Source organism: Oceanospirillum multiglobuliferum (assembly GCF_900167095.1).
Classification (GTDB): Bacteria; Pseudomonadota; Gammaproteobacteria; order Pseudomonadales; family Halomonadaceae; genus Oceanospirillum; species Oceanospirillum multiglobuliferum.
The window spans coordinates 115,343-173,013 of the sequence record NZ_FUXG01000005.1 but is presented as its reverse complement, the minus strand read 5'-3'; the positions used below and the strand labels follow the sequence as shown (position 1 = coordinate 173,013).

Annotated in this window: 54 protein-coding genes (1 of these 54 cut by a window edge); 19 read left to right on the top strand and 35 right to left on the bottom strand. The window is 45.6% G+C overall.

The window, feature by feature from the left end:
• The 5 genes from rnd to B5D26_RS05545 all read right to left on the bottom strand — a co-directional run.
• Positions 1 to 1,142: the 5' portion of a ribonuclease D gene (gene rnd / locus B5D26_RS05565; RefSeq protein WP_078744734.1), read on the bottom strand. 61 nt of this gene lie to the left of the window's left edge; the window shows 1,142 of its 1,203 coding nt (coding positions 1–1,142); its start codon is at positions 1,140 to 1,142; its stop codon lies beyond the left edge, outside the window.
• Positions 1,143 to 1,187: 45 nt separating this feature from the next.
• Positions 1,188 to 1,787 carry a recombination mediator RecR gene (recR, locus tag B5D26_RS05560; protein WP_078744733.1) on the bottom strand — a complete coding sequence of 200 codons (600 nt, stop codon included), beginning with the start codon at positions 1,785 to 1,787 and terminating at the stop codon, positions 1,188 to 1,190.
• 62 nt (positions 1,788 to 1,849) lie between these two features.
• On the bottom strand, positions 1,850 to 2,176 hold the full coding sequence (locus B5D26_RS05555; protein ID WP_078744732.1) for a YbaB/EbfC family nucleoid-associated protein: 327 nt from the start codon (positions 2,174 to 2,176) through the stop codon (positions 1,850 to 1,852).
• A 135-nt stretch (positions 2,177 to 2,311) separates the two neighbouring features.
• Positions 2,312 to 4,459: a DNA polymerase III subunit gamma/tau gene (gene dnaX, locus B5D26_RS05550; RefSeq protein ID WP_078744731.1), complete on the bottom strand. Its 2,148-nt coding sequence runs from the start codon at positions 4,457 to 4,459 to the stop codon at positions 2,312 to 2,314.
• 115 nt (positions 4,460 to 4,574) lie between these two features.
• Positions 4,575 to 5,465, bottom strand: a complete 891-nt coding sequence (locus B5D26_RS05545) for a mechanosensitive ion channel domain-containing protein (RefSeq protein ID WP_078744730.1) — start codon at positions 5,463 to 5,465, stop codon at positions 4,575 to 4,577.
• A gap of 124 nt (positions 5,466 to 5,589) precedes the next feature.
• Between B5D26_RS05545 and B5D26_RS05540 the strand changes: the two genes are divergently transcribed.
• The 8 genes from B5D26_RS05540 (at position 5,590) to B5D26_RS05505 (ending at position 14,859) form a co-directional block, all read left to right on the top strand.
• On the top strand, positions 5,590 to 6,318 hold the full coding sequence (locus B5D26_RS05540; RefSeq protein WP_078744729.1) for a UTRA domain-containing protein: 729 nt from the start codon (positions 5,590 to 5,592) through the stop codon (positions 6,316 to 6,318).
• 117 nt (positions 6,319 to 6,435) lie between these two features.
• The gene (locus B5D26_RS05535) at positions 6,436 to 7,674 is read left to right on the top strand and encodes an NAD(P)/FAD-dependent oxidoreductase (RefSeq protein WP_159445601.1); all 1,239 of its coding nucleotides are present in this window, start codon (positions 6,436 to 6,438) and stop codon (positions 7,672 to 7,674) included.
• 92 nt (positions 7,675 to 7,766) lie between these two features.
• Positions 7,767 to 8,798 carry a putative 2-aminoethylphosphonate ABC transporter substrate-binding protein gene (locus tag B5D26_RS05530; RefSeq protein WP_078744727.1) on the top strand — a complete coding sequence of 344 codons (1,032 nt, stop codon included), beginning with the start codon at positions 7,767 to 7,769 and terminating at the stop codon, positions 8,796 to 8,798.
• Positions 8,799 to 8,892: 94 nt separating this feature from the next.
• Positions 8,893 to 10,164, top strand: coding sequence for a putative 2-aminoethylphosphonate ABC transporter ATP-binding protein (locus tag B5D26_RS05525; protein WP_078744726.1), 1,272 nt, complete (start codon positions 8,893 to 8,895; stop codon positions 10,162 to 10,164).
• Positions 10,161 to 11,852, top strand: a complete 1,692-nt coding sequence (locus tag B5D26_RS05520) for a putative 2-aminoethylphosphonate ABC transporter permease subunit (protein WP_078744725.1) — start codon at positions 10,161 to 10,163, stop codon at positions 11,850 to 11,852. Before B5D26_RS05525 ends, B5D26_RS05520 begins: the two co-directional genes overlap by 4 nt.
• A 99-nt stretch (positions 11,853 to 11,951) precedes the next feature.
• On the top strand, positions 11,952 to 13,100 hold the full coding sequence (locus B5D26_RS05515; RefSeq protein ID WP_078744724.1) for a 2-aminoethylphosphonate--pyruvate transaminase: 1,149 nt from the start codon (positions 11,952 to 11,954) through the stop codon (positions 13,098 to 13,100).
• A gap of 38 nt (positions 13,101 to 13,138) precedes the next feature.
• Positions 13,139 to 13,966: a phosphonoacetaldehyde hydrolase gene (gene phnX / locus B5D26_RS05510; protein WP_078744723.1), complete on the top strand. Its 828-nt coding sequence runs from the start codon at positions 13,139 to 13,141 to the stop codon at positions 13,964 to 13,966.
• A complete protein-coding gene (locus B5D26_RS05505; protein WP_078744722.1) occupies positions 13,963 to 14,859 on the top strand; it encodes an EamA family transporter in 897 nt (298 codons plus the stop codon). The genes phnX and B5D26_RS05505 overlap by 4 nt, the downstream gene beginning before the upstream one ends.
• Positions 14,860 to 14,946: 87 nt before the next feature.
• Here the strand turns inward: B5D26_RS05505 and B5D26_RS05500 are convergent, their stop codons facing one another.
• Positions 14,947 to 15,681: an EAL domain-containing protein gene (locus B5D26_RS05500; protein WP_078744721.1), complete on the bottom strand. Its 735-nt coding sequence runs from the start codon at positions 15,679 to 15,681 to the stop codon at positions 14,947 to 14,949.
• A 232-nt stretch (positions 15,682 to 15,913) separates the two neighbouring features.
• Positions 15,914 to 16,531: a bifunctional phosphoserine phosphatase/homoserine phosphotransferase ThrH gene (gene thrH, locus B5D26_RS05495; protein WP_078744720.1), complete on the bottom strand. Its 618-nt coding sequence runs from the start codon at positions 16,529 to 16,531 to the stop codon at positions 15,914 to 15,916.
• Between the two features lie 331 nt (positions 16,532 to 16,862).
• On the opposite strand from thrH, the gene B5D26_RS05490 reads away from it, so the two are divergent.
• Entirely contained in the window at positions 16,863 to 17,594 is a 732-nt protein-coding gene (locus B5D26_RS05490; RefSeq protein WP_078744719.1) for a phosphoadenylyl-sulfate reductase, read from the top strand.
• A gap of 76 nt (positions 17,595 to 17,670) precedes the next feature.
• On the opposite strand, the gene cysB is transcribed toward B5D26_RS05490, so the two are convergent.
• Positions 17,671 to 18,648 carry an HTH-type transcriptional regulator CysB gene (cysB, locus tag B5D26_RS05485; protein WP_078744718.1) on the bottom strand — a complete coding sequence of 326 codons (978 nt, stop codon included), beginning with the start codon at positions 18,646 to 18,648 and terminating at the stop codon, positions 17,671 to 17,673.
• A 147-nt stretch (positions 18,649 to 18,795) separates the two neighbouring features.
• Here cysB and B5D26_RS05480 point away from each other — a divergent pair, with 147 nt between their 5' ends.
• Positions 18,796 to 19,578 carry a sulfite exporter TauE/SafE family protein gene (locus B5D26_RS05480; protein WP_078744717.1) on the top strand — a complete coding sequence of 261 codons (783 nt, stop codon included), beginning with the start codon at positions 18,796 to 18,798 and terminating at the stop codon, positions 19,576 to 19,578.
• A gap of 124 nt (positions 19,579 to 19,702) precedes the next feature.
• On the opposite strand, the gene B5D26_RS05475 is transcribed toward B5D26_RS05480, so the two are convergent.
• The gene (locus tag B5D26_RS05475) at positions 19,703 to 20,857 is read right to left on the bottom strand and encodes an iron-containing alcohol dehydrogenase (protein ID WP_078744716.1); all 1,155 of its coding nucleotides are present in this window, start codon (positions 20,855 to 20,857) and stop codon (positions 19,703 to 19,705) included.
• Positions 20,858 to 21,358: 501 nt separating this feature from the next.
• On the opposite strand from B5D26_RS05475, the gene B5D26_RS05470 reads away from it, so the two are divergent.
• On the top strand, positions 21,359 to 21,766 hold the full coding sequence (locus B5D26_RS05470; RefSeq protein WP_078744715.1) for a Rap1a/Tai family immunity protein: 408 nt from the start codon (positions 21,359 to 21,361) through the stop codon (positions 21,764 to 21,766).
• 76 nt (positions 21,767 to 21,842) lie between these two features.
• Here the strand turns inward: B5D26_RS05470 and B5D26_RS05465 are convergent, their stop codons facing one another.
• Together B5D26_RS05465 and B5D26_RS05460 are read right to left on the bottom strand one after the other, a co-directional pair.
• Positions 21,843 to 22,646, bottom strand: coding sequence for a hypothetical protein (locus tag B5D26_RS05465; RefSeq protein WP_078744714.1), 804 nt, complete (start codon positions 22,644 to 22,646; stop codon positions 21,843 to 21,845).
• A gap of 96 nt (positions 22,647 to 22,742) precedes the next feature.
• Complete coding sequence (locus tag B5D26_RS05460) at positions 22,743 to 23,672, bottom strand: LysR family transcriptional regulator (protein WP_078744713.1); 930 nt, start codon at positions 23,670 to 23,672, stop codon at positions 22,743 to 22,745.
• A 123-nt stretch (positions 23,673 to 23,795) separates the two neighbouring features.
• Between B5D26_RS05460 and B5D26_RS05455 the strand changes: the two genes are divergently transcribed.
• The 3 genes from B5D26_RS05455 (at position 23,796) to B5D26_RS05445 (ending at position 25,881) form a co-directional block, all read left to right on the top strand.
• A complete protein-coding gene (locus B5D26_RS05455) occupies positions 23,796 to 24,401 on the top strand; it encodes an FMN-dependent NADH-azoreductase (protein ID WP_078744712.1) in 606 nt (201 codons plus the stop codon).
• 138 nt (positions 24,402 to 24,539) lie between these two features.
• The gene (locus B5D26_RS05450) at positions 24,540 to 25,514 is read left to right on the top strand and encodes a zinc transporter ZntB (RefSeq protein WP_078744711.1); all 975 of its coding nucleotides are present in this window, start codon (positions 24,540 to 24,542) and stop codon (positions 25,512 to 25,514) included.
• Between the two features lie 79 nt (positions 25,515 to 25,593).
• Complete coding sequence (locus B5D26_RS05445) at positions 25,594 to 25,881, top strand: peptidylprolyl isomerase (protein ID WP_078744710.1); 288 nt, start codon at positions 25,594 to 25,596, stop codon at positions 25,879 to 25,881.
• Between the two features lie 18 nt (positions 25,882 to 25,899).
• Here the strand turns inward: B5D26_RS05445 and B5D26_RS05440 are convergent, their stop codons facing one another.
• Together B5D26_RS05440 and nhaD are read right to left on the bottom strand one after the other, a co-directional pair.
• A complete protein-coding gene (locus tag B5D26_RS05440; RefSeq protein WP_234985195.1) occupies positions 25,900 to 27,507 on the bottom strand; it encodes an ATP-binding protein in 1,608 nt (535 codons plus the stop codon).
• Between the two features lie 93 nt (positions 27,508 to 27,600).
• A complete protein-coding gene (gene nhaD / locus B5D26_RS05435) occupies positions 27,601 to 28,851 on the bottom strand; it encodes a sodium:proton antiporter NhaD (protein WP_078744709.1) in 1,251 nt (416 codons plus the stop codon).
• A 268-nt stretch (positions 28,852 to 29,119) separates the two neighbouring features.
• On the opposite strand from nhaD, the gene B5D26_RS05430 reads away from it, so the two are divergent.
• From B5D26_RS05430 to B5D26_RS05420, 3 genes are all read left to right on the top strand, one after another.
• On the top strand, positions 29,120 to 30,589 hold the full coding sequence (locus B5D26_RS05430) for a protein adenylyltransferase SelO (protein ID WP_078744708.1): 1,470 nt from the start codon (positions 29,120 to 29,122) through the stop codon (positions 30,587 to 30,589).
• Between the two features lie 156 nt (positions 30,590 to 30,745).
• A complete protein-coding gene (locus B5D26_RS05425) occupies positions 30,746 to 32,020 on the top strand; it encodes an ATP-binding protein (RefSeq protein ID WP_078744707.1) in 1,275 nt (424 codons plus the stop codon).
• 32 nt (positions 32,021 to 32,052) lie between these two features.
• Positions 32,053 to 32,595 (top strand): response regulator transcription factor, encoded by a 543-nt coding sequence (locus B5D26_RS05420; protein ID WP_078744706.1) that lies wholly within the window; start codon positions 32,053 to 32,055, stop codon positions 32,593 to 32,595.
• Positions 32,596 to 32,646: 51 nt separating this feature from the next.
• Here B5D26_RS05420 and B5D26_RS05415 read toward each other — a convergent pair whose 3' ends face one another.
• The 5 genes from B5D26_RS05415 to purM form a co-directional block, all read right to left on the bottom strand.
• The gene (locus tag B5D26_RS05415) at positions 32,647 to 33,306 is read right to left on the bottom strand and encodes a carbonic anhydrase (protein WP_078744705.1); all 660 of its coding nucleotides are present in this window, start codon (positions 33,304 to 33,306) and stop codon (positions 32,647 to 32,649) included.
• Positions 33,307 to 33,488: 182 nt separating this feature from the next.
• Entirely contained in the window at positions 33,489 to 34,067 is a 579-nt protein-coding gene (locus B5D26_RS05410) for a TMEM165/GDT1 family protein (RefSeq protein WP_078744704.1), read from the bottom strand.
• A 287-nt stretch (positions 34,068 to 34,354) separates the two neighbouring features.
• The gene (locus B5D26_RS05405; protein ID WP_078744703.1) at positions 34,355 to 35,089 is read right to left on the bottom strand and encodes a DUF3108 domain-containing protein; all 735 of its coding nucleotides are present in this window, start codon (positions 35,087 to 35,089) and stop codon (positions 34,355 to 34,357) included.
• A 22-nt stretch (positions 35,090 to 35,111) separates the two neighbouring features.
• On the bottom strand, positions 35,112 to 35,756 hold the full coding sequence (purN, locus tag B5D26_RS05400) for a phosphoribosylglycinamide formyltransferase (RefSeq protein WP_078744702.1): 645 nt from the start codon (positions 35,754 to 35,756) through the stop codon (positions 35,112 to 35,114).
• Between the two features lie 2 nt (positions 35,757 to 35,758).
• On the bottom strand, positions 35,759 to 36,811 hold the full coding sequence (gene purM, locus B5D26_RS05395) for a phosphoribosylformylglycinamidine cyclo-ligase (RefSeq protein ID WP_078744701.1): 1,053 nt from the start codon (positions 36,809 to 36,811) through the stop codon (positions 35,759 to 35,761).
• A gap of 276 nt (positions 36,812 to 37,087) precedes the next feature.
• Here purM and B5D26_RS05390 point away from each other — a divergent pair, with 276 nt between their 5' ends.
• Positions 37,088 to 38,173, top strand: a complete 1,086-nt coding sequence (locus tag B5D26_RS05390; protein ID WP_078744700.1) for a DUF2066 domain-containing protein — start codon at positions 37,088 to 37,090, stop codon at positions 38,171 to 38,173.
• Positions 38,174 to 38,208: 35 nt separating this feature from the next.
• Positions 38,209 to 39,255: an AI-2E family transporter gene (locus B5D26_RS05385; protein WP_078744699.1), complete on the top strand. Its 1,047-nt coding sequence runs from the start codon at positions 38,209 to 38,211 to the stop codon at positions 39,253 to 39,255.
• A 65-nt stretch (positions 39,256 to 39,320) separates the two neighbouring features.
• On the opposite strand, the gene B5D26_RS05380 is transcribed toward B5D26_RS05385, so the two are convergent.
• The 17 genes from B5D26_RS05380 to B5D26_RS05300 all read right to left on the bottom strand — a co-directional run bounded on the left by B5D26_RS05380 (position 39,321) and on the right by B5D26_RS05300 (position 57,303).
• Positions 39,321 to 40,442: an alpha-hydroxy acid oxidase gene (locus B5D26_RS05380; protein WP_078744698.1), complete on the bottom strand. Its 1,122-nt coding sequence runs from the start codon at positions 40,440 to 40,442 to the stop codon at positions 39,321 to 39,323.
• 9 nt (positions 40,443 to 40,451) lie between these two features.
• The gene (locus B5D26_RS05375) at positions 40,452 to 41,153 is read right to left on the bottom strand and encodes a Fe2+-dependent dioxygenase (protein ID WP_078744754.1); all 702 of its coding nucleotides are present in this window, start codon (positions 41,151 to 41,153) and stop codon (positions 40,452 to 40,454) included.
• Positions 41,154 to 41,254: 101 nt separating this feature from the next.
• On the bottom strand, positions 41,255 to 43,579 hold the full coding sequence (locus B5D26_RS05370; protein WP_078744697.1) for a TonB-dependent receptor: 2,325 nt from the start codon (positions 43,577 to 43,579) through the stop codon (positions 41,255 to 41,257).
• A gap of 221 nt (positions 43,580 to 43,800) precedes the next feature.
• A complete protein-coding gene (locus tag B5D26_RS05365; RefSeq protein ID WP_078744696.1) occupies positions 43,801 to 44,658 on the bottom strand; it encodes an energy transducer TonB family protein in 858 nt (285 codons plus the stop codon).
• 2 nt (positions 44,659 to 44,660) lie between these two features.
• Positions 44,661 to 45,101, bottom strand: a complete 441-nt coding sequence (locus B5D26_RS05360; protein WP_268808392.1) for an ExbD/TolR family protein — start codon at positions 45,099 to 45,101, stop codon at positions 44,661 to 44,663.
• A gap of 45 nt (positions 45,102 to 45,146) precedes the next feature.
• On the bottom strand, positions 45,147 to 45,587 hold the full coding sequence (locus tag B5D26_RS05355) for an ExbD/TolR family protein (protein ID WP_159445600.1): 441 nt from the start codon (positions 45,585 to 45,587) through the stop codon (positions 45,147 to 45,149).
• Positions 45,577 to 46,404 (bottom strand): MotA/TolQ/ExbB proton channel family protein, encoded by an 828-nt coding sequence (locus tag B5D26_RS05350; protein ID WP_078744693.1) that lies wholly within the window; start codon positions 46,402 to 46,404, stop codon positions 45,577 to 45,579. The genes B5D26_RS05355 and B5D26_RS05350 overlap by 11 nt, the downstream gene beginning before the upstream one ends.
• A 249-nt stretch (positions 46,405 to 46,653) precedes the next feature.
• On the bottom strand, positions 46,654 to 48,048 hold the full coding sequence (gene sthA, locus B5D26_RS05345) for a Si-specific NAD(P)(+) transhydrogenase (protein WP_078744692.1): 1,395 nt from the start codon (positions 48,046 to 48,048) through the stop codon (positions 46,654 to 46,656).
• 184 nt (positions 48,049 to 48,232) lie between these two features.
• On the bottom strand, positions 48,233 to 48,493 hold the full coding sequence (gene nqrM, locus B5D26_RS05340; RefSeq protein WP_078744691.1) for a (Na+)-NQR maturation NqrM: 261 nt from the start codon (positions 48,491 to 48,493) through the stop codon (positions 48,233 to 48,235).
• A 17-nt stretch (positions 48,494 to 48,510) separates the two neighbouring features.
• Positions 48,511 to 49,575: an FAD:protein FMN transferase gene (locus B5D26_RS05335; RefSeq protein ID WP_078744690.1), complete on the bottom strand. Its 1,065-nt coding sequence runs from the start codon at positions 49,573 to 49,575 to the stop codon at positions 48,511 to 48,513.
• A 3-nt stretch (positions 49,576 to 49,578) separates the two neighbouring features.
• Positions 49,579 to 50,808 carry an NADH:ubiquinone reductase (Na(+)-transporting) subunit F gene (nqrF, locus tag B5D26_RS05330; protein WP_078744689.1) on the bottom strand — a complete coding sequence of 410 codons (1,230 nt, stop codon included), beginning with the start codon at positions 50,806 to 50,808 and terminating at the stop codon, positions 49,579 to 49,581.
• Between the two features lie 36 nt (positions 50,809 to 50,844).
• Positions 50,845 to 51,465 carry an NADH:ubiquinone reductase (Na(+)-transporting) subunit E gene (gene nqrE / locus B5D26_RS05325; RefSeq protein WP_078744688.1) on the bottom strand — a complete coding sequence of 207 codons (621 nt, stop codon included), beginning with the start codon at positions 51,463 to 51,465 and terminating at the stop codon, positions 50,845 to 50,847.
• Positions 51,465 to 52,130, bottom strand: a complete 666-nt coding sequence (locus B5D26_RS05320) for an NADH:ubiquinone reductase (Na(+)-transporting) subunit D (protein ID WP_078744687.1) — start codon at positions 52,128 to 52,130, stop codon at positions 51,465 to 51,467. Before B5D26_RS05320 ends, nqrE begins: the two co-directional genes overlap by 1 nt.
• A 2-nt stretch (positions 52,131 to 52,132) precedes the next feature.
• Positions 52,133 to 52,912 carry a Na(+)-translocating NADH-quinone reductase subunit C gene (locus tag B5D26_RS05315; RefSeq protein ID WP_078744686.1) on the bottom strand — a complete coding sequence of 260 codons (780 nt, stop codon included), beginning with the start codon at positions 52,910 to 52,912 and terminating at the stop codon, positions 52,133 to 52,135.
• Positions 52,905 to 54,107 (bottom strand): NADH:ubiquinone reductase (Na(+)-transporting) subunit B, encoded by a 1,203-nt coding sequence (locus tag B5D26_RS05310; RefSeq protein WP_078744685.1) that lies wholly within the window; start codon positions 54,105 to 54,107, stop codon positions 52,905 to 52,907. The genes B5D26_RS05315 and B5D26_RS05310 overlap by 8 nt, the downstream gene beginning before the upstream one ends.
• A gap of 3 nt (positions 54,108 to 54,110) precedes the next feature.
• A complete protein-coding gene (locus B5D26_RS05305; protein ID WP_078744684.1) occupies positions 54,111 to 55,460 on the bottom strand; it encodes a Na(+)-translocating NADH-quinone reductase subunit A in 1,350 nt (449 codons plus the stop codon).
• A 394-nt stretch (positions 55,461 to 55,854) separates the two neighbouring features.
• Positions 55,855 to 57,303, bottom strand: coding sequence for a glyceraldehyde-3-phosphate dehydrogenase (locus tag B5D26_RS05300; protein ID WP_078744683.1), 1,449 nt, complete (start codon positions 57,301 to 57,303; stop codon positions 55,855 to 55,857).
• Positions 57,304 to 57,671: the final 368 nt, after the last annotated feature.

Genomic DNA, 57,671 nt, shown 5'->3' with positions numbered 1-57,671 from the left:
CAGCCTGTCCACTCGGCGGGGATCTGGTTTAATTCACCACGAATCGCTTTGTTAAGCACTTGTTCGACTTGACGCTTACGCACTAAAAGCTCGGGGGGGAGGTCTTGGTTGTCGGCTATTTCGCGCACTTTTTTCTTTAAAGCTTTTGACCAGTCGCGATAAGGCTGCCCGATGGGTGAAGGTATAGAGTCAGGCCAAGTCGCCTGTGAGCGAGTGCGGCTGTGCTCGATAATATCTAAAATTTCATTACCTTCACGTTTGATTAGACTAGGGCGTAAGCCTTCAATTTTGCTCAACTCAAATAGGTTGGTGGGCAGTTTGTAGGCCAATAACCAGAGTTGATTATCTGAGAGTAAACGGCTGCGAGGAATATCGCGCAGGCGCACTTGCTGCTCTCGCCAGCAGGTGATGTCTTGCAAGACTGCTAGCTTTTCTTGTGACAGTTTCCACGCTTGTTTAATGCGTAAAAAATAAAACTCATCATCTGGTGGCAATAACGCCTGTTGGCTGATTTGCTCACAATCAAGTTTGCACCAAGTATAACGGTTGCAGTCTTCAAGCTGTTTTTTAATTAAAGGCCAGATCTGATACAGGTAGTGCACGTCGGCAGCGGCATAGGCACATTGCGAATCAGTGAGTGGGCGTTGCAACCAGTCAGAGCGGGTTTCTTCTTTATGTAGGTCAATATTCAACCAAGTAGCAACCATGCGTTGATAACCGACCGATAAGGTTTCCCCCATAAAGGCAAGTGCCACTTGTGAGTCCATTAAGGGCGCTGGTACAACCCCTGTAAGACTGCGAAACACTTCTAGGTCTTCTGAGCAGGCGTGCAGCACTTTCAACACTTGTTCGCTGGTGAGTAAAGCTGCAAAAGGCTGCCAGTCGGTAATTTTAAGGGGGTCAATTAACCAGCAGTGTTCAGCATCTTGAATTTGAATCAACGCAGCTTTTGGGTAGTAGGTGTCCACGCGGATAAATTCGGTATCTAAGGCGATAAAGTCGCAGTTAAGCCACTGTTGGCAGCAAGTTGCGAGTAGTTGGTCATCCGCAATAAAACGATAGGCGATCGCTTGCTCATCAGCAGGGGTTAAAGATTGTGCAGGCAGATCGGGCTGCGTTTTTGGTGCGGTTGTGTTTTCCATGACCGACTCAGCATAAAAATGTAAAAAAGGGCAAAATGCTTGGCGTTATACCATAGGTAAGCGGCCAGCTAAAGCGCGGCTCAGGGTGCCACCGTCGATATATTCCAGCTCACCACCGATTGGGATACCGTGCGCCAGTCGAGTTACTTTAATGGGCAGGTGTTCAATCATGTCGGCGATGTAGTGTGCGGTAGCTTCCCCTTCTACGGTGGGGTTAGTGGCTAATATCAGCTCTTGTACAACACCTTGACTCAAGCGCTCAGCCAATAAAGGTAGGCCAAGACTATCAGGGCCGATGCCATCAATGGGGGACAAATGTCCTGTTAGCACAAAGTAACGGCCATTAAAGCCACCCGCTTGTTCCATAGCGATTTGATCGGCGGGAGTTTCTACAACACAAAGCAAGCTGTTGTCTCTACGCTCGCTGCGGCAAAGGCCGCAGATGGGTTCTTCTGTTAAGGTGCGGCAGCTTTGGCACTGACCCACCTGTTCTAAGGCTTGGTCTAATATCTGTGAAAGCCGAAAGCCGCCTTCTCGATTACGCTCTAGCAGATGTAGCGCCATACGCTGTGCCGATTTAGGCCCCACACCGGGCAAGCAGCGCAGTGCGGTAATCAGTTGATCTACTAATGGGCTAAAGGCCATAAGGTCTCCCAGTGTTGGCGTAATCGAAAAGGTTGTAGTTTTTAGCTGTATAGCAAAGCGTTTTAAAATGGCATTTTAAAACCTGGTGGCATCTGCATGCCGCCTGTCAGCTCTGCCATTTTGGCTTGTGTGTTAGCTTCAACGCGACGTACTGCGTCGTTTACGGCTGCGGCCAACAGGTCTTCTAGCATCTCTTTGTCTTCTGACATTAGAGCAGGGTCAATGGTGACAGCGCTTACGTCGTGGCGACCATTCATTTCAACTTTCACCATGCCTGCGCCCGATTCGCCCACTACTTTTTGCATGGCCGCCTCTTCTTGCAGCCTCTGCATTTTGGCTTGCATCTCTTGGGCCTGTTTCATCAGATTACCCATATCACCTTTAAACATAGTGTTGTCCTCTATTCAGCAATTTTATGGAGATTAGTGGTGTTCATTGTATCAGTGTTTTTGCGCGGCTCGCGTAATTATCCGTACAAGATTAAGACCGTAGATTGAACCCTTGGTTACAGTTTCTTTCACTCATTAGACTAAGGGCTGTATGGAGGGGAAGTTCACCTCAGCATCAAACTCATTCAGCAGCCGTTGAATATTGTCATCTTGCATAAACAGTTGATCGGCTTGCTGCTTACGCAGGGCAATCAAGCGCTCTTTACGCTGCGAAGGTGTGTCCATATTGGGCTGTAAGGTGACAATCTCAATGGTGAATGCTTCATGCAACACTTGCTGTAGTGCGCGCTGCCACTCTTCTATACGTGCAGGATTAATAAAGTTACGCACATTTTCTGAAATACCAAACACCAATACGCTGTCTTTGCGCTCTTGCAGAGCGGCATTGTCGGCAATTGTGCGTTCAAAACCCCGTAAAGGCAGGTGATCTAACAACATCACCCAGTGCTGATTATTGTGCAGCTCGGTTGGGCAAGGTGCGACCATAGGCGTGATATTGGCGGGGGTTGCTTCGTTGTCTATAACCGCTGCTTCAGGCGTTGGGATGTTCTGTGGCGCTGAAACCAATGCAGGCTCAGGTGCTGTCGGCACAGGCATTGGTTCTGGCATCATCTTTTGATAAATATTGGTTTCTGCTTGTGCGGCTGATGGCACTGCTGAAGGTGCTGTTGATGGCGCAACAGCAGGCTCAATCATCGGCGGGCTAGTAGGCGCTAGAACAGATTCGTAGGCACTATCTGGCAACTCTTCCCAAGGGGGAATATCACCAAGTGGTCGCGCGCTTTCAGCTTGAACTACCGCTGCTTGCACAGGCTTTTGTACCGCTGCTTGCACAGGCGCTGAAACAGCCGCCTGTTGAGCACTAAGTGCTTGAGCTGCATTTTGATTACCTCGCGCCAAGGCAGCGCGGGCATTTTTAATCAGATCAACAGCGGCTGGCGCTTCTTGTGTGCTGGCAGGGGCTGTTGTAACGGGCGGTGTTGCTGGTTGCGCTGTTGGTTGCGTTGTTGGTTGCGCTGTTGGTTGAATTGTCGGCTGTTCAACTTGCGCTTGTGCTGGCTCAGCCGCTAATTGCTGTTTTTTTTTATCCGGTTCCCGCGAGAAACTAACGGGGGCACTGCCTTGCGACACAGGCACCCCTTGCGGGGCAAAGGCCAGCATACGAATCAAGGCCATCTCAAAACCGGTACGCGGATCGGGTGCTAGGCGTAGGTCTTCTTGGCTTTTGATGGCGATTTGGTAGTACAACTGCACATCTTCAGCGGTCATCTGTGCCGCATGCGCCAACACCTGAGCTTTGTCACCCAAACCGTTATCGACCGCATCCGGCAATAGTTGCGCAATTGCCATACGGTGCAGGTAAAGCGCCATATCAGCCAATGTGGTTTCAAAGTCAGCCGCCTGTTCTGATAAGCGTGCGGCCCCTTGCAGCAGTGCCTGCGTGTCTCGGTTGATCAGGTGCTCTATCAATGCGGTGACATGGCGCTGATCCACTAAGCCTAACATTTCGCTGACTTGGCTGGCGTTGATCTGCCCTTGCCCGAATGCAATCGCTTGATCGGTCAGGCTCAAAGCATCACGCATACTGCCATCAGCGGCACGGCCTAACAGCCAAAGCGAGGCTTCGTCAAATGGGATCTGTTCAGCACCTAGCACATGCGTCAAATGCTCAACCACCCGTTCTGGCGGCATATTTTTCAAGTTAAATTGTAGGCAGCGTGACAGCACTGTAACCGGAAGCTTTTGTGGGTCAGTGGTCGCTAACAGAAATTTAACATGGGGCGGCGGCTCTTCCAGTGTTTTTAACAGGGCGTTAAAACTGTGGGTAGAGAGCATGTGCACTTCGTCGATCAGGTAAACCTTAAAACGGCCACGGGACGGCGCATATTGCACGTTGTCGAGCAGTTCACGGGTGTCTTCAACCTTGGTGCGCGAGGCTGCATCCACTTCTATCAGATCAACAAAGCGGCCTTCGTCAATTTCGCGGCAACTGCTGCACTCACCACAAGGACGAGAGGTAATGCCCGTTTCGCAATTTAGGCACTTGGCGATAATGCGCGCAATCGTGGTTTTACCCACCCCTCGCGTCCCCGTAAACAGGTAAGCATGGTGTAAGCGGTTGTTATCAAGCGCACTGACCAAGGCACGTTGTACATGGTCTTGCCCGACTAGCTCGTGGAAATTTTTAGGACGCCACTTTCGCGCCAGTACTTGATAACTCATAACAACCAATCAATGAAGGATAAAAAAGATGATCCGCTTAACCGCTACAGACTTAAAAGTAGTTAAGACGCGCGATTGTACAACAAATGTCAAAAGGGGTGAATTTTACGCGACGTTATTCTTTTTCGACACGGGCTGTACTGTCCTGATTTTTACGATTTTTTTGCAATTGCTGATAGTAATAATCCATAAAGTCTTCTGTAATCTGCTGCTCTAGCTCAACCGCTTTTTGAGTCGGGCAGAAGATAGTGACCACTAACAGACTTTTTGCCCCACTGTTGGTTAAGATACGCACACTGGGGTCAGGGCCTGTTAGCGTAATGCCCAAGCGCTTCTCAATCAGAGTGCTGTAGCGCTCTGCAACGCTTTTAAATGGACTGCAATAATGCTGGGCAGAACTGAGCGCTTGGTGCTTGGCTTCTTTGAGATTCAGTTCTTTCGGTTCCAAAATAATCTGAAAAGAGTGCGCCACGTAACGTCGCATAAAGTTCAAATTTTGCACAGTGCCTGCAATAAACTGGTTATTGGGTAGTATCAAGGTACGCCCCGTGTAACCGTAGCTCATGGTTTCCATATCCACTTCCAATAAAGTGGTGGATAACCAATCACTGCTGACCACTTCACCATAGTGCCCACCTATTTTGATCCAGTCCCCGACACTAAACGCACGGCTACTGGCAATATAAAGCGCCCCTAAAAAACACTGAATCTGTTCACGGGTTGCCACTACCAATGCCACCACAAACGCAGCAACCGACAGGGCGATAAAGCGCAGCTCAGACAACCACACCAATACCAGCCCCGCCAGAATCAGTAGACTGGTGATATTCGTTACCGTGTTGATCCAACGTTTGGGTAGTGTTTCTTCCTCTGTCAAATAACGACGAATTAAACGTACCAATAACCAACGCAGCAACAAGCCCACCACGATCAACAAGACTGATATGATGATCTTGTTGCCGCCAAATGGTGCTAATGCTGCTAGAATTTCTTTTATTTCTGACATGTTATAAGTCAATCTCAATTAAACGGTTTTGCGGCAAGGTCATCTGGGTGTCATGATATTGCAATAGATTAAGTCACAAATATTAACTCTTTAGCCCCATTAATACCTCGGAATTTAAGCCTTGATGAAAGCGGTTGAAAAACGTGCAGTTTATTTGAAAGTTAGAGATCAATTAGCCGATAAAATTCACTCTGGAATTTGGCTTGCCAACGATAAACTTCCAGCAGAGCGTCAGCTTTCAGAGCAGTTTGACATTACGCGAGTTACAGTTCGGCAAGCATTGGTTCAGCTTGAGGCTGAAGGCTTAATTTTTCGCGCCAACCGTAGAGGTTGGTTTGTTGCACCTAAACGCATTGATTACGACCCTAGCCGAGACATCGGCTTTGTGCGTTATGTCGAAGACCAAGGCTTTCATGCACGCACTGAAACCCTAAGCAAGCAATTAGTAGAAGCGCCACAATGGCTATCTCAACTAACGGGACTAGCAGAGGGCACCCCTGTTTATGAGATTCTCAGACGACGCTATATCAACGACCGCCCCTGCTTAGTCGAGAAAATATTTGTTAACCCTAAACACTGCGCCGGATTACTCAGCCACTCTTTAAATCAGTCGCTCTGGGAGCTGCTACGCCAACACTATCAATTAGAGCCTGCCGAACGCTACATCGAGATGTACCCACAAACATTAGACGCGGCCATTGCCCAACAGTTGAATGTCAACACAGGCTGTGCCAGCTTGTATATGCGCCGTATCTGTCATGATCAACAAGGTGAGTTTCTAGAGCTGGATGAAGAGTTTTGGTTGCACAACGCACTTAAAGTAGTGGTCAGTGTAAAACCTCCTAAGCCTTAGGTTCGACCTTAGTTATACCTATCATCAAAGGGTGCTCACTGTCTTTTTATCGTCATCAAAATGAAATAGATGCACTTTATTATATGGTGTATACCAGATAATAAAGAGATCAATATTATGGCTCAGCGCGTCATTATCATTGGTGGTGGAGTTTTGGGCTGCTCAGCCGCTTATGCACTCAGCCAACACCCTCATTTAGACGTCACTTTATTGGAGGCCAATACATTGGCCTCTGCGACAACAAGTTATGCCGCAGCACTTTTAACCCGCGCTCGTCAGCAACCTGTTTTGGCCGATCTAGTACGCGAAACTTTTAATACCATTCAAGCCCTTGGTGAAAAACTAGGCCAGCCCTTACCTTATCGTCAGGTGGGAAGTTTGCATATCGGCAGTGATGCTGCGTCGCTTGCTCAGCTGGAACAAACCGCAGCAACAGCCAAGCAGCAAAAACTTAAAACAGAATGGCTATCAGTATTTGACGCTCAACAAAAAGCACCTTGGCTAGCTTTGCCTACTGACGCTAAGGCGCTGTATCTACCAGAAGATGGGTTTATTGACCCTTATCAGTTAGCGACGGCTTACGGGCAGGTCGCACGTTTGCAAGGCTGCCGCATTCGCCAAAATCAGCGCGTTAAGCAGTTGCTACAGCAGGGTGATAGGGTGACAGGTGTAGAACTGGTCAGTGGTGAGCGCTTATACGCCGACTATGTTGTCGATGCCGCAGGGCCTTGGGCAACAGCTTTAGCTAAGCAAGTCGGGGTAAATCTGGCAATGGCCTCCGTACGCAGCCATTACTGGATCACCGACCAACGTCAAACTGTGCCAATGGGTTCACCAATGGTGATTTTGCCTCAAGCCAAAGCTTACGCTCGACCAGAGGTAGGCGGCTTACTTTTTGGCTTACGGGATGAAACGCCTGTGTATTGCTCGCCTAATCAGCTACCCAATCAACTTGACGGCTTCAGCTTTGGGCAAGATGAACAGGGCTGGCAAGCCCTTGAAGCAGGCTATGAAAGTTTGCTGCCATTTTTTCCAGAGTTGAACGATGCCAAGATTGAACACTATATCTCAGGCATTTCAAGCTATACCCCTGACGGTTTGCCTTTATTAGGTTATTTCCAAGCCGACAGCGGAACACCTTTGATTAAGGGATTTTTAGTGATGACAGGCTGCTCTGGTGCAGGTATCGGTCTATCCGGTGGCTTGGGACGATTAATCGCAGAATTGATTCAAGGTAAGCAGACATTCACCGATCTATCCGCCTTGCAGCCCCATCGTTTTGGTCAGATTGACCCTTATGATGACCAGTTTCAGCGCCGATGCGCGTTAGCCCGTTGCCAAAAGAGAAGCGGTTAACCTCTTGTGATAAAAATTCATTTTTTCATCACATATTTGAAACAATTGGCTGTTAATTTCTGGTATATACCAAATAAGTAGGAATGTTCATTATGCGCTTAACAACTTCGATCAAAACAGCTCTTGTCAGCCTAGCCAGCAGCTTGGCACTGTCTAGCATTGCGGCACATGCCCAGACCGAGCTCAAAGTGTACACCGCACTAGAGACCGAACAGCTCGCAGAGTACGCCCGTGAGTTTAATAAAGCTTATCCAGAAATCCACATCAAATGGGTGCGTGATTCTACAGGAATTGTGACCGCAAAATTGTTAGCTGAAAAAGCTAACCCACAAGCGGATGCAGTCTGGGGCTTAGCAGCTACTAGCCTGCTGATCCTTAAAGACGAGCAGATGTTAGAAACTTATGCACCTGAGGGTGTCACAAATTTGTCACCTAAATTCCGCGACAATAGTGCCCAACCTTCATGGGTGGGTATGAACGCTTGGATGGGTGCGCTGTGCTTTAACACTATTGAAGCGAAAAAGCTGGGGTTACCTAAGCCAACCAGCTGGGAGGATCTGACCAAGCCTATCTATAAAGGCCATATTGTGATGCCAAACCCAGCGTCGTCAGGTACGGGCTTTTTAGATGTCTCCTCTTGGTTGCAACTGTTTGGCGATCAAAAAGGTTGGGACTATATGACCCGCCTGCATGACAACATTGCGCGCTATACCCATTCAGGCTCCAAGCCCTGCAAATTAGCTGCGGCAGGTGAAACACCTATTGGGATCTCTTTTGCCTATAAAGGTGCAAGTTTGAAGAAGAAAGGCGCGCCTTTGGACGTTGTGTTTCCTAAAGAAGGCTTAGGATGGGATATGGAGGCCGCTGCGATAGTGAAGGGCACGCAGAACCTTGAAGCGGCGAAAAAGCTGATGGACTTTGCAGTGTCTAAAGCCGCGAATGAAATGTACAACAAAAACTTTGCTGTTGTTGCGATGCCGGGGGTTGCTAAGCCAATTCAATATTATCCGGCGAACCCAGAAACATTAATGATCGACAACCGCTTCGATTGGGCTGCCCAGAATCGCACCGCCATTTTGGCTGAATGGCAAACTCGTTTTGATGGCAAGAGCGATCCGAAGTAAGCCAGCTTAATCCGCATCCATCTGTTTTATTGTGCTAATGCAGGCGGATGCGGAGCTAGGTTAAACGCTTTTAATTGATGACACGGAGAATGATATGACGGCTCAGATTCAGCGACCGCTATCCGCACCCCCTTATCTACAGATCAAAAAACTCTGGAAACACTACAGCGGCTTTGCTGCACTGAAAGAGGTGTCACTGGAGATCAAAGAGGGCGAGTTTGTCTGTTTTCTAGGGCCTTCAGGCTGCGGTAAAACAACCTTATTACGCGCTATTGCAGGCTTAGACCTTCAAAGCAAAGGTCAAATTTGGCAAGGAGGCCGAGATGTCTCTCTGCTCCCGCCTGAGCAGCGCGATTTTGGCATAGTATTTCAATCTTATGCGCTATTTCCAAACCTGACCGTAGCTAACAATATCGCCTATGGTTTACGTAGTTTAAAGCTGGATAAAAACCAAATTCAGAAAAAAGTGCGTGAGTTACTACATACCATTGGCTTGCCTGATGTGGGGGAAAAATACCCTTCGCAACTCTCAGGTGGCCAGCAACAACGTATTGCATTAGCAAGGGCTTTAGCCACTGAGCCGAGTTTATTATTGCTGGATGAGCCGCTATCAGCGTTGGACGCCCGAGTGCGTTTACACCTGCGTCAAGAGATACGCAGCTTGCAGCAAAAACTGGGTATTACCACCATTATGGTGACCCACGATCAGGAAGAAGCGCTGACAATGGCTGATCGAATTGTGGTGATGAATCACGGCATTATCGAGCAAGTGGGCACCCCTGAAGAGATCTATCAGCGTCCCAATAGCGCCTTTGTGGCAAATTTTGTCGGTACGATGAACCTGCTGCCTTGCCATTACTTAAACAGCAAACAAGTGCGCATGGGATCTGAACTGGTGCACTACAAGCTGCATCACAACACTGCCCATCAAACCTTGGGCTTTGAATTGAATCATGGGCCGGTACAGAAACCACAAAAATCTAAGGCTTGGCTGGCCTTTCGCCCAGAAGTGGCGGAGTTAGTACCATTTAATCATGCTCAGACTGACCTTGATCATGAATCAGCAGCCCCTAAGAGTGCTCTCAAGCCTCACAGTAACGCCCAAGCACATTACTTCCAAGGTCAAGTGTTACAAAGTGAGTTTATGGGCAGCTTTTTCCGACTGAAGATCGCACTGCACACCAACCATGCCGAGTTAGTGCAACAACCTATCCATGTAGACATTGCCGTTCAACAGGCCAATTTGGACTGTTTGACTGTAGGCCATCGCCTAACCATCAAAGTGCCTGTTGATCAAATACAAGTGTATGAGCGCAATGACAGCACGCCTTTTAAACAGCCGCAAAGTGTTGAGGTTGCAGCATGATATTGGCAGCACAACCTAAAGCCACTTCAGCAAGGCTAAGTCCTCAGGATCTGATACAACGATTAGTCATTGTACTAGCACTGGTATTTCTAGCGGTGAGCTTGATTTTGCCTCTAGGCAGTATGTTCATAAAAAGCCTGCAAGATCGTCATGGTGCATTTGTTGGACTGGATAACTTTGCTCAGTATTTTGGCAACCCTGTTTTGTTTGACTCTATCAGTAACTCGTTACAGGTCGCGCTAATATCAACGCTTATTGTGATAGTGCTGGCCTTTCTATTTGCTTATGGTCTCACTCGCACCTGTATGCCGGGTAAGAAGAGTTTGCGGGCACTCACCTTACTGCCTCTTTTTGCGCCCTCGTTGTTGCCTGCTATCAGCTTGATCTATCTTTTCGGCAACCAAGGCGTTTTGAAACCCGTGTTAATGGGGGGCTCTATTTACGGTGAAATCGGCATTGTCATGGGCATGTGTTTTTGGGTTTTCCCTCATGTTTTGATGATGTTGATTACTGCGCTGTCTAATGCTGATGCTCGTCTTTATGAGGCGGCAAAGGTGATGAAAGCCTCCCCCCTGCGTACTTTCTTCACCGTAACACTACCTAATGCCAAGTATGGATTGATCAGTGCCAGCTTTGTTGCCTTTACACTGGTGATTACCGATTTTGGCGTACCCAAAGTGATTGGCGGTGACTTTAATGTACTGGCAACCGATATTTATAAGCAGGTTGTAGGGCAACAAAATTTCCAAATGGGAGCGGTGGTTTCGGTCATATTGTTACTACCTGCACTGCTATCTTTTGCGGCAGATCGTTTAGTGCAGAAAAAACAAGTGTCGATGCAGTCTGCCCGTGCGGTGAGCTTTGTACCTGAAGCCAATCCATTGAAAGATCGTCTATTTTTTGTGTTCTGCTGTACGGTGGTATTGGCTATTTTACTGATCACCGCGATGGCAATTTACGCAGCCTTTGTCAGTTTTTGGCCGTACAACATGACGCTAACCTTTAATCACTTCGACTTTGAAGCGGTAGGTGCCAGTTGGGAGGCTTATTTTAACTCTTTAAAACTAGCCGCTTGGACGGCCTTAATTGGCACAGGTGTCATCTTCTTTAACGCCTACCTGGTCGAGAAGGGGCGTGCCTTTGAATCTGTACGTAACCTGCTGCATTTGATGGCGATGATTCCGATGGCAGTACCGGGAATGGTGCTAGGTCTGTCATATATCTTTTTCTTTAATGCCGCTGATAACCCATTTCATTTTATTTACGCCACTATGGCTATTTTGGTGTTGAACTCTGTGGTGCATTTTTACACGGTTTGTCACTTAACATCTATTACCGCACTTAAGCAGCTTGATGCTGAGTTTGAATCGGTTTCAGCCTCGTTAAAGATTCCGTTCTATATCACTTTCTGGCGCGTAACCCTACCAGTGTCTTTACCAACGGTGCTGGAAATATCGGTCTATCTATTTGTGAATGCGATGACCACAGTATCGGCAGTGGTGTTTCTTTACTCTAGCGACAGTATGTTGGCCTCTATTACTGTGATGAACCTAGATGAGGCGGGCAATACCGCACCTGCGGCAGCAATGGCAGTGCTGATCTTAGCCACCTGCCTATTGATAAAAGGGCTGCACTGGCTGCTATCTCAAAAACTGCTGGTTGTGACTCAAGGTTGGCGTAGTCGTTAACGCTCGGCATAAATCTTTAATCTAAAAACCATAACTTTAATTTAGTTGGACTGATTTGAAAGTTTAAATCTGGTCTATACCAATACAAGGACTAATCTAATGACACACGCACAACCTCCTTATTTATTGACACCGGGACCAATTACCACAACTCAAACCGTAAAATCGGCCATGTTACGTGATTGGGGCTCATGGGATGCCGACTTTCGTGCAATGACAGATCAACTCTGCCAGCAGCTACTGACTGTAGCCAATGCCAGAGAGACCCATGTGTGTATTCCAATTCAAGGTAGTGGCACCTTTGCCGTAGAAGCCACATTGGGTACGTTGATTCCTCAGACAGGCAAAGTGCTTGTGCTGATGAATGGGGCGTATGGGCAGCGTATTGCGAAAACCTTGGCTTATCTCAAACGTGAGCATGTTGTACTCGATAAGGGTGATTACCTGCCACCGATGCCAGATGAGGTTGAAGCGCTTTTACAAGCTGATCCAGATATTACGCATGTCACCCTCATTCACTGTGAAACCAGCTCAGGTATTCTAAATCCCGTATCAGAGATTGCTGAGGTTGTGGCGCGCCAAGGCCGTCTTTTAATTATTGATTCTATGAGCGCTTTTGGTGCGATCCCAGTTGACGCACAAACTCTGCCTTTTGCTGCGCTAATCTCATCTGCCAACAAATGTTTTGAAGGTGTTCCCGGCTTCGGTTTCAGCTTAGTGCGCCGTGACATACTGATTCAGTGTGCAGGTCAAGCACACTCTTTGAGTTTGGACCTGTATGACCAATGGCAATATTTAGAGAAAACTGGCCAGTGGCGTTTTACGCCGCCAACACATGTGGTTGCGGCCTTTTTGCAAGCATTGGCAGAGCATCAAGCAGAAGGGGGTGTTGCTGGGCGCTTAGCACGCTATCAACGCAATCAACAGCGCTTGGTGGCGGGTATGAAACAAATGGGCTTCAGCACACTGCTTAATGAGCAATGGCTGTCGCCTATTATCGTGACTTTCTTATCTCCTCAGCATCCTAATTTTAACTTTGATGATTTCTACAACCGTATTAAAGCTCATGGTTTTGTCATTTATCCAGGAAAGCTGACAGTGGTTGATAGCTTCCGATTGGGTTGTATTGGCCAGCTTTATGACCAACAGATTGATCAAGTTTTAGTTGCCATTTCGGCGGTATTAGATGAGATGCAGATCGAAAGCGGCTATGCCGAACTGCCAGAACACAACGCTGTAACTGCGTAATTGTTTTATTTGCTCAGTGTAATTTTTTAGGAGTCAGTATGTATCATTTTACCCGTCGTTATATCGGCCCCGTACAAGCCATCATTATGGATTGGGCAGGCACCACTGTTGATTTTGGCTCTATGGCCCCTATTCATGCCTTTCAAAATCTATTTGCCCAAAATAAGGTGCCAATTAGCATTGAAGAAGCACGCGCACCTATGGGGGCTGAAAAACGTGAACATATTCGACAGCTTTGCGCCATGCCCCGTGTACGAGACGCGTGGAAGCAGGCTCATGGGCTGTATCCAAGCGAGCAAGACATTGATCGTTTATATGAAGATTTCGTTCCGCTACAAATTGCAGCCATAGCAGAATGCAGCGCCCTCATTCCGGGTTTACTTGAAACATTGGATTGGTGTAGGCAACAAGCGATCGCCATTGGTGCGAATACAGGCTATGCCAGCCGTATGATTGAGGGGCTTGTAGCCAATGCTGCGGCTCAAGGTTATCAACCGCAAAGCAATGTTTGCGCAACAGATGTGCCTAAAGGTCGCCCTTACCCTCATATGGCACTGAAAAATGCGATTGAACTTGGCGTAAGCGATGTCTCTGCCTGCATCAAAATTGACGACACCCTGACAGGGATTGAAGAGGGCCTAAGTGCAGGCATGTGGACTATTGGGGTTGCCGTCAGCGGTAACGAGGTCGGCCTACCACTCTCACAGTGGCAAGGGTTATCTGAAACAGAACAAAATACTCTTCGTCAGAAAGCTTATCAGCGCTTTTATCAGGCAGGCGCACACTATGTCGTGGACAGTATTGCCGATATTGTGCCCTGTATTGAAGCAATCAACTTGCGTCTACAAGCAGGTGAGCAGCCTTGAGTTTTGAGGCCATCATACTGGTGATTATTTCAGCCTGCTTACATGCAGGCTGGAATTTAATTGGCAAAAAACAATCACCTAGCCAAGCATTTTTCATGCTCAGCACCCTATTTGGGGTGCTGATCCTATCCCCGTGGTTGCTATGGGTTTGGCAACGTTTACCCGCATTATCTGAACCATTTTGGCTTTGGCTTTTGCTGTCTGGTTTCTTTCAGGCCATTTATGTCAGCGGCTTAGCTTGGGCTTATGAAAAAGGCGATCTCTCGCTGAGCTACCCTCTCGCTAGAGCGCTGCCCGTTGCTTTTGTGCCGTTGGTTTATTGGTTTATTTTTCAGCAAAGTCATCTACAGCTTTATCATTTTTTAGCTTTAAGTTTAATCATCCTAGGCGCGATATTAACACCACTCACCCATATTAGAGATTGGCGTTGGCAATACTACTATCAACCGACCATGCTGTTTGTTTTGTTAGCCGCTTTAGGCACTACAGGTTATTCGATTGTGGATGGGATTGCGGTGCAAACTTTAACGCAAGCGTCTCAAATGACCGCTTACGAAGCGGGTGCGACCTATGTGTTATTACAAGGTATGAGCTGCTTATTATGGTTAGCACCTTGGGCATTAAGCCAAAGCAAGCAACGCCAACAGGCTTACCTACTGTTAACTAAACCACTCTGGGCCATTGCAGCAGGTATTTTCATCATGTTGACTTATCTTCTGATATTGGCGAGCTTTGCATTGGTTGACGAAGTGAGTTTTGTGGTGGCGTTCAGACAAATCAGTATTCCAATCGGTGTGTTAGCCAGCATAATCTGGCTGCAAGAGCGTTTGTCTGTAGTACGTGGTGTGGCTGTTGGTTTAATGTTTTGCGGGGTAGTGTTAATCAGTATTTAAAAAACTGTCGTGGTCTTTCATTCCAGCAGGGCAAAGCATGTTAGTAGCATGTTTTGCCCAATAAACTTCTGTCAGTTAAACCTGTACTCAATGACGCTCTAATCTGAATAATTCTCGATATAAAAAGCCTTGAACATAATCCACTCCCAAATGCTGAGCAAAGCGCAAATCGGCTTCGTTTTCGACCCCTTCCAAGATCAGTTTTTTACCACTAGCTCGTGCAAAGTTACAAAGTGCATGTAGTAGGTGCTCGTGGTTATCTTTACGCTTGTTTTTAATCCATGAGCGATCAAGCTTGAGGTAGTCAACACTGAGCAGAACATCAAAAGAGAGCATGCTGTTAGGCGCACCGATGTCATCAAGGGCAATTTTTAAGCCATGATCCCGATAAGCTTTGCCCATGCCGCTGCTGTATAGCGCATCACTGGCATCTGTGTTTTCAATAATCTCGACCACAAGATGTGATTTTCCTTTGAGTAACTCTAATAAAGGATTACGTTCATCGCCGCCAAAAAGTGCAAAGGCGTGAGGGTCAATGTTTAGGAATAAGTTATCCCCCACAGGCGCAGAGGTGAGCTGTAGCCATTTCATCTGATATTCCATATTGAACAGGCTCATCTCATCAGCATGTAGCGCTTCAAAAACTAAGTCTGGACGCAGGGCATCACCACTACTTTCATAAAAACGTGCCAAGCCCTCCCATGCGGCAATCTCTCCACTTTTCATCTCAATAATCGGCTGATACTCAACACCAAAACGACGGTTTTGGATTAAGTCATACAGCGTGAAGTTATCGATGCTGCTGAAAGTTTCTTTAAGCATAATAGGAAAACCCTACAAATAAGAACCATTATCATCCTATACTGAAAGCATAACCTTTACAATTCAATTGAGAAATATTTTCATTTACATAAATTAAGTTAAACGATACAAGTGCGCTAAAAGAACTGTGATCACGGGCTTTAGCTGGAGGCAGGTTTTGAAAGCAAGAAAGGTGCTATAAGGAAAAGCCCCAGCAAAGAGCACTGGGGCGCAAGTAGACAGAATTACACTGTTACTTTGTCAGATTACGGTTACTGGCTTTTAAGAACTGATCTTTCAGATCTTCATAAGTGTGTACCGCTGGGAACTGAGGGAACTCTGCAATCACATTGTCTGGCGCATGGAACAGAATACCAGCTTCGGCTTGCGTCAGCATGGTGGTGTCGTTGTAAGAATCACCCGCTGCAATCACGCGGTAGTTTAACAACTGGAATGCACGTACCGATTGACGCTTAGGATCACGCTGGCGCAGTGTGTAATCCGTAATACGGCCTTCTTCATCCACTTCAAGCTTATGACATAGCAGCGTTGGATAGCCTAACTGCTTCATCAACGGGGCTGCGAATTCGTAAAAAGTGTCAGACAGAATCACTAACTGGAAACGCTCGCGCAGCCACTCAACAAACTCTTTTGCACCTTCTAGTGGCTCTAGTTCAGCAATCACAGCTTGAATATCAGGCAGTTTCAGGCCGTTCTCATCCAAAATGCGTAAGCGTTGTTTCATCAACACATCGTAATCAGGTACATCACGGGTGGTTGCTTTTAACGCGTCGATGCCCGTTTTCTCTGCAAACGCGATCCAAATTTCAGGGATTAAAACACCTTCAAGGTCAAGACATGCCAGTTCCACGGTATTGTCCTTATATTTTTTAGTTAGGGTATGTTTTTCAGTGTTAGGTATTTTTCTTAACACTGAATAGGATGCGCGATAGCGTATCATATATAGCGCATAAATTAGAGCAGTAAGCGATGCACAAGACTAGAGCATAAGTGGTAGATAGCCTGTATATGGTTTGCCTTTTTCAAGCGAGGTACTCGAATAGGTATATTCATAGAAGTACTTTTTATTTATTTTTCTTCTAAGCAACTGATAACTTATAGCCAAAATCTAATAACACTCGGGTTTGGGGGGCTTAAATCACCCTCACCTGACTATAAAGACTGTGATAACGGATACCCATATGAGCACATTTAACGCCAACCAGTTTGCGCTGGAGTTTGACACTGAGTCACCTAAGAAAATCATCGAACAAGCTCTGGCACAATTTGACAATATCGCCATTTCATTCAGCGGTGCTGAAGATGTTATTTTGATAGAGCTGGCCTGCAAAGTGATCAAAGACCGCAGCAAACTGCAAGTGTTCTCTTTAGATACTGGGCGCTTACACCCTGAGACTTATCGTTTTATTGACAAAGTAAACAAACACTATGGCATTCAAATTGATGTGGTTTCACCTGAGCATCAAGCCTTAGAAGCTTTTGTGAAAGAGAAAGGTTTGTTCAGTTTTTATGAAGATGGACACCAAGGCTGCTGTGGTGTGCGTAAAGTTGCACCTCTTCGTCGTAAACTAGGTACTTTAGATGCTTGGATTACAGGCCAGCGTAAAGATCAAAGCCCTGGCACTCGTAACCAAGTACCTGTTGCTGAGAACGATCAGGCTTTTGGCACCGCAGAGAGTCCATTGGTGAAATTTAATCCACTGGCGAATTGGAGCTCTGAACGGGTTTGGGAGTTTATCCGTATGTTTGATGTGCCCTACAATGAGCTACATGAGAAAGGCTTTACCAGTATCGGTTGCGAGCCTTGCACACGCCCTGTGCTACCTAACCAACATGAGCGAGAAGGTCGCTGGTGGTGGGAAGAGGCGACGCACAAAGAGTGTGGCTTACATGCGGGCAATCTGCAAAAGTAAACACCGCTGTCGTAAGTTACAAAAAGGCCAGCTCATCTGCTGGCCTTTTCTCGTTCTGAGTGATTGCTTAACGGTTTTAGTGTACGGGTAGTTCAATATCTGCAAATAGCGCTTCAACATCTGACTTTGCGCTGCAAGCTAACGCTTGATCAATCAAATCACGGGTCATGTGAGGCGCAAAGCGGGTAACGAACTCATACATATAGCCACGCATAAAGGTGCCGCGACGTATGCCTATTTTGGTGGTACTAGACTGGAACAAGTGGCTAGCATCTACAGCAACTAAGTCATCGTCCATCTCTTCGTCATAAGCCATGCGCGCCACAATACCGACGCCCATACCCATGCGCACATAGGTTTTAATCACATCAGAATCTGCCGCGGTAAACACCACTTTCGGCTTTAAACCTTCAGCACTGAAGGCATCATCCAACTTTGAGCGTCCAGTAAAACCAAACACGTAGGTCACAATGGGATGCTCAGCCACTTGCGCTAAAGTAATCGGGCCTTTAATTTGCGCTAAAGGGTGATTCTTAGGCACAACAATACAGCGATTCCAGCGGTAGCAGGGCAGCATCACCAGATCACTAAATAACTCCATTGCTTCAGTCGCGATAGCAAAATCTGCTGCGCCTTCAGACACCATTTCAGCAATTTGCATCGGTGTGCCTTGCTTCATATGTAAAGCAACATCAGGGTATTTTGTAATAAAGTCACGTACCACAGAAGGCAGTGCATAACGCGCCTGTGTGTGGGTAGTGGCTAAGGTTAAGCTACCTTTTTTATTATCACTGTATTCTTGTGCGACCTGTTTTATATTATCGACCGTACGCAAAATTTTGCCTGCCAGTTCAAGCACTTCTTGGCCTGCGGGCGTTACTCGCGTGAGATGCTTGCCACTACGCGCAAAAATCTCAACTCCAAGCTCATCTTCTAATAAACGAATCTGTTTACTGATACCCGGCTGAGAGGTGTAAAGGCTTTGAGCCGTTGCAGACACATTCAGATCGTGGTGTGCAACTTCCCAGATATAACGCAGCTGCTGTAACTTCATTACGCCTTTCCTTTAGAAAACTTTAACTTTTTAAGAATATTATGCCATAAAAATATAAGCAAACATTACTTTTAAGAATATGCCAGACAAGATAGATTAGCCCGCACATCCATTTTCAGATTGTGTTTTTTCATTTTACGGGGCTCTATGGATTTCTTACTTTATGTCTTATCGGGCGCTGCCGTTGGTCTTGCTGTTGGCTTAACAGGTGTTGGCGGCGGCTCGCTAATGACTCCATTGTTGCTGCTTTTTGGTTTTCCGCCTCATATTGCCATTGGTACTGACCTGCTTTATGCCTCGATCACCAAGGCAGGTGGTGTGATTGCACACCAAAAGCAAAAGACCGTTGACTGGAAAATCACTGGGGCATTAGCCCTAGGCAGCTTACCTGTTTCTGCCGTAACTGTATGGCTACTGGCTAATTACTTTCCGTCACCTGAAAGCTATGCAGACCTGCTTACACACAGTTTAGGCGTAATGTTGATGCTGACTGCGGGTGTTTTGCTGTTAAAAAGTCGAATTCGTAAAATTCACGACACAACAGATGGCCCACTACGCCAGTTTGTAAATCAACACCGCTATCGCTTTACCATTGTGATGGGCATGCTGTTGGGCTTCTGCGTAACCATATCGTCGGTTGGTGCAGGTGCCTTTGGCGCGGCTATCTTATTGACCCTATTTCCAGCTTTAAGTGCCATTCGCATTATTGGTACTGATTTGGCACATGCTGTACCACTAACGCTGGTTGCAGGTTTGGGTCATATGATACTAGGTAACGTAGATTACGCCCTGTTGGGTGCGCTGCTGGTAGGCTCATTACCCGCCATTCATGTGGGCACCAAACTGAGCAGCCGCTTACCCAATAAAGTGTTGCAACCGCTGCTATCAAGTATGCTGCTGGGTCTGGGGATTAAATACGCATTTTTCTAAGCCATATCTGTAGATAAAGCTAAACAGATCAAGCTTAAATGCCCATGCAGGAACCCTGCATGGGCATTTTTATTGTGGTAGGACAGATCATTATCGCCCTGCCATATCAGTACGATGCTAAATGCTATAAACAACGTTTCAAAATAGCGGCACTGACCTCAGGGGTAATGTCGCCATGTTCGCCCAACGCAGTCATTTTATGTTCGCTGAGTGCTGCAATCATCGCCGGTATATCTTGCTCTGTTACGCCATAATCGCTTAAACGTGTCGCAATACCTAGGCTCTCAAAAAAGGCACGGGTTTCATCAATGGCGCGGTCGATACGGTCGCTTTCTGTGCCGCTGCTGATATTCCAAACCTCTTTAGCATACTGCAATAATTTCTCATGCTTTTGCTCACGTTTCTCAGCCATAACCGCAGGCAAAATAACCGCTAAGGTTTGCCCGTGATCTAAACCGTGCAAGGCTGTCAACTCATGGCCGATAAAGTGTGTCGCCCAATCTTGTGGCACACCAGAACCGATTAAACCATTAAGTGCCATCGTTGCCGATAGCATTACATTGGCACGCACGGTGTAGTTTTTAGGCTCAGATAACGCTTTAGGGCCATTATCAACTAAGGTACGTAGAATGCCCTCTGCAAAGCGATCCTGTAGGTCTGCACCGACAGGATAAGTAAGATATTGCTCTACAGTGTGAACATAAGCGTCCACAATGCCGTTAGCGACCTGTTTTGCAGGCAGGGAGTAAGTCAAAGTAGGGTCAAGCACAGCAAACTTAGGGAAGAGCTGACGACCATAGAATGCCAACTTCTCTTGGGTTTCGTAGTTGGTCATGACGCCGTTGGGATTACTTTCGGAACCGGTGGCAGGTAGTGTGAGCACAACAGCCAAAGGCAGTGCCGCTCGAATTCTAGCCCCCTCTGATAAAATTGACCAAGGATCACCGTCAAAGCAAGCCGCAGCGGCAATAAATTTCGTGGCATCAGCAACAGAGCCACCGCCTACGGCCAGTAGATATTCAACCCCTTCGGCTTTAATCTGTTCAACCGCTTTTAGCGCCGTGTGAAAGCTAGGGTTAGGTTCAATGCCTGAAAACTCAGACCATTGATGCCCCTCAAGTGCAGCGCTAATCTGCTCATAAACACCGTTGCGCTTAATGCTACCGCCGCCGTAAATCACCAGTACCTTTTTATCTTTTGGAATTTCATTGGCGATTTTTGCGATCTGCCCTTCACCAAAAATCAACTTTGTTGGATTTTGAAAACTAAAGTTATCCATTGCTTTTGCCTTATTGTTTTATAGATGCTTCGATTGAACACATCAAAATCAAATGTTGTTCACAATATTTCAATAGGTGTGATTTTAACACTTATTGCAGCTTTAAATCGCCTCTAACATCTATTGCAAGATGGCACCACGTTCACAACAAAATTTAAAATAATCTTTTAAATTCAAATAGATAGAGATCAAAAAATCTTATCCACAGATTCCGTGAACAATTCTGTGAATAATTTATGAATAGCCCTTAACAACTGAGCAGCCATCAGGCTTTGCGGCCATTTGAGTTAAATTGCACAACAATTCACCAGTGATAATTGCAGTACATATCCAGTAATCGGGGCACGTCATCAAACTGACCTGAATTGATACATAAAGTGCCACCGTTTTGCCTTCGAACAGTCAAAAATACAGACTATCTTTACTTTGGCAATGATCTCGCATTTGCAGCAATTTCATTTATCCGGCACTTAATACCACCGCAAGGAATGAGGTTCAATTATGATTGGGTCGACACTGAAAAAAATCGGAATATTGCTAAGCCTAAGTCTTGCGATGCAGTCTACAACTTACGCAGGCTTTGCCGACATCAAACACCAGCCACTCAGTCAACAGAAACGTGATGCCAGTTTATCTACTCTGCAACTACTACAACAATGTAAGCCGTTATTAGAGGGCAGCCAATCACTGATGGGGGCCTTTCAATCAGGGCAGTGCAGCAGCTATATTTTGGGCATCTATGACCTTGTGGCTGAGCACTGTACGGTTGTCAGCACCGATCGTAACCAAGTGGTACTTGCTACCTTAAAATACTTGGAAGAACTCAACCCAAAACCCCAATCTGCTGTGCGCGCCATTGATCACTATCTGATGCAACAAACACAATGTTTACCCGTTGCTTCTCGATAAAATGCTAGATATTACCCATAAAAAAGGTTGGCCTGTTAAAGCCAACCTTTTTAGGTTGATCAGAGATCAGCAGTGGCTATTCTTCAATCGGTAAATCACCAAAAGTACGGTAGGTACGCTTAAAGCCAGGAACTAAACTTAAGCCTGCATCTGCAATAAGCTTGTCTGAGCCATTTAACAGTGCACGCTTGAGCTGATAAAGCGCAGCCTGCTCTTCTGCAACCGCTTGTTTTAGTTCAACTAAACGATCATCACTAAAGCCAAATAGCGCTTGGTCAAACTCCGCTCGGCTCACATGGCGGCGAATGTTTTCCCAACGAGGCCAAACTTCTGCCCAGTTTTTCTGAATGGTTTTAATCTCTGCTTTAGTGAACTGATCACTTTTGCGGTTTTGTATGGTTTTTACAATGTTTTCCATATACCGATGATAGGCATTTAGCTCATCAACATAGTAATCAATACCATTGCGCTCACGTAGGCCATGCAAAGTGATTCTAACCGTTTCCAGTGCTTCATGCGCTTTTCTTAATTTGCCTTCTTGCACATCAACGAAAGCCTCGCTGACTTTATTGGTCGCAATATCCATAAAGTATTGCCACTCAGGGTCTGTGCTATGAATAGCAAACGCACCAGAGAATTTAACCCACTCTTGAGAAAAGTCTGACATGGCATCTTTTGCTGCAGCTTGATTTTGCTGGCTGGTAGCAATCAACGCTGGAATGTACTGTCGATCCATCTCAATAGTGGCTTTTAGCAAACCATTCTCTTGCGCCGCAAATGCAGTACCTGCAAACAAAGCGGCTGTCAGTGTTGTCGCCTGAACGATGCGGCCTGCACCTGAGCTTTTATTGAGAAAAGCTCCTGAACGTCGTTGTGACATGGTTTGCTCCTTATATTCATATTTTCAATATTATAGCTGAGGCCATAACCTATGGATATGTACAACAGACCATAAGAGAAATAGTTCTGTGTTTTATCACAGTTTAATCCCCATTTGTCCAAGTGCTTGCTGACATTCAGTTGTTTGACCTTCAGATTTTAAGATTTCATACAAACGCTGCCCACCGGGGCCTAGATGATCTGGATTAGGGATGACTAAAAACACAGCCCCTGTTCGATTAGAGTAACGCTGTACACTGAGCTCAACCAATAGACCTTGTGACAACTCGTTTAGCACCTCATGACGAGGCAACCAGCAGAAGCCTAACCCTAGCTTTAAAATTTGCTTGGCACGTTCAAAGCTATCAACCGTCCAGCGTTGCTCTGATTTTAGCCAGCCTCTGGATTCATCAGGCTTCAGGCCATTGTCCTTTATCACCACTTGCATTTGATTAATCAAAGCTTGCTGACTGATAGGCTGTTCTAATTGCGCCAACTGATGGCTATGATGCACGACCAACACAAACTCTATTTGGCAAAGTGTTTCTCCGATATAGCCTTTAGGCAACATACCTGCAATAACCAAGTCAGCGGTTTTGTTCAGAATATGGTCTTGTCCGCCCGTTAAAACCGAATCCATGATACGAATACGAGTGCCGCGACTTTCCGGATAAAACTTCGCAAGTGCACGAAATAGCAGCTCCCGTGGATAGATCACCTCAACTGCAATTTTCAGCTCTGGCTCCCAGCCCATATCAAAGTTTTCGGCGAGCACTTCTAGTGCTTCTGCGGTATCGGTTAACAAGCGTGAGCGCCTTAACAGCGCCTCGCCTGCGGAGGTTAAAAAAGCCTTTCGGCCTTTAACTTCCAGCAGCGTTACACCTAGTTGGTGCTCTAATTTTTTGACCGCATGATTGAGCGATGACTGACTACGATGAAGGACTTCTGCTGCGTGAAAATAGCCACCGTGATCAACAACTGCTTGCAGAATTCGCCATTGCTCTAAAGTTGTTTTGTGCCCTGCCATGATGACTCCAAACCCAAACAATTCTAATTTATCGAAAATATAGCGCGTTTTTTTGCAATATTCTTTCTTTTTTATCTATATAAAATGCACTTAAACCTTAGCTATCTTTCAGGAACTGATATTATGCCAACCTTATTAGTAATTCATTCTAGCCCTAAAAGCAGTGCGTCTATTACCCGTCAATTGACCGCAGAGCTTGTGACTAAATGGCAGCAAGCCAATCCTACTGGTCAAATTGTTGAGCGCGATGTGGGGTTGAATCCACCACCTCATATCAGTGAAGAGACCATCAATGCGTTTTATACTCCGGCAGATCAACGCACGGATGAGCAAAAACAGGCTTTAGCGTTGTCAGACGAGTTTATTGCCGAACTACGCCAAGCAGATGCCGTGATTATTGGCACGCCTATGCACAACTTCAGCGTTACATCTGGCCTAAAAACTTGGATTGATCATGTCGCACGAGTCGGTGAAACCTTTCAATACACTAGTACAGGGCCAAAGGGCTTACTGACAGACCGCCCCGTTTATGTTGTGGGTGCAAGTGGTGGCGACTATCGCGCACATACGCCTATTGCCTTCTTAAACCATCAAGACAACTACCTAAAGGTGGTACTCAACTTTGTTGGCATTCAAGATATTCACCTGATTCAAGCCGCTGGTGTTGCGCGTGGTGAGGAGGCTCTAACCGAAGCCCGAGCACAAATAGAGTTACTATTACCCGCATAAGGTCAGGACACTATTTTCTAGGTTCGTTAAGCGTAAAACAGCGTAAATCACGCTGTTTTACTCTAAACTCTATGTCATCAGTGAGCAGACTTTATCTATCGACATAGGGGCTATAGCCCAGCTTAGGGAATTATCGTTATGGCTATTCAATCTGGTTTAGTACAAGCTTTTTTATTAGATCGTCAAGGATCTGGACAAAGCTTAAATGCTGAGCAAATCAGCGAGTGGCAATCTCATCAAGGTTTACTTTGGGTGCATGTTGATTACACCGATGAAGAGGCTGTGCGCTGGTTAACAGAAGAGGCAAGCTTAGACCCCGTAGTCGTTGAAGCCCTCACCGTGACCGATACTCGCCCACGTTGCACACCTTTTGGCCAAAACTTATTGCTCGTGTTACGCGGCGTAAACCTTAACCCCGGTGCAGAACCCGATGATATGGTCTCCATTCGGCTTTGGGTTGAACAGAACCGTATTATCAGCACTCGCAAACGCCAACTCGCGTCAATACAAGATATGGTCTCTGCAATTAAGCAGCAGCAAGCCCCAATGAACAGCGGTGAATTTGTGGTAGATCTAGCAGATCATCTGACTTGGCGCATGAGTGACACCATTGAAAACTATGACGAAACTTTGGCCAACTTAGAAGATCGCATTTTAAGTAATGATCACAGCGATATCAAAACAGAGCTGTCATCGTTACGGCGACAAATCATTACACTGCACCGCTACCTTGCCCCTCAGCGTGACGCACTGGCTCGTCTGCAAACTGAAAAGCAATACTGGTTGGATGAAGGGCAACGCTTACGGCTTAGAGAGGTAACAGATCGAATGATTCGTTATCTAGAAGATATTGATGCCATGCGCGAACGCGCCATTGTGATACAAGAGGAGCTACAAAGTCAGCTCTCTGAAAAGGGTAACCAGCGGGTTTATCTGCTTTCTATTATTACCGCAGTGTTTTTGCCTTTAGGTTTAGTTACGGGTCTACTCGGTATCAACGTAGGTGGTATGCCCGGTGCAGACAACCCTGACGCTTTTTTGTATGTCAGCGTAGGTTTATTTATCACAGGTATAATTTTAACCCTGCTGTTACGCCGTAAGAACTGGCTGTAAACCTCACAAGTGACAACAGTTGCAACAATAGATCGGGCGCTATATTGTGGCGCTCTTTTTGCCAACTCAGGAGACAACTATGGCGACCCCTACCGCGTGTGCACGACACATTTTGGTTAAAACCCGCGAAGAAGCTGAGCGCATCAAGAAGCGTATCGCCATTGGTGGTGATTTTGGCAAACTGGCGAAGCAGTTTTCTATCTGCCCATCTGGCAAGAAAGGTGGCGATTTAGGCGAGTTCCGTAAAGGTATGATGGTAAAACAGTTCGACACTGTCGTATTCACCAAACCTGTATTGACCGTGCATGGCCCAATTCAGACTAAGTTTGGCTATCACCTGATAGAAACTATTTACCGCAATGATTGAAAGTTAAAGCACACGCCTCTAAGAGTGCTTTTGCAACTGCTTGGGAATGTAAACACTGGCACGAGTGCCTTGTGCCAGTGGTGTAAAAACAATCTGGCCCTGCAACCGCTGTAAAGCTTGGGACACCAAGTGCAAACCGTAACCGTGTTTGTCTCCGCCTTTGCTGCTCACACCTTTTTCTAGCAAGTGACTGGCTAAATTAGGGTCAATACCTTTGCCCTCATCCTCAACTTCAAAAATCAAGTCATTACCAATATCGGTCATACTTAAGCGAATCAATTTACGCTGAACGGCTATATTGGCATCCATTGCGTTGTCGATCAGATTAGCCACGATGGTGACTAACAGCTCTCGGGGTAAGGTTTCGGGAAGATCAGCCATTTCGCTTTCGGGGTCAACCTCAAGTAACAAACCCAGCTCTCGGGCACGGTTATACTTACCCAAAATACAGCCCGATAATATTGGGTCTGGCACCGCATCAATTAACAGGTGTAGCAAAGTTTGGTGGTCTTGAGTTTCCTGAACAATTAACTCGATGGCCTGATCAGATGCTCCAATTTGAATTAACCCTGCGATAGTGTGTAACTTGTTAGAATATTCATGAGCTTGGCTGCGTAGAGTATCGGCATAGGCCTGCATTTTACTCAGCTGATCTGCTAGCTGGTCAAGCTCATCTTTGCGCCTAAAACTCGATACTGCGCCAATCACTTTCCCATCTTGTAGTAAGGGAATACGGTTGACAATAACACGGTGCCCTCCAATTAAGTCTTCCTTGTCTAAGGCGGGCTGGCCTGTCTGTAACACCGTTAATAGCTCGCTATTAGGGTGAATTTCTTGCATGTTTTTACCAATAATTGAATCGCTATTGGTCAAGCTGAAAATATCAAGTGCGGCATGATTGCAGGTGGTGATAATGCCTGATTGGTTGATCGCAATGATACCTTCCCGCACTGATTGAATAGTGGCATTACGTTCCTGAAAAAGACGAGCGATCTGTTGTGGCTCAAAGCCAAAAATGGCGCGCTTGAAGTAGTCGCTGATCAATACTGCCAGCACTAGGCTAACTAGAAGTGCCAACAGAGCCAGCCACCATAACTCTTTTTGATAGTTGTCAATTTTGGCTTGCACTTGATCAAGTAAAAAGCCGACTGAAACAATACCCACAATTTGTGGTTTGCCATCAATCTCTTGTGTCCCATAGACAGGCACCTTACCACGAATCGAAGGCCCTAAGCTGCCAACGGCTTTAGAGATATACTCCTCCCCAGCAAGTGCGCGACTATTGTCACCCCCTACCATTTTATGCCCAATACGATCAGGTATTGGGTGAGCATAGCGAATCTCTTGAGTATCGCCAATCACGATAAAGCGAGCACCTGATTCGACACGCAATTGATCTGCAAGTGGCTGTAAAATACGGCTGTCTTTTTGCTCTAAACCCGCACGCACCTGAGGTAACACCGCTACAACCCGTGCCACACTCAGTGCTTGCTGGCCAATTTGATCTTCTAAATTCAGCGCCATTGCTTTAATCGCAATGGCGCCAATACTTAGAGTCATTGCAGTGGCAAATAATCCTAAAATCAACAACATACGAGCTTGAAGCCCGAAATTGATGCGTCGCATTTTTTGCCTCACTGCTTAACTAAAATACAGAGTTTAGCCTGACAGCAATATTAAACTAGTACTTAGCTTCGACTATAGGTTGAACTACACAGATCAAAACAGCAGATGCCCCATAAAGTAAGTACCAGCATAACCAACGCTGTAAGCCACCAACAACGGTAGAATAAACCTCACATAACGACCAAAGGTGAGTTCACTTAGCTTACTCATCATCACGATACCCGCTGCCGAACCAATGATCAGCAGCGAGCCCCCAACGCCCACAGCATAGGTTAAGCCCATCCACTCTGGAGTGTCCATGTGAATGCCAGACTTCAACACCGCTGCGGTTAAAGGTACGTTATCAATACCTGCAGATAGAATACCCATCAGATAGTTGGCCAGAACAGGTGGCATCATGTCGTATAGACTGACGATAGAGTGCAGCACACCAATCTCTTTTAACATGCCAACAAGCAGCAAAATACCTAAGAAGAAGAGTAAGGTTTCAAACTCAATGACGCGTACATAATCCAAAATTGGATCATCGTCATCATCATTGAAGAAACGCGCAATCAAGAACATCAGCGACATACCAGCCAAGAAAGTCAGCATTGGCGGTATATGGAACAATGCATTAAATGCAATAGTTAATAAAATGGTGCATAAGAAAACGGCACCAATAAACAGGTCAACCTTGCGAATAGGCGTCATCTGTTTATTGATCACAACTTCGCCTTTTAAACCGAAAGATAAGATCAGTGTTAAGACCAAGACACCACAAAGTGCAGGCAGAGATAAGTACAACAGTTGCAATACTCCGACATGCCCAGACAAGAAGATCATCAGGGTAGTAACATCACCCGTGATCAATGCCACACCGCCTGAGTTCACCGCAAACACCACTAACGCCGCGAAGCGAAGCGTCTTTTTGGTTTCCAAATTCAGCGACAGAATCAATGCCGACGACACTAAAGTCGCGGTGATATTGTCAGCGATGGAGGAGAATACAAAGCAGAAAATACCCGTCAAAAATAGCAGCATAGGCTCTGATATTCGACTGGGTAAAAATAGGTAGATCAGGTTTTGAATTAGACCTTTTTTGTTTAGGTAAGCAACAAATGTCATGGCCGCTACTAAGAACAGCCAGAGTTGAGCAATTTCAGAAATACTTTCTGACAATCCCTCTTCAACTGTTAGTAGATGCGCCTCGTCAGGACTGAAGATAAACATAATCAACCAAGACACCGTACCCAAAAATAGGGTTACTTTGGCTTTGTTGACATGAATAACCTCTTCAAACACTACGCCTAATAGTGCCAATATGGCAAAGCCAATCAACACGACATGCAGTAATTCTGTCATTTTTTTATCTTCTAATCTTTATTATGTTTGGGGATACCACTTTTGTGCGGTGCGCAATTATAGAACCATCTCGACAAACAAGGTAATAGTGCTTGTAGGGTATTTTTGCAGAAATGCGACCTACTAGAGCATCAAGCGACGAGTAATGACTTAATTAGGGCTTCTTCAGTTTGAAGATCGCATAATGTAACAAAGAATGACATAGATCAAAGTCTTGGCTATAGTAATTCCTACTAGAATACTGCGATTAATTTTTTGAGCCACCTGTATGCCCCAAACTGCTGCTCCACTTCACCCTCTAAGCCATAGCGTGATCGAGAACAGTTATGCCCAACTACCCTCGCACTTTTACCAACAAGTGGCACCAACGCCTTTAGAGTCACCCTATCTCGTCAGCATTAATATTGAAGTGGCCAAACAGCTAGGCATCAACCCTTACTCTCTAGACCCAGAAGACTTGATTCAGATCTGCTCAGGCCAAGGTTTATTAGCGGGAGGCCAGCCTTTAGCAATGAAGTATGCAGGGCATCAGTTCGGTGTTTACAACCCTCAACTGGGTGATGGTAGAGGACTGTTGCTAGGTGAGTTGATCACACCGCAAGGACAGCGCTTTGACCTACATTTAAAAGGTGCAGGTAAAACAGCATTTTCTCGTTTTGGAGATGGGCGCGCAGTATTACGCTCCAGTATTCGAGAGTATCTTGCGGGAGCTGCATTAAAGGGCTTAAACATCCCTACAACACAGGCACTCTGTTTAGTGGGGTCTGCCTCCCAAGCTTATCGAGACGGCTTTAATGAGCCTTGTGCGACAATGTTACGCGTTACTGAATGCCATATTCGCTTTGGGCATTTTGAGCACCTGTATCATCGCCAGCAATTCGATGACCTTAAACTTTTAGCAGACTACTGCCTTAAACGCTATTTCCCAATGCTATTGAAGCGGGCAAACCCTTACTTGGACATGTTGCAAGAGGTGATCCGACGCAATGCCAGATTAGTGGCTCTGTGGCAAGCCTACGGCTTTGTTCATGGCGTAATGAATACCGACAATATGTCATTAATTGGCGAAACTTTTGATTACGGCCCCTTTATGTTTATGGATCAGTATCAACCAGAACAGGTCAGCAACCACTCTGACCATCAAGGTAGATATGCCTTTAAACGTCAACCCGAGGTTATGCTCTGGAATCTATACTGTTTAGCACAAAGTTTTGTACCACTTGTCGCCCAACATGGACTAGAGGCCAAAGCGCTGCTTGAACAAGCATTGACCGAGTTTGAACCTTGTTACCAAAGCCACTATTTACAGTTAATGCGCCAACGTTTGGGCTTACAGTTTGAGCAGACTGAAGACGAGCAGTTGATTGATGATTTATTAGTGTTATTGAAAAGCCAAAAAACAGACGGCACATTATTTTTCCGTCACCTAAGTGAGCAGCCCTCAACTGGTTTACACACCGGCCTAGGCGCAGTGGTTGAGCATCCTCAGGCTTTTACTTATTGGCTTAACCAATATCAAACGCGGCTGACACTGGAACAGGTTTCAGAGCAAGCCAGACAAACTCAAATGCAGCAAGTAAACCCTGTGTATATTCTGCGCAACTACATGGCTGAAGAGGCGATTAAAGCTGCACATCAAGGTGACTTTACCTTAGTTAACCAGCTGTTGGGCTTGTTGCGTAACCCCTTCCAAAAACAGAGCGATGATAACCAGTACGCAGAAGAAGCCCCAGATTGAGCCAGCGGTATCTGCTTGAGCTGTTCGTCATAACTGCGACATTCTGCTACAGGCAACCCTCTCCCGCTCAGCACCAATAACAGGCATAATATGCTAATTCCGACTATTACACTTGGCGATTGACGCACAAGTACTACCGCGAAATGATGCTATTTTATGCCGATTAGCCAACCCTTACCTTTGTCGACCCCCGGCCGCAATCTCGTACGCTTAACACTGATACGAGGCATTGCATGGTCTGGCTTTTTAGCCGCTATCATTATCGGTATTGAGCTACTGCAAATTCACCTGTTGGCGGTACAGCTAATTGTGATCACTATTGTGATGGCGGCACTGAACATGCTGACATGGTGGCGTTTACGTCAACCCTATGCGGTGACTGATGCTGAGTATTTGTTTCATCTGTTGGCTGACGTAATAGGCTTGGCGCTTTTTTTCTATTATTCAGGGGGCGCAAGCAACCCTTTTGTCTCCTACTTCCTAGTGCCACTGACAATTAGCGCGGCTACGCTGCCTTGGATTTACACTTGGATCATTGCTGCGGCAGTATTAAGTGCTTACACCTTTCTAATGCAGTTTTATATCTCTGTACCAGAGCTGAGCCATGCCAGTCATACTGGTATTAGCCTGCACTTACTGGGCATGTGGTTAAACTTTTTACTTTCAACAGGGCTAATCACCACTTTCGTTTTCAAAATGGCGCATACCCTACGGCATAGAGAGAAAATGCTTGGCGAAGTGCGTGAAAAACTGATGCGCGACGAACAAATCCTTGCTGTTGCCACTCAGGCCGCAGGCACTGCCCATGAGCTCGGTACACCTTTATCGACATTAGCGGTGATGCTGAAGGATCTATCACGGGAATATCCTGATGACCCTTTACTGCAAGAAGATTTAGCCTTGATGAGAGAACAGGTAGACCGCTGTAAAAGCAAGTTGCAGGAGCTGGTTAAGCAAGCCGATAAAGAGCAGCAATCGAAAGAAAATATTGTGCCTTTATGTGACTTCTTAAAACCTATTATCGACTACTGGAAGGTTCTGCGTCCTGATGTAAAGTACCAGTTGGACTGCACCATGCATCAACCCATGCCCTGTATTCGAGTTGATCAAACATTAGAGCAAGCTTTTCTAAACCTGCTTAACAATGCCGCAGACGCCAGCCCTGAGCGTGTAGATATTAAGCTTGATTGGCAACTTGATTATATGGTGTTAAAGATTAAAGACTATGGTGCAGGTATTGCACCAGAGGTTGCCGCTAAGCTTGGCGAGACTTTTATTTCCACAAAAGAAGAGGGCATGGGTATTGGTTTGTTTCTAACTCATGCCACTATTAATCGTTTTCAAGGAACAGTGAAATTGTACAGTCCAAAAGAGGGTGGAACCGTTACTGAGGTCAAATTACCGCTGTATCACTCAGTTCCCGTTGCATGACCCACACATACTGTTGATTAAGGAGTTTAAAAATGACGCGCAAAACACCCGATAACTTTCTGGTTGTAGATGATGATCCTGTTTTCACTCAGGTGTTAGCCCGCTCATTAACTCGTAGAGGTTTTAATGTGATCGTTGCAGAATCTGCTGAGGCGGCATTGCCTTTAGCGAAACGGCATCAACCCGTATTTGCAACTGTTGATTTAAAGATGGAAGGTGAAACAGGACTGATTTTTTTGCCAAAACTCTTAGAGGTTGTACCTGAGTGCAAAGTTGTGATTTTAACTGGCTATTCAAGCATTGCCACTGCGGTAGAGGCCATTAAGCTAGGCGCGATTAATTACCTTTGTAAGCCTGCCGATACAGACGAAATTCTAACAGCGCTGAATAAAGAGGAAGCCAACCCAGAACAGGGTATCGCAGAAAAGCCGATGAGTGTGAATCGGCTTACCTGGGAGCATATTCAAAAAGTGCTGACGGAAAATGACGGCAATATATCTGCCACTGCTCGACAGCTGGGTATGCACCGTAGAACTCTACAACGCAAGCTACAAAAACGTCCAGTGCGTGAGTGAGCGTTGAAAAGAAAAGCCCAGTGGAATAAATAAACACTGGGCTTGGGTATACTAGATAGACTCCGTATCTTTGAAGCCAGCTGGCAACCCTTCGAAGAAATCGACAACACCAGAGCTCAAATTGTACTCTGCCCCAACAATCAACATACCGTCTTGCTCAACCAGATGTTCTAATAATGCAGAGCCATGACGCAATTTATCAACAGAAGAGCGTACATTAGCTCTTACCGCCGCATGAGCAAGCTCACAGCCATGCAAACCAGCAGACAGCAGTGTTTCCACCGATGGACGCACTCGATCTACAATCGACTGAATACCTATAGAGGTTGATTTGCCAGGATTCTCAAGCTGATCAATGGTTGCATCAATCGCACCACAATGAGAGTGACCTAGCACAACTACTAAACGAGCGCCAAAGTGCTCCGCCGCAAATTCAATGCTGCCCACTTGTGAAGGTGCAACAATATTACCTGCGACCCGAATAACGAATAGATCACCAATGCCTTGGTCAAAAACCGTCTCTGCGGGTACACGAGAGTCAGAACAGCCTAAAATAACAGCACAAGGCCGCTGCCCATCTTCTGCTAATTCCGTACGACGCGTGTGGCTGAGCAGAGATTCCAGACTACGCACATCGGATGTGAAACGCTTATTGCCTGCCCTAAGGCGCTGTAGTGCTTCAATTGCTGTAATATTTTTATTTTCAGTCATACCTATTTCTCAGTAATTTAGCCCACGTATTAAGTGTTCTGTTGGCTAATAGAGTGCCACTGAAATGTTAACCATGATCAGTGGATAAACAATGTAGGCATAAGCCTTGGAAAAACCAAGGTAAATTTGCACTTTTTCTGTGCAGACTGATAAGTCAGTGCTGCACAGAAAGATGATAAACCTCAGCTAATGCTGATGTTCTGCCCTGAAATCAATACCCATGCACCTAGAATAATGAACACACTGCTAGCACCTAAACGAATCCATTTAAGCGGTAATTTGTCTACTGCAAAATGTCCAATCGCCACAACAGGTACATTGGCCAGCATCATCCCGATGGTTGTGCCCATGACCACCCAGAACAAACTGTCAAACTGGGCACCCAACACTACAGTTGCGATCTGTGTTTTATCACCAATCTCTGCAATAAAGAACAGAATTAAAGTCGCAACAAAAGCACCGTATTTTTCAAAGCTGCTTTCTTCATTGTCATCCAACTTATCTGGGATGAGAATCCATAAGCCCACTGCAATAAAAGAACCACCGACTAACCATGCCAACCACTCACCTTGTAGCCAGTCCGCTGCAACCGCGCCCAGCCAAGCCGCAACCGCATGATTGGCTAAAGTTGCCACTAAAATGCCCCAGATAATAGGCCAAGGCTTACGAAAGCGAGAGATTAATAAAAAAGAAAGGAGCTGCGTTTTATCACCAATTTCGGCGAGAGCAACTGAAAAAGTCGAAAAGAGTAAAGCTTCCACAGGGTTCTATCTTAGAGGCCGGAAAATTTGAACACTATGACACAAAACTCCATACCGGCCTCGGTTTAGAGTAATGCGTCACAGGTCTCGTTAGGCGCTAGCTCCTGAATATCACGAAGTGCAATATTGAAACTAGGCTGCCTGCACCATAGCTCATTGGGAGCTAACTATGTTGATACAGACCTCGTGAAGAGCAACTACTCCCCCGGACGGGCTGCATAATACCAGATGAAATAATTAGTGCTAGTCCTGAGTGCCTATCGTGCAGACTTAAATCTTTACAGGGTTTAAAATCCCTTCATTTGAATGCCATTAACTGTGGCACTGTGCAGCACTATAGGCTCCTCTTCATCGCGCTTTCTAACGGCTTCAACACGGACTAGCATATTATCCCAATCCTTTGCGAGCCAAATCAGGTGCTCAACATCTTTTTCTGAATGGCGCAGACTCTCAATCTTAATACTGTTCAGCTGCCCCATTGGCGTGTTTATTGTTTCTTCACCTATCACTCGAAAAGTGAAAGTTTTAACTTTGCCACCATCAGCTACCTCATACACAAAATCCTTTTGCTCAGGACTGGCCTGTAGGTCGTAGCGCAACTTAAGCTGATAGCTGAGTAAGTCTTGTGTACCTGGAAGGATATTCATCAGCCAAGGCTTGTTATCAATATCATTGGTGACTTGCATATTATCCCAATGAAAAATAACGCGCTGCTCTTTACTGTTGCCAAAAACACTTTGGTATCGACGATAAAGCAATGGCATTAAGTGGTTATCTTCACCCCAATTGAACGTACTGGTTTGCTGAATTTTAGCGAACCAGTTCTTGGCGTGAAAATCCAAAACCCATGTACCATCTGGTTTCTGAGATAAGCTGCGCTGGGCCTTAACATCAATGGACACACCTAAGTTATAGGTTGTGCGATATACCGCTTCAAAGGGACTTAAAGCTAAAGAAGATGCCAAAGCTGGTTTGTACCAGAGCATTAACAAAATAATGGGTAACAAACGAAGCTTTGGCATAAGCAGTTAATCCTGTCAGCGTTTAAACAGAAAGCTTGGGGATATTATTCGCAAGAGAAATACCATCCAAATAAGGTACACCACCTTTTAGTTGAATGCGTCCTTCCAGAACCCACTTTACTGCAATAGGGTAGATAAGGTGTTCTTGCTTAAGCACCTTTGCTGCAAGGCTTTCTGGTGTATCCTCTTTGTCTAACTCTACAGCGGCTTGTATAAATACAGGGCCACCATCAAGTTCCTCTGTCACAAAGTGAACACTGGCACCATGCTCTTTTTCACCGGCTTCAATCGCACGCTTATGAGTATGCAAACCTTGAAACTTAGGCAAAAGAGACGGATGAATATTCAGCAGACGCCCTTCAAAGTACTGTACAAATGCAGGGCTTAGAATACGCATAAAGCCAGCCAATACGACAAGATCAGGGTCATATTGGTTGATCAGGCGAATCATCGCCTGATCAAAGCTTTCACGGCTGCTAAAGTCTGTATGGCTGAGCACCTCAGTGGCAATACCTGCTTGTTTAGCTCGCTCAAGGCCATAAGCCTCGGCTTTGTTACTGATGACCGCGCGAATCTCGCCGGGGATTTCCTCAGCTTTGACGGCATCAATAATCGCTTGCAGATTACTACCGCTGCCAGAGATTAAAACAACGATGGAGCTGGTCATTATTACGCCTGAGCCTCAAGCTGCACTTGCTCTTCACCCTCAGCGGCAGTTGCAATATGACCAATCTGCCATGCACTTTCGCCTTCAGCATTTAGCAATGCAATAGCTTGCTCTGCTTTATCAGCGTCAACAGCAATGATCATACCTACACCACAGTTAAGGGTTCGGTACATTTCAGTTTCTGCAACATTACCGCCACGCTGAATCCAGTTGAACACCTCTGGACGTTTCCAGCTGCTTAAGTCAATGACCGCTTTCGCATTTTCAGGCAGCACACGTGGAATATTTTCCAGCAAACCACCACCTGTAATATGAGAGATAGCATGTACTTTGATCTGTTTAATCAGGTTAAGTACAGGCTTCACATAAATACGGGTAGGCGCCATCAAGGCCTCTGACAGAGGCTTACCATCAACCTCTGTGCTTAGATCAGCGTTGGTCACTTCGATAATTTTACGAATTAAAGAGTAACCATTTGAGTGTGGGCCACTTGATGCTAAACCGATCAAAGCTTGTCCTGCGGCAACAGTGCTGCCATCGATGATTTCGCTTTTCTCAACAACACCCGTACAGAAGCCTGCTAGATCGTAGTCTTCGCCTTCATACATGCCTGGCATCTCAGCGGTTTCACCACCAACCAGTGCCGCACCCGCTTGTAAGCAGCCTTCACCGATACCTGCAACAACATCCGCTGCGATATCAACATTTAGCTTACCTGTCGCGTAATAATCTAGGAAAAATAGTGGCTCAGCACCACAGACCACTAGATCGTTAACACACATCGCCACTAGGTCGATACCGATTGTGTCATGCTTTTTCAGATCCATTGCTAAGCGTAGCTTCGTACCTACACCATCGGTGCCTGATACCAGAACTGGCTGACGGTAGCCTTCTGGAATTTCGCACAGCGCGCCAAAGCCGCCCAGACCACCTAAAACTTCAGGGCGACGAGTACGTTTGGCTGTACCTTTAATGCGTTCAACCAGTGCATTGCCTGCGTCAATATCAACGCCCGCATCTTTATAACTAATAGATTTTTGAGTATCGGTGCTCATGGAGGATCCTGTGAAATAGCCTTAGGATAATCAGCGGCGGATTGTACCTTACCTATCCGCTAGGGTCACTTAGCTCTGCGTGAAAACAGTGCTGTTTCTTACGAATATTTGCATCAGCATGCTTTAACAAGTCTGTTTTATGCCCTTTTTATGGCCTGATGATAGATTAAGTGAAGCCTTGGGCTGTGATCTAATTGGGCATCAGTTAGAATGCTTTGGCTTTAACAGAGGTTAACCTGTTTTGATCTGTTTGATTTTGTTCGCTGGGAGAGTGTAATGGGGATCATAGTGCGGTCGATTATGACAATGTTGATGTTAATACTGTCAACAACTGCCCTTGCAGTGCAAGTACAAGGTTTATTTGATGTGCAACGTTTGGTGCCCGACCAGTCAGAAGAGACTCGTGCAGACGTTATAAAAGACGCTTTAGCAGAAATTGTAGTACGAACAACAGGGCACAGCACAAGCTTAGAAAATGAACAAGTTCAAAAAATCATTGCTACCGCCAACCGTTATTTAAGCCAGTTTTCTTATGCCGACAATCCCTTAGTTGGACTAGATGCAACGGCCAATGAAAATACAACGGAGCAAGCACCTCTAAAATATCGCTTAAATATGCGCTTTGATGAAAATAGCTTATTGCAGGCTTTAGGCCAGTCTCAACAACCTATATGGGGGAATAATAGACCTAGCACTCTGATCTGGCTGGCCATCGAGGGAAGCAATGGCCGCTTTATCGTTAATAGTGAAAACAATCCTCTGTTAAGTGACATTATTCAGACTCAAGCGACGCGTCGAGGCTTACCTGCAACTTTGCCATTAATAGATCTTGAGGATGAACAGCGTATCAGCGTCAGTGATATTTGGGGACAGTTCAGTGATCGCATTAAAGCAGCTTCACTACGCTATGCCTCAGATGCAACTATGACAGGGCGTGTTTATCGAGCCACTGCCGAACATTGGCATGCCCGTTGGGTACTACAAATCGGCAACCAACAGCTTATGACTGATTTAGAATCTGAGCAACTGCGCGATTTACTGGTACTCTCAATGGACTGGTTAGCAGAGTCATTAGCAAACAAATATGCGGTTACAGCCTCTACTTCAGGCCCTGACAGCTATAGATTCAAAGTACTGGGTATAGAGTCTATTGCTGATTATGCTCGTCTAAATGCTTACCTTGGCGGTCTACAAATTGTTGAATCTGTTGAAATACTAGAGTTCGACAAAGGTACGCTTCAATATCAAGTCAAAATCAAGGGAGCCGCTAGCCAATTTCTATCCGTATTAGCCCTAGAGTCTTACTTGCAAGCAGACCGAGCGGAACAGGTGATACCAACATTTTATTGGCGGCATCGCTAGTCTTTATAGTGAAGCAGTTTAAGAGGACGTAGCGTGTGATTACAGCAAGAAACTTACTGATCAGCCTAGGGCTATTGTGTTTAGTTTTACTTTATCTGCTTCAGCCCATTTTAATGCCTTTCTTGGTAGGCATGCTGCTGGCTTACTTGGGTGACCCTCTGGCAGATGCCATTGAATCAAAAGGCTTATCGAGACGCATTGCTGTAAGTATTGTGTTTCTAATCTTCAGTATTTTATTTTTAGGCTTAATATTATTTTTAATACCGTTACTGGGACGGCAGCTAGAAGTAATTCGTGAGATGCTACCTCTGCTGATTAAAGTGTTTAAAGAGCAGGCTCTACCAGTAATAGCACAGTATACAGGGCTAGAAATAGGGCAATTTGACTTTGAGACTATTCAAAAGGCATTAAGCGGACACCTTAAACAAGCAGGCTCTATCGCGAGCTTACTGATCAGAGAGATCAGTCAATCAGGCATGGCACTGGTTAGTTTTGTGGTAAATCTAGGGCTTATTCCTGTTGTAACCTTTTACATGCTTGTGGACTGGGACCACCTCAAAATTAAATTGCTCAACCTTTTCCCTAGAAAGTACCAAGCAAAAACTGAGCAAATGGCAATGGAGTGTGACGAAGTACTTTCAGCCTTTATAAAAGGGCAACTTTTAGTCATGCTGGCACTGAGTGTGATTTATGCCACGGGACTTTGGTTGGTCGGCTTAAAACTAGCGCTATTGGTCGGGTTACTGGCTGGACTTGCCAGTATAGTACCTTATTTAGGTGCTATCATCGGCATTGGAGCTGGACTGGCCGCAGGCTGGTTTCAGTTTACAGATTGGCTTCCATTAGTCTGGATATTATCGGTGTTCATCATAGGGCAACTATTGGAAAGCTTTGTACTCACACCTTTATTAGTCGGTGATAAAATCGGCCTACACCCTGTCACCGTAATCTTTGCCATCATGGCGGGGGGGCAATTATTTGGTTTTACGGGTGTGCTTATTGCACTACCTGTGGCTGCCGTAATTATGGTGCTACTCAGACATGTTCACGACTATTACAAAGATAGTGAGATGTATTCTTAGACCCAATGCCTATATTAGAGATCTTGAGCAGCACATACTTCAAACCTTAAAGATATTAACCTCAGTCAAAATTGTTTTCGTAGATATTGGGCATCTATTTGCTCGATAGATGAGCACCCTGCTAAGGCCATTGTTATTTCTAATTCATCTCTCAGCGTTCGTAGTAAATGGGCAATGCCGAGCTTGCCTGCAACACCTAATGCATATAACTGAGGTCGACCGATCATTACTGCATCAGCACCAAGTGCTAAAGCGGTGAATATATCCGTACCTCGTTCTATACCTCCATCAACCAGCAATGTGAAGTCTGCTTTATTCAGTGAGGCACGTAGTTCTGGCAACATTTCCAAAGCGGTAGGCAGTTGATCTAATGTTCGCCCTCCATGATTAGATATGACTGCGCCTTCAACACCGACATTCAATGCAATCCTTAAGTCATCAGAATGCAATATGCCTTTCAAAATAATGGGCAGCTTAGTTTGTGTTCGAAGCCACTCAATGTCGCGCCAAGTAGGAGCTTCGCTCATCATACCTTGAAATATCACACTTTGGTCGGGCGTGAACTCTGCTCTAGGCAGTGGCGGTCGGTCACGTAGATTCACAGCTTCAATTTCAGCAGGTAGTTGGAAACCAGCTCGCTGCGCTCGGTTACGCACACCATGCAACGGAGCATCGATAGTGACCATTAATGCTTGATATCCAGCTGCTTCAGCACGTCGTACTAACTGTAAGGTGAAGTCGCGATTTTGCTGCATATAAAGCTGAAACCAACGGGGAGACTCTAGTTTTTGAGCAACACTCTCTAATGATTGACTCGATAGCGTGCTAACCACCATACCCGTGTCTAGAAGTGATGCAGCCTCCGCAGTTGCAAGCTCTCCATCAGGGTGAACCAGTTGATGGAAAGCAACGGGGGCCAACAAAATAGGGTGTCTAAATGCTTGTCCACATAAATTAGTGGCCGTCGTTGCATCTGTGATATCACGTAGCACCCTAGGCAATATAGACCATTGTTGAAAGGCTAATCGATTACGCTGAAGCGTGATCTCATCAGCACCACCTCCAGTAATATATTCAAATACTGATTTAGGTAGATGTTTTTGTGCATAACGTTGATAGTCTGCAACTGAAACTAAATCTTGGGGTAAATGGCTCAGCGGTGGCGTTGGGTATAGCACTGTATTCATGACGTTCCCTTAGGTATCAACCCATTGACGTACAAGTCGGTGGTAGAGAGCTGTTAGTCTTACAACCTCTGGCTGTTCATGCCCTTGCATTAGAGTCAGCGCTTGAATGCTTTCATCTAGCTCAAAAAGCAGCTCGCGTTGTTCATGATCTCGAACCATACTTTGTAACCAAAAAAACGCACAAATTCGATCGCCTTTTGTCACGGGATGGACGCGGTGTTCTCTAGTCGAGGGGTAAATAATTAAGTCTCCAGCAGATAGTTTAATACCTGAGGACTCCCCCTCTGCTGGAGCAGACCAATGTTGTATGATTTCTAATTCACCACCTTCGTAAGTATCAGGTTCATTTAAGAACAAGGTTGCTGATAAATCTGTTCTTAACCGCAACGGGGTATTGGGTAATGTGCGCACTGCGTTATCAACATGAGTGCCATATTGCCCCCCCTCCCTATAACAATTAAACAGTGGCGGGTAAATTTTTTGTGGCAGTGTTGCAGAAATAAAACGAGGGTGTCGTGCTAAAGCTTGCAAGACATAATCACTCAATTGTTGAGCCAGTTGATCGTTAGCAGGTAACTGTAGATTCTGCTTTACAGTGGCAGCTTGAGTACCTGCTGTAGCGCCCCCCTCTTCCCAGGAGGCGTTCTGCAAAGCGCTGTAAAACTGAGCAGCCTCATCTTTAGAGAGTACAGAGGGAATTGTAATAATCATCAATAAAGTACCTGTAACCTGTCTCATATTAAAGCGTGATGACGCTCTTAGCCGTTCAATCGCAATCAAAAAACTAAGAGCGACTCACACTTGTTTTTTGTTTAAAACTTATAGTTCACACTGATATTAGCCGAACGTGCATCTCCCAAATAGACGATGCTGCCACCACGGTAAACTGCTGTGTAATAACGTTTGTCTGTAAGGTTCTGCACATTGGCACGGATACCCAGTTTAGGATTTACTTGGTAGCTCGCAAAGGCATCAAGAACGGTATAAGAAGGTAGTTCAGGAGCAGTTTCAGTATTTGTGCCTGCCTCAGGGCTGCCACCATAAATCTCGCTAGAGTAGGTTGCAGCACCACCGAAGGCAAATTGCTCGGTTAGCTGATAGCGTAACTGTAGGTTAGCACTGGTATCAGCAAAGTTTGCTTGAGGCAAACCAACCGCTGCGGCATTGCTGGACTCTAATACTTTTGACTTCATTGAGGTGATATTCAGATGTCCGCTCAGCTTATTGGTCAAGTTTCCAACCAAACCAAGCTCGACACCTTTGACCTCATTTTTACCGGTGTTTAAGCTGCCACCACTGCCATAACCGGTACTACCACTACTGGTTTCAATAACATTGTCTTTTGTAGTTTGAAACACGGCTGCTGTGAGCAATAACTCATCATTCATTAGGCTCCATTTGGTGCCTAGCTCAAGGTTTGTCGACTGTTCAGGATCTGCTGCTGCCGAACCTGCATCTGTACATAAGCCGCCATAGCCACAATTGGTGCCTGCATCAGCTTCACCGCCATTGATATTGGATGAGGTGCTCCAGCTGAAATAAACGTTGCCTTTATCCCAAGGTGAGAAAACAACGCCTAGCTGACCATTCACAAAGCTGTCTTTATAAGCGTAGGTTGCCGCAGGATTAGTGCTACCATTACGATTGGTACTAGCTGCTGCGTCTAATGAATAGTCAAAACTGTCGTAGCGCACGCCTCCAGAGAGTTCCCATTGAGGGTTCAGTGTTAGGGTGTCCATTAAATAGAATGAAAGCGTGTCTAGACTCATTTCAGATTTAGGACTATTACGTGAAACACTACCTTGCCATGCATTTCGATCAGGAGCGTAGGGGTTTATAATCACCGAACTTGCACCATTCACGTTGGTATTGACGCTATAGCTGCCGATATCAACATTTTCTCGCGCTAATTCAACCCCTGCGATAACCGTATTACGTTGTCCATTATCACCAACTTGATCAAAAATAAGGTTAGTTTGGTTACCTAGGTATTGGTTTTCCTGCCAACCTGTAAAATGACGAAGGGTATATTGACCATTACTAGATCGAGAGGCTGTAATAATGTACTCGTTACTTGATGTACCGTAGCGGGTTTTATTTTCTATACGCATGCTTTCACTTAAACGAGAGTCAACCGTTAGAGTTGCAACGTCGGCCTCTGTTTTCTGAAAATCTAGGCCATTTTGGCCTACGTATTTCACCTCATCATCAAAGCCTGAAAAAACACGATTTGCGTCACGCGTGATGAAAACACCCGTATCAGCGCGATCATCTGTACGCAGGCGATAATAATCGGCATAAATACGTAAATCATCGCTCGGGTTATACAGGCCTGAAAGCAGTAAACCTTGACGATTTTCCCCAGCAGGTGCTCTATCAGGCGTATCTGCATCGCTGTAAAGTACATTTAGACGTACTGCTAGATCATCATTAATGACATGGTTGGTATCTAATGTATATCGCTGGTAATTGTCTGTGCCTAAGCCCGCTTCTAAATGTGTAAAGTCCTCATCAATAGAGGCTTTTTTCGTCACACTGTTAACGGCTCCCCCTGTTGACCCTCGACCTGCAAATGTGGAACTAGGGCCTTTACTGATCTCAACCTGCTCCAAAGAGAATGTTTCGCGGGTGATAGGTCCAGGATCACGTAGTCCGTCAGTGAACACATCATTTCGAGCCTCATAACCGCGAATAATATAGCGGTCACCAAAGGTATTTCCGCCCTCTCCTGTGCCTAACGTAATCCCCGGTTGAGCCTGAAGTAGATCTTTTAGCTCTGTTTTACCGGACTCTTCAATGGCTGTTTTTGTAAGTACTTGTATCGTTTGTGGCGTTTGCACAATATCTCTTGTACGGCGTTTATCAGCAACTTGCTCGGCTTTATAAGGTGCAACATCAGAGGCATAAGGGCTTACATTGGTGCTAACTGCACTACTGTTGATATCTAGTACTTGTAGCTGAACTTTTTCAGTTGATGTTGCTTCATTGTCTGCATGAAGAGGGGCTGACAAGAGAGACGAAGAAATTGCAACTGTGATAGCGCTAGCTAATAAGTGAGCGCCTTGATGCTTTTGTGTTAGCAAGGCTGTGTTGCCATTTGAAATATTTTTTTGCTTATTCAATTTGAGCTGAGACATGTGCAAGTGTATCCAAAGTAAAAGTTATACTGAGTACATTTTTATTGATAAAACTCTTATTGGCACCACTAGAAATCGCAGACAAAAGTATCCTGAGGCTAAGCTATAACTGCAAAGCCTAATTATAAAATGTAAGAGAATTCAAGTGGTTGGCTGGGTAGGTTGTTTTTTTTATTTTGGTAGTAGATCTCCTTTTAGGTGATGCGATTGAGTAGGATTTATTATTGTTTCAATGAGAAACTAATAGGCAGTTCAATATTGAGCTGCTGTGTTAATAGCTCGCTGGGAAAGGCAGGTAATGGTTGTGCTTTTTGCAGCATATCTAGCACAGCTTTATCCAGGCGAGACGAACCACTACTTTTTGTTAATGAAAAGCTGGTAACCTCGCCACGACGGTTAACTTTAAACTCTAAAAGTGCTTGCCCCTCCTCACGCATGCGACGGGATGCTAATGGATATCGCTTATAGCGTGCCAAGTGCCCCATCAACTTAGCAAAGTAGTTTTGTTTAACACCAACCTGTCCGCCTCTGCTTTGATGTTCTCCGTCGCCACTCCCTAAACGCTGTTGGCTCTGTACTAAAGGTTTTGCATCACTAGATACCGCACTGTCATTTACAAACTGACTTTTTTGGATGACCTCCGTCACACTAGGCTGAGCCGTGAGTTGGGGAAGTTCTACTTTCTGCACAATAGCAGCACTTTCATGCTCCATTGTTTCAACTTTGTTAGAGACCTCCTCTTCAACAGCAGCCGGAGGTGTGGCTTTTACCAATACATCACTATGACTTGTTGCAGTAGGCTCATTGACTACCGTTTTTTTCATAGAGACTACTTGTTTGACAGCTACTGGCGGTGGTAACTCAGCTGGTGTACTGATCTGTGTTTTGGCGCTAAATCCCATGTCACCTTGTAAACCAAAGCCAATTTCAATGCTCTCTTCACCTCGCGCTTCAGCACCAACAACCTGATGCTTGAGTTGTGGTAACACCGAAGCTGCCAAGGCCAAATGTGTAATAAACGCAACTCCAAGAGCATATATCCAGTGATGTAAGCGTACAGTCGCGTGACCAATAACCATTTTTATTGCTCTTTAGGCTGAGATTGGGTTAACAAAGTTATATTTTGCAAACCACTTTGTTTTAACTGATATAGCAGTGGTGCTAAGTCTTGCGCTGGAAACGACTTATCCACTTTTAGCGTAAGCGCTAAAGACTCATCTGGCATCCCACTATTCAATATGGTCAACCGCTGACCGAGCACAGTTAAAGCTGAATCCAACTGACCTAGCAATTCATCGTCTAAATAAAGCTGTTGTTGAACCGTCAGCAATAAACGGTGCTTTATATCGGGGACTTTTGATTCTTGATGACTAACTGGCGGATCAATGGATACTGGATCGCTTTGACTGATTTTCCCTGCGACCATAAAAAATATCAGCATCAGAAACACCACGTTTATAAGTGGAATTAGGCTGTCATCGCTCTGGGCTTGCCGCGGCTTAGTTGATATTGAGGATTGCATCAGCATAGTAACCTCTATGAATTCCCGTTTATGACTGTTGAGTGCCTACTCAGCGATAGGGGCTGGCGCACTGTATAATGACAAATGTTTTACACCAGCAAGCTTCAGCTGTTGCAAGCTATTGAGAAGCGCTTGTGTTGTCACACTTGGTTTAGCGCGCAGTAGGTATAGCGCATTAATATCATTTGCCAACCACTCTTGTAGAGCCACTGGCAGGGCACTTTGTGCATCAGATAACGCTATACTCCCCAAAACAACTTGTTGCGCCTCTGTGCCAAATTCAATGCCGCCCTGATTGTCGAGCACAGTGATTAAGCGAGGTGCATTTAAGCTTTTCTCATCACTGCCACTTCGCGCCAGCTCAACACTTCCCCAGTGTAAAAAGTTGGATGACAGCATGAAAAACAACAACAAGATAAAAACAACATCAATCAGTGGTGTTAGGCTGACGCTTAGCTTCCGATGTGATATTTGCTCAAGTTGCATAAGGCACCTCAGCATTTCTTTGAGCATGGTAATTTATGTCAGATTGTTGCCTTGATGCAGCGATAGCCTCAATAGATGGCGATTCATTTTCACCTGCGATAGAGCATAGAAGTGGTGTTGTAAATAATAATGTTAAGCGCTGCTGCAACTGTGATGCCACTCGCTCAGCTTTACGCTCAAGTGCGGTATGCGCCATAAGTACAGGTATTGCGACGGTTAAACCTACCGCAGTTGTTAGAAGTGCTTGCCAGATCCCTCCTGACAATACCGATGGATCAACTTGACTACCTGCTGCCTCCATTTGCTGAAATGCGCCAATCATACCCAGTACCGTACCTAATAATCCGAGCAAAGGGCTAAGCGAGGCTATTAGCTCAAGTGGCCGTAAATAGGTTCTTAAAGTATAAAGATAGCTCGACGCTTGGCGATCCAACTCTTCTCTCAACAGCATTATTTGCACTTCATCAGCATCTGAGCGCTTAATCCCCTGCATCCCGGTGGAAAATAGCGTGAGCACGGGCGTCGATGATTGCTGTTGAGCCTGATGCAATATTGCTAACGCACTTTTAGGTTCATCAAGCTGCCAATACTGAAGTGCTCGATCAACTTGGCTGTACTGCTCTGGCTTCAGACGCGAAAACTGCCAGAGCTTCACTACAACAAGTGCTGTGGCTAATAGTGAAAACAATGAGAGTAGCCACACAACAGGCCCACCAAGGATTAAAAAGTCTAGTACTGCTGCAATACCCTCATGAAAAATAGAGGGTTCTGCTGATGCTAGTGGTTGTACTGAGCTCTCAATATTAGTATCGGCCATAGCCTCTCCATACAGGTAATGCTAAATATTTACTTATGCAAATGATATTGATTCTCACTTATTAAGTAAATAGAAAAGATTTTCTTTTATTTAGAAACAATTAATCAGCCTGGCAATAACCAGCTGGCGGCTATAAGCCGAAAATACTTTTGTTCAGCTATTTGGCAAAGGAAGGAACTCAATAGGAGGCCAAAAAAAAGACCCTACAGTTAATGTAGAGCCTTGTTTTGGGACGGAATAGATAACCGATTAGAAAATACGGTTCAATCCATTTAACGCAGCAACACGATAGGCTTCCGCCATCGTTGGGTAGTTAAAGGTATTGTTTAGGAAATACTTAATCGTATTGCCCTCACCTTTCTGATTCATAATTGCCTGACCAATGTGAACAATTTCTGAGGACTGGTCACCAAAACAGTGAATACCCAGCAACTCTAAGGTTTCACGGTGGAATAGGATTTTTAACATGCCTGTGGTTTCACCTGTGATTTGAGCACGGGCGGTATCCTTGAAGAAGGCTTGTCCTACCTCATAAGGAACTTTGGCTTCTGTTAGCTCACGCTCCGTTTGACCTACAGAGCTGATTTCTGGAATGGTATAGATCCCTGCAGGTACCTCATTGACAAATCGGAACTCTTCATCGTCTAAGATATCCGCTGCTGCTGAGCGACCTTGGTCGTAAGCTGCACTTGCCAAAGCAGGCCAGCCGATCACATCACCAACGGCGTAGATATGTTCCACTGATGTACGGTAGTGCTCATCAACTTCTAATTGACCACGGCTGTTAGCTTCTAAACCAACCAAATCCAAACCAATGTCATCCGTGTTGCCAGTACGTCCGTTACACCATAGGAAGGCATCGGCACGTAGTTTTTTACCTGACTTAAGGTGCATCGTCACACCCTGCTCATCCGCCTCAACCTTGGCATACTCTTCATTATGACGAATCAGTACACCGTTGTTACGCAGGTGGTAGCTTAGAGCATCAGAGATTTCATCATCAAGGAATGACAGTAAACGATCTCGGTTGTCAATTAGATCAACCTTAACGCCTAATCCACTGAATATAGAGGCATACTCACAGCCAATAACACCAGCACCATAAATGATCAGGCGACGAGGTGTATGGCCAAGTGTGAGCACCGTATCACTGCAATAGATCCGTGGATGACGGAAGTTAATATCTTTCGGTAGATAAGGGCGAGAGCCAGAAGCGATCACAATTTTCTGTGCGCGCAGCTCTTCAGAGCCGTTATGAGGGTCTCGCACAATAATCGTATGAGAGTCTAAGAAACGTGCCTTGCCAAAATAGACATCAATGCGGTTGCGAGCATAAAAGTTGGTACGCAACTGCACCTGACGCTCAATCACACGCTGAGAACGCTCAAGGACTTTGGGAAATGAGAACCAGCGCGGCTCGCCAATGTCGCGGAACATACGGTTCGTATTGAACTGAATAATCTGCTTAACCGCGTGACGCAATGCTTTTGAAGGAATGGTTCCTTTGTGTGTACAGTTTCCACCAACAGAGCTTTGCATCTCAACAACCGCCACACGTTTGCCGTGTTTTGCTGCGTTCATTGCCGCGCCTTCACCCGCAGGCCCTGTACCTATCACTACTACATCGTAATTATAAACAGCCATTGTCGCCAAATAACTCCCTAACTGTCGTCGCCAGACTGACTATGCCTGATCCCCATCTGTGCCTACAATGTGGACTGATTGGTCATTGTCATCAATTATGCTTTCGCAGCGTACGTTATTGTTATCTATATTTTTTATTCACGTTCTACTTGGGTTTGCCAATACTTGCAGCGCTATTTTGAGCTTATTTGCTCGATTTCGCATTCTGCATTGCATCATAAGCGAGGTCAGCGCCATTTGTTTTGGCCAGTTTTGCCGTTTTTTTCTCTTGTTCTGTGTCGCAAATGTCTTTGTTGCCGCCACAGATATCGCAATCAGAAATCATGCCGATGGCACTCATGCCACCACAAGAACCCGCTATCGGCTTGCGACCAAACAAAACACCAACCGCCATGCCAGTGATAATCAAGGCAATAAGAGCAAAGGCTAAAATAAGTGTTGTCATGGGAGAGTCCTCTAAGATTATCGTACTAATGCTTTAAATTCTGAGGTTTGCAATTCATCAAAACCTCTGTCTGATTTTACCAACATATAGACCGCTAATTGGTGTTGTTGTGCAAAATTAAAACCTGCTTCTGGCCCTAATACCATCAAAGTCGTTGCCAAAGCGTCTGCCGTTGAGCTGTTTGGATGCAACACTGTAACCGAAGCCAGCTTATGAGTAATTGGCCGACCTGTTTTAGGGTCTATGGTATGAGAATAGCGCTGCCCTTCAAACTCGAAATAGTTGCGATAGCTGCCAGAGGTGGCGATACTAATATCAGTCACGCCAATGACACTTTGTACTACCTGCCCATCTGAGATCGGCTTCTCTATGGCAATACGCCAAGGTTTTCCATCTGGCTTTAAGCCTTTTACGCGAATTTCCCCGCCCACTTCTACCATGAATTGATTAAGTTGCTGCGCGGTCAAATAATCCGCCACTTGATCAACGGCATAACCTTTTGCAATGGCTGAAAGGTCAATATAAACCGCTTTAGATTTCAACAGTGCGGTTTCAGGGGTTTGAAGAGGGTCTGCGAGCCGAGCTTGCACGGCCTGATAGCCCACACGCTGGAATGCTTCAGCTAGCATTGCTTCGCTAGGGGTTCGACTGGGTCTGTGATCGGGGCCAAATCCCCACAAGTTCACAAGAGGCCCAACGGTGACATCAAAGGCACCACCACTGAGCTGAGAAATCGATAATGCTTCGCGCACAACTTGTGCGGTTTTATCTGAAACGGCAAACCATTCATCAGGCTGTGCACGATTAAATCGAGAAAGCTCTGATTCGGGTTTGTATGTCGACATTTTCAAGTCAATATCAACTAGGGTTTGATGAATACCTTGCGCTATTTTATCGCGTTCAGCGGAGTCATCAGACGGCATAATCACAGAGACGTGATAACTCGTCCCCATAATTGAGCCGGTAAATTGCTGCTGCACTGGAGCAGGCTTGCAACCAGCAAGAAGGGCCAGCCCAATTAGAGCCAGCCCTCCCATGCTACGTAAAATCAGTGCCGAAACAACAGATTGCACGTATGTCATTCATTAACCACCGAAGTCATCCAATAGGATGTTTTCACGCTCAACACCCAAGTTCAGCAGCATCTGAATCACTGCTGCGTTCATCATAGGTGGGCCACACATGTAGTATTCACAATCTTCTGGTGCTTCGTGATCACGCAGATAGTTCTCGTACAGTACGTTGTGAATGAAACCTGTGTAACCAGTCCAGTTGTCTTCCGGCAGCGGGTCCGACAGTGCCAGATGCCACTTGAAGTTTGGATTCTCTTCTTGCAGTTTATCGAACTCTTCTACATAGAACGCTTCACGCATAGAACGTGCACCGTACCAGAAAGAGATCTTACGCGTTGACTTCAAACGCTTCAGCTGATCGAAGATGTGAGAGCGCATTGGCGCCATACCTGCACCACCACCAATGAACACCATTTCGTTGTCAGTGTCACGAGCGAAGAACTCACCAAATGGTCCGTATACTGTGATCTTATCGCCTGGTTTCAGGCTAAACACATAAGATGACATTTGACCTGGTGGCAACTCATCACGACCCGGTGGTGGCGAAGCGATACGGATATTGAACTTAACAATACCTTCCTCTTCAGGATAGTTTGCCATTGAGTAAGCACGGATCACAGGTTCTTCAACCTTAGACACGTACTTCCAAATGTTAAACTTATCCCAATCTGGGTGATATTCTTTATCAATATCAAAGTCTTTATAGTGAACCGTGTGCGCCGGAGCTTCCAACTGAACATAACCACCTGCGCGGAAGTTCACGTTTTCACCTTCAGGCAGACGCAGTGTCAGCTCTTTAATAAAGGTGGCAACGTTCGGGTTAGACTCAACCGTACATTCCCACTTCTGTACACCGAACACTTCTTCGTCAACTTCTACGACCATGTCCTGCTTAACAGGGACTTGGCAAGACAGACGCCAGCCTTCTTTTTGCTCACCCATTGTGAAGTGAGACTGCTCAGTTGGCAGAATAGAACCGCCACCCTCAAGCACTTTACATTTACACTGTGCGCATGAACCACCGCCACCACAAGCAGAGGAAAGGAAGATGCCTTTACCTGCTAGAGTTTGCAGCAATTTGTCGCCTGCTGCCGTAGTGATTTTATGTTCACCGTTGATGGTTACAGTGACATCGCCACTGCTAACCAGCTTGCTGCGTGCGGCCAGAATCACCATAACGAGTGAGATTACCACTACGGTGAACATGACTACGCCCAGCACAATAAGTTGTGAATCAACCATGTTCTGAACCTTTTTGTCCTAAATTCCGTAAACTGATTACAGCTGAACGCCTGAGAAAGACATAAAGCCTAAAGACATCAAACCTACAGTTACGAAGGTAATACCTAAACCTTGTAAGCCTGCAGGAACATCACTGTACTTCAGTTTTTCACGGATACCCGCTAGCGCAACAATCGCTAACGCCCAACCCACACCAGCGCCTGTACCGTATACAACAGACTCACCAAAGGTATAGTCACGCTCTACCATGAACAGCGACGCACCTAAAATCGCGCAGTTTACTGTAATCAGTGGTAAGAATACGCCTAGCGCGTTGTATAGAGCTGGCACGTACTTATCAAGGAACATTTCCATGATCTGAACCATCGCCGCAATTACGCCGATATAGCTCAAGTAACCTAGGAAGCTCAAGTCGATTGACTCAGCACCTTCCATTCCAGTCCAAGTCAGTGCGCCTTCACGTAGCAGGTAGTGGAAAATCAGGTTATTCACTGGAACCGTGATCACCTGAACAACAACAACCGCGATACCCAGACCCAGTGCTGCTTCAACTTTTTTCGAAACTGCAAGGAAGGTACACATGCCCAAGAAGAATGCCAAAGCCATGTTCTCAACGAACACCGCTTTAACAAAAAGGCTTAGATAATACTCAAACATTATACTGCCTCCTTAGCTTGGGTATTAGGTGCAATCTTGAAGTCTGCCGCTTCATTTTGTTTTGGTTGCATCGTACGCAGCAACCAAATGAAGCCTGCAATAATAAAGAATGCAGAAGGTGGTAGTAGCATCATACCGTTAGGTAGATACCAACCGCCGTCGTTGATTTTCTCCAGCAACTGGATGCCAAATAGGCTGCCTGAGCCAAATAGCTCACGCACAAAACCAACGAATAACAGTACAACTGTATAGCCTGCACCGTTACCGATACCGTCTAAGAAGCTCATCACTGGGCCATTTTTCATAGCATAAGCTTCTGCACGACCCATAACGATACAGTTGGTGATGATCAAACCTACGAATACCGAGAGCGATTTACTGGTCTCGTATGCATAAGCCTTCAGCAACTGATCCACAACGATTACCAAAGAGGCAATAATCGTCATCTGTACAATAATACGGATGCTGCTAGGAATGTGGTTACGGATCATCGAGATGAACATGCTTGAGAAAGCCGTTACCAATGACACCGCTATACCCATCACCATTGCAGTGTTCAGGTTAGTCGTTACCGCTAGCGCAGAACAGATACCAAGAATCTGTAGTGCAATAGGGTTGTTAGCAAAAATTGGCGTGACTAAAACGCCCTTTGGAGTATCAGCCATTTTTATACTCCTTCCTTACGAATTTTATTCAGATAAGGACCAAAGCCCTCTTGCCCCATCCAGTATTGCACCAGATGACTAACACCACGACTGGTTAAAGTTGCACCAGATAGGCCGTCAACTTTGAACACTGCATCAGAAGCTGAAGGATCAACAGAACCTTTCACCACTTCAACGGCAGGTGTCATGCTGTCGTCAGCGTAGACTTTCTTGCCTGGCCATAGCGCTTTCCATTTAGGGTTATCCACTTCACCACCTAGACCAGGAGTCTCAGCATGTTGGTAGAAACCTAAACCGATTACTGTATTCGCATCAGCTTCTAAAGCTAAGAAACCGTGCAGAGTTGACCATAAGCCATAGCCGCGAACGGGTAGAATAATACGGTCAAGTTTGCCGTCTTTTTCTACTAGATAAACGGTCGCAAAGTTTTCACGACGCTTGATACCTGCAATATCTTCACTATTAGACAGTGCTTTTGACATTGCCGGATCTTTAGCTGCTTTCAGCTGGTCGTAAGTGTTTACATTTAGCTTAGAGGCGTATTCACCAGAGTTCAGATCAACCACACGTGGTTTAATCTGAGCAAATAGCTCGTCAACACTTTTGCCTGGTTGTAGTAGGCCAGCAGCGGCAAGAATATTGGTCTTACGATCCAAATCTTTGTTCGCTTGCTGTTGTTTTTTGAAGACTACGGCTGCGCCGGACACAATCACGGAGCAGACGATACACAGTAGCAAAGCTACCGTTAGCGTCTTTTTGATAGAATCATTGCTGCTAGACATTGCGCATCATTCTCCGTTTGACGTTAGCCTGAACCACGAAGTGGTCGATAAACGGGGCAAATAAGTTAGCAAACAGAATTGCTAGCATAATACCCTCTGGGAACGCAGGGTTGATCACTCGGATCAGTACCGTCATCACACCGATTAAGATACCAAACCAGATTTTACCTGTGTTAGTCATTGAAGCGGATACAGGGTCGGTTGCCATAAAGAACATACCAAACGCCAGACCACCAATCACAAAGTGCCAATGCCAAGGCATTGCAAACATCGGATTAGTATCAGAGCCCAATAGATTCAGTAATGTACTTAGTGCAAACACGCCGATCAGCACACCCAGAACAATACGCCAAGAAGCGATACGAGTTGCCAGTAAGAATAGGCCACCAATCATAATCGCCAGAGTTGAAGTCTCACCAACAGAACCTGGCATCACACCAATAAAGGCATCCATCCAAGTCAGTGTGCTGGTCAGTTGCTCCATACCACCAGCAGCGGCAACACCCAGTGCAGTTGCGCCCGTAAAGCCATCAACCGCTGTCCATACTGCATCACCTGAAATTTGTGCAGGATAAGCAAAGTACAGGAAGGCACGACCCGCTAATGCAGGGTTTAGGAAGTTTTTACCAGTACCACCAAACACTTCTTTAGCAACCACAACACCAAAGCTGATGCCTAGGGCAACTTGCCATAATGGAATGGTCGGCGGTAGTGTCAGTGCAAACAGGATAGAAGTTACGAAGAAACCTTCGTTCACCTCATGACCACGCTTCATCGCGAACAATACTTCCCAGAAACCACCCACGATGAAAGTCACCGCATAGATAGGTAGGAAGTACATCGCACCGTGGATCATATTGTCCCAAATGCTATTCACATCATAACCAGCAAACATACCAATCAAAGCACCACGCCAGCCTTCAGCTGCCGCAAGCCCCATCTGATCCATTGCAAGGTTTGCTTGGTAACCCGCGTTCCACATACCAAAGAACATGGCAGGGAAAGCACAGAACCAAACAGTAATCATCATACGCTTCAGGTCTACACCATCACGGATATGTGCCGTGTTATTGGTAGTTGAGCCTGGCGAATAAAAGATTGTATCGACCGCTTCATATAAGGCGTACCAACTTTCGTACTTGCCGCCTTTATGGAAGTGAGGTTCGATATTATCTAGGAATTGTCTCATGCCCATCTATCAACCCTCCTTCTCAATCATGGTGAGATTGTTGCGTAGAATTGGACCATATTCGTATTTGCCTGGGCATGCATAAGTGCACAGCGCCAAATCTTCTTCGTCCAATTCTAAACAGCCCAGTGTCATTGCTGTTTCAATGTCGCTTACAATCAAGCTACGCAACAAATGGGTAGGTAGAATATCTAAAGGCATTACACGCTCATAAGATCCAACAGGCACCATTGCACGCTCACTACCGTTAGTGTTAGTTGATGGCGCAAAGTCCTTCAATCCCAACAGCTTAGATAGATAAATATTCAATACAGAGTGCTTGTTCGCACCTGGAGATAACCAGCCGATAAAATCACGCTGAGTACCTTCAAGTAGGATACTTAACTGATTATGAAAACGGCCTAAGAACGACAGCGCACCATTAGCAGTACGACCACCGAAAACAGACCCCGAGATCAAACGCACTTGATCACGGTTGCTCACTTCGCCTTTACTGATCTCTTCTAAGTTAGCACCTAGACGAGTTTTCAATAAACGCGGTGACTTAGCTTCCGGACCACCGATTGCAATCACACGCTCAGCGTTCAACTCACCTGTTGTAAACAGTTGGCCGATTGCCACAACATCCTGATAACCGATAGACCAAACAGTTTTCGAGCTGCTTACTGGATCTAAAAAGTGAATGTGCGTACCCGCCAAACCTGCTGGGTGAACACCTTCAAACTCTTCAACTACAACAGAGCCTGAGCTTTGTGCAGGAATAGCAGCACCTGCTGCCTTACACACAAACACTTTACCGTCCGTTAGACGTGACAGTAATGTTAAGCCTGCTTGGAACTCAGCATCTTTGCCTTTAAGCACAACAGCAGGATCTGCCGCTAGAGGATGAGTATCAATTGCGGTAACAAAAATTGAGTTAGGTACAGAGCCTACGGCAGGTGCCTTGCTAAATGGACGAGTGCGTAATGCAGTCCACAAGCCTGACTCAACCAGATTCTCTTGCACTTGCTCACGACTTAAACCTGAAAGCTGGTTTTGAGCAAATTTTGCAAACTGAACTTTCTCTTCCTTTGCAGCTATCTTGATGACAACCGATTGCAGTACACGGCGTTCACCGCGATTTACAGCAACGACCTCACCTGCGGCAGGAGCAGTGTATTTCACACCTGGGTTTTTCTTATCACTGAAGAGCTCTTGACCCATTTTGACCTGATCGCCAACTTTGACCGCCATTGTAGGTTTCATACCTACATAGTCAGGTCCAAGCACAGCGACCGTGCTCACCCTTGCTGCATCATGGATGCTTTGCTTAGGTGCTCCGGCCAAAGGTAGATCAAGGCCGCGTTTGATTTTAATCATACGTCTCGCCCAATCACTTAGTTATTATTTGAAAAATAAAGCTTTATCCGATCCAGAAGCAGAACAGTTCTAGACCAAAGAATATTTTTGCAACAGTCTTTACTGTTCAGTGAGTCTTAATCTGCCCATCAAGACCACTCCCCAAAATCGCACGTATTATAAAGACCTGACAACTGCATTACCACCGAAGGGTGTGACATTTTGCCACAAGGAAGGCGCACTATTTTTCTGCAATGCAATATAAGTAAGTCATCTTGCTGCGATTATCGGATAAGTTCGACTATATTCTGAAAAAGAAAATCTCTAAAAATCTGCAAAAAAACAAAAAGCCTGCATAACTACTTATGCAGGCTTTTTTCAACCCTTCCGATAACTCACTCAATAATAGAGTTAATTAACGGGCCGGATAGTGCTGAAACTGAACATTAGACATCTGTTGCAGAATACGCACAACCTGACAGCTATAGCCAAACTCGTTATCGTACCAAACATAAAGTACAACTTGCTTGCCGTTAGCAATAGTGGCTTCACCATCTACAATACCTGCGTGACGGTTACCCACGAAGTCAGAAGACACTACTTCTTGAGACTTAATGTAATCAATCTGCTTTTGCAAACCAGAGTGCAAAGATACATCACGCAGATAATCATTCACTTCCTCAACAGTAGTACCGTTGGTTAGCGTCAGATTCAAGATCGCCATAGACACATTTGGCGTTGGTACACGAATCGCGTTACCTGTCAGTTTACCCTTCAGAGAAGGCAATGCCTTAGCCGCAGCAGATGCAGCACCTGTTTCCGTGATCACCATATTTAATGGCGCAGCACGACCGCGACGAGACGCCTTATGGAAGTTATCGATCAAGTTCTGGTCGTTAGTAAACGCATGCACTGTTTCAACGTGGCCGTGCTCAATACCATACTTGTCGGTAATTGCTTTCAGCACAGGTACGATTGCGTTGGTGGTACAAGAAGCGGCTGACAAAATTTTATCAGTCTCTTCAATAGAGTCACTGTTGATGCCGTGTACGATATTTTTGATATCGCCTTTACCCGGAGCAGTTAACAATACGCGAGAAGCACCATTGCAAGCCAAGTGCTGACCTAGGCCTTCCGCATCACGCCACATACCCGTGTTATCAACCACTACAGCATCGTTGATACCGTATTTGGTGTAATCCACTTCCGCTGGAGAGTTGGCATAGATCACTTGTACATAGTTACCGTTAATGATCAGCGCTTTTGCCTCTTCATCAACTGTAATCGTACCTTGGAATGAGCCGTGCACAGAGTCACGACGCAACAAGCTTGCACGCTTCTGCAGATCGCCTGCTTTACCGCCACGCACAACAATTGCACGCAGACGCAGTAAGCTTCCGCCACCTGCTTTCTCAACTAGGATACGAGCTAAAAGACGTCCGATACGACCAAAACCGTACAGCACAACATCTTTGCTTTTTGAATTACTATCAGGCGTATGCTGATCAATAGAGGCCGCTAGCTCTGCACGAATAAAGGCTTCTAGATCCGCCGCACCTTCTGATTTGAACTTAACAGCCAGCTTACCAATATCAACATGAGCTGGACCCAAGTTCAGGCGAGATAGAATTTCAACGATTGGGAATGTATCGCGCACAGAAAGCTCAGTGCCTTCTACCTGACGAACAAAGCGGTGATCTTTCAGAATACGGATTACCGACTGATTGACCATCGCGCGGCCATACAATGATGTCACCACATTGTTTTTACGATACAACTGACCGATCAGCGGGATCATGGCTTCAGCCAGAGCTTCGCGCTCCTGCCAATCTTGGAAACAGTTATCTAACATTTCTTGACTCACGTGTGGCCTCACTTTAATCAGAACAATATCAACCGAAAAAATGCGCCCGTATTATGGAAGCTGAATGCGCAAGAGGCAAATTTTAACGTCACTTTTATGCTTAATTTACGGCGAAAGTCTATTTAGACGCCTGACTACACAGCTAAAATACCCAAAAGACGCCTATACCTAAGAAGTAGTTTGGAGGCTATACCTATTTAAAATAAAGCTCCCGCCCCAAAGAGCTGTTCAAAAAAACAGTTAAAAAAGGTTGCAAACAACATTCACTATTTTACATTGCCAACCGAACCCTTAGACTTAGCAACTCTAATCAAGCGCTCAGCATACGAACGATACAGACAACTTAAAGCCAGCTTGAGCATTTAAGG

What these genes read in the sequence shown, in the direction of transcription:
- B5D26_RS05355 (WP_159445600.1), bottom strand. Translation starts at nt 45,587, where the DNA reads ATGCAACTTGAGCAAATATCACATCGGAAGCTAAGCGTCAGCCTAACA.
- B5D26_RS05535 (WP_159445601.1), top strand. Translation starts at nt 6,436, where the DNA reads ATGGCTCAGCGCGTCATTATCATTGGTGGTGGAGTTTTGGGCTGCTCA.
- nqrM (WP_078744691.1), bottom strand. Translation starts at nt 48,493, where the DNA reads ATGACAACACTTATTTTAGCCTTTGCTCTTATTGCCTTGATTATCACT.
- B5D26_RS05375 (WP_078744754.1), bottom strand. Translation starts at nt 41,153, where the DNA reads ATGATTATTACAATTCCCTCTGTACTCTCTAAAGATGAGGCTGCTCAG.
- B5D26_RS05520 (WP_078744725.1), top strand. Translation starts at nt 10,161, where the DNA reads ATGATATTGGCAGCACAACCTAAAGCCACTTCAGCAAGGCTAAGTCCT.
- B5D26_RS05440 (WP_234985195.1), bottom strand. Translation starts at nt 27,507, where the DNA reads ATGCGACGCATCAATTTCGGGCTTCAAGCTCGTATGTTGTTGATTTTA.
- B5D26_RS05445 (WP_078744710.1), top strand. Translation starts at nt 25,594, where the DNA reads ATGGCGACCCCTACCGCGTGTGCACGACACATTTTGGTTAAAACCCGC.
- B5D26_RS05460 (WP_078744713.1), bottom strand. Translation starts at nt 23,672, where the DNA reads ATGGCAGGGCACAAAACAACTTTAGAGCAATGGCGAATTCTGCAAGCA.
- phnX (WP_078744723.1), top strand. Translation starts at nt 13,139, where the DNA reads ATGTATCATTTTACCCGTCGTTATATCGGCCCCGTACAAGCCATCATT.
- B5D26_RS05430 (WP_078744708.1), top strand. Translation starts at nt 29,120, where the DNA reads ATGCCCCAAACTGCTGCTCCACTTCACCCTCTAAGCCATAGCGTGATC.
- B5D26_RS05310 (WP_078744685.1), bottom strand. Translation starts at nt 54,107, where the DNA reads ATGGGCATGAGACAATTCCTAGATAATATCGAACCTCACTTCCATAAA.
- B5D26_RS05455 (WP_078744712.1), top strand. Translation starts at nt 23,796, where the DNA reads ATGCCAACCTTATTAGTAATTCATTCTAGCCCTAAAAGCAGTGCGTCT.
- cysB (WP_078744718.1), bottom strand. Translation starts at nt 18,648, where the DNA reads ATGAAGTTACAGCAGCTGCGTTATATCTGGGAAGTTGCACACCACGAT.
- B5D26_RS05390 (WP_078744700.1), top strand. Translation starts at nt 37,088, where the DNA reads ATGGGGATCATAGTGCGGTCGATTATGACAATGTTGATGTTAATACTG.
- B5D26_RS05365 (WP_078744696.1), bottom strand. Translation starts at nt 44,658, where the DNA reads ATGGTTATTGGTCACGCGACTGTACGCTTACATCACTGGATATATGCT.
- nqrF (WP_078744689.1), bottom strand. Translation starts at nt 50,808, where the DNA reads ATGGTTGATTCACAACTTATTGTGCTGGGCGTAGTCATGTTCACCGTA.
- B5D26_RS05380 (WP_078744698.1), bottom strand. Translation starts at nt 40,442, where the DNA reads ATGAATACAGTGCTATACCCAACGCCACCGCTGAGCCATTTACCCCAA.
- B5D26_RS05450 (WP_078744711.1), top strand. Translation starts at nt 24,540, where the DNA reads ATGGCTATTCAATCTGGTTTAGTACAAGCTTTTTTATTAGATCGTCAA.
- purN (WP_078744702.1), bottom strand. Translation starts at nt 35,756, where the DNA reads ATGACCAGCTCCATCGTTGTTTTAATCTCTGGCAGCGGTAGTAATCTG.
- B5D26_RS05530 (WP_078744727.1), top strand. Translation starts at nt 7,767, where the DNA reads ATGCGCTTAACAACTTCGATCAAAACAGCTCTTGTCAGCCTAGCCAGC.
- B5D26_RS05415 (WP_078744705.1), bottom strand. Translation starts at nt 33,306, where the DNA reads ATGACTGAAAATAAAAATATTACAGCAATTGAAGCACTACAGCGCCTT.
- B5D26_RS05500 (WP_078744721.1), bottom strand. Translation starts at nt 15,681, where the DNA reads ATGCTTAAAGAAACTTTCAGCAGCATCGATAACTTCACGCTGTATGAC.
- B5D26_RS05545 (WP_078744730.1), bottom strand. Translation starts at nt 5,465, where the DNA reads ATGTCAGAAATAAAAGAAATTCTAGCAGCATTAGCACCATTTGGCGGC.
- B5D26_RS05480 (WP_078744717.1), top strand. Translation starts at nt 18,796, where the DNA reads ATGGATTTCTTACTTTATGTCTTATCGGGCGCTGCCGTTGGTCTTGCT.
- B5D26_RS05540 (WP_078744729.1), top strand. Translation starts at nt 5,590, where the DNA reads ATGAAAGCGGTTGAAAAACGTGCAGTTTATTTGAAAGTTAGAGATCAA.
- nhaD (WP_078744709.1), bottom strand. Translation starts at nt 28,851, where the DNA reads ATGACAGAATTACTGCATGTCGTGTTGATTGGCTTTGCCATATTGGCA.
- B5D26_RS05425 (WP_078744707.1), top strand. Translation starts at nt 30,746, where the DNA reads ATGCCGATTAGCCAACCCTTACCTTTGTCGACCCCCGGCCGCAATCTC.
- B5D26_RS05470 (WP_078744715.1), top strand. Translation starts at nt 21,359, where the DNA reads ATGATTGGGTCGACACTGAAAAAAATCGGAATATTGCTAAGCCTAAGT.
- sthA (WP_078744692.1), bottom strand. Translation starts at nt 48,048, where the DNA reads ATGGCTGTTTATAATTACGATGTAGTAGTGATAGGTACAGGGCCTGCG.
- purM (WP_078744701.1), bottom strand. Translation starts at nt 36,811, where the DNA reads ATGAGCACCGATACTCAAAAATCTATTAGTTATAAAGATGCGGGCGTT.
- B5D26_RS05305 (WP_078744684.1), bottom strand. Translation starts at nt 55,460, where the DNA reads ATGATTAAAATCAAACGCGGCCTTGATCTACCTTTGGCCGGAGCACCT.
- B5D26_RS05350 (WP_078744693.1), bottom strand. Translation starts at nt 46,404, where the DNA reads ATGGCCGATACTAATATTGAGAGCTCAGTACAACCACTAGCATCAGCA.
- B5D26_RS05515 (WP_078744724.1), top strand. Translation starts at nt 11,952, where the DNA reads ATGACACACGCACAACCTCCTTATTTATTGACACCGGGACCAATTACC.
- B5D26_RS05335 (WP_078744690.1), bottom strand. Translation starts at nt 49,575, where the DNA reads ATGACATACGTGCAATCTGTTGTTTCGGCACTGATTTTACGTAGCATG.
- B5D26_RS05405 (WP_078744703.1), bottom strand. Translation starts at nt 35,089, where the DNA reads ATGCCAAAGCTTCGTTTGTTACCCATTATTTTGTTAATGCTCTGGTAC.
- B5D26_RS05315 (WP_078744686.1), bottom strand. Translation starts at nt 52,912, where the DNA reads ATGTCTAGCAGCAATGATTCTATCAAAAAGACGCTAACGGTAGCTTTG.
- dnaX (WP_078744731.1), bottom strand. Translation starts at nt 4,459, where the DNA reads ATGAGTTATCAAGTACTGGCGCGAAAGTGGCGTCCTAAAAATTTCCAC.
- B5D26_RS05475 (WP_078744716.1), bottom strand. Translation starts at nt 20,857, where the DNA reads ATGGATAACTTTAGTTTTCAAAATCCAACAAAGTTGATTTTTGGTGAA.
- B5D26_RS05525 (WP_078744726.1), top strand. Translation starts at nt 8,893, where the DNA reads ATGACGGCTCAGATTCAGCGACCGCTATCCGCACCCCCTTATCTACAG.
- nqrE (WP_078744688.1), bottom strand. Translation starts at nt 51,465, where the DNA reads ATGTTTGAGTATTATCTAAGCCTTTTTGTTAAAGCGGTGTTCGTTGAG.
- B5D26_RS05320 (WP_078744687.1), bottom strand. Translation starts at nt 52,130, where the DNA reads ATGGCTGATACTCCAAAGGGCGTTTTAGTCACGCCAATTTTTGCTAAC.
- B5D26_RS05490 (WP_078744719.1), top strand. Translation starts at nt 16,863, where the DNA reads ATGAGCACATTTAACGCCAACCAGTTTGCGCTGGAGTTTGACACTGAG.
- B5D26_RS05370 (WP_078744697.1), bottom strand. Translation starts at nt 43,579, where the DNA reads ATGTCTCAGCTCAAATTGAATAAGCAAAAAAATATTTCAAATGGCAAC.
- recR (WP_078744733.1), bottom strand. Translation starts at nt 1,787, where the DNA reads ATGGCCTTTAGCCCATTAGTAGATCAACTGATTACCGCACTGCGCTGC.
- B5D26_RS05360 (WP_268808392.1), bottom strand. Translation starts at nt 45,101, where the DNA reads ATGCAATCCTCAATATCAACTAAGCCGCGGCAAGCCCAGAGCGATGAC.
- B5D26_RS05420 (WP_078744706.1), top strand. Translation starts at nt 32,053, where the DNA reads ATGACGCGCAAAACACCCGATAACTTTCTGGTTGTAGATGATGATCCT.
- B5D26_RS05555 (WP_078744732.1), bottom strand. Translation starts at nt 2,176, where the DNA reads ATGTTTAAAGGTGATATGGGTAATCTGATGAAACAGGCCCAAGAGATG.
- B5D26_RS05465 (WP_078744714.1), bottom strand. Translation starts at nt 22,646, where the DNA reads ATGTCACAACGACGTTCAGGAGCTTTTCTCAATAAAAGCTCAGGTGCA.